This window comes from Nocardia sp. alder85J (assembly GCF_020176955.2).
Classification (GTDB): domain Bacteria; phylum Actinomycetota; class Actinomycetes; order Mycobacteriales; family Mycobacteriaceae; genus Nocardia.
The window spans coordinates 1-56,268 of record NZ_JAIUCZ020000022.1 but is presented as its reverse complement, the minus strand read 5'-3'; the positions used below and the strand labels follow the sequence as shown (position 1 = coordinate 56,268).

Genomic DNA, 56,268 nt, shown 5'->3' with positions numbered 1-56,268 from the left:
GTCTGCCACGCGATGGCACTGTACGACCAGCACTACACGCTGCTGCGGGACAACCGCATGGTCGACGCGGTCTCACGGGAGACCTTCCTGCGGTACCTACACGCCGAGTCGGCTGGCGCCGACTACCGCACCGGTCGAGAGGCCCGGAAGACGGTGGCGACGCTGCAGGTCCAAGTCGGCATGTCCGAGTCGACGATCCACCGCTGCCGGCGGCTGCTCCACAAACTCGGCTGCCGCACCGTCGTCTTCCGCGGCCGCCACCGCACCCTCGAGGAACGGCTGGACAGCTGGAAACGCGACGACCGTGCCCGCGGCTGGTCCGCCGTCGCCGCGCTACACGAAACCGACTGCCTGCCTGTGGATAACCAACTGGTCCAGACACTGCTTGAACAGGGAATTGGCACCCCACCTCCGCGAAGCGGAGGTTCTTTTCCTCTCACACCGTCGGGAATTAATTCTTCTCTGGAAAACGTGACAAAAAGACGCGCTCCGCGCGGCCCGGACAAGAGGAGGCGACGCCGGACCGCACCCGCGTATGACCCGAAGGCCGTATTGCTGGCAGCCCAGCTGCGCGCAGACCCGCGAATTCCGCTGTGGCTGCGCCAGATATCCCCCGGACAGCTGGCGGCCGCTGTGACCCGATACGCCGTCGCGGGATGGCAGCCCGACGACATGTACGGGGCGTGCGAGGAATGGATCGCCGGCGGCCGGGTCCTGTTCACCCGGCCGGACAACCCGGTCGGCTACCTGTGCAGCATCCTCCGCCAAATCCCGGTCGACCAGCCACCCGCACTGCTCGACCGCGCCCGCACCGCGATGATCGAGGAGAACGACCGGATCGCACGGCAGCGGGAACGCGACCAGCGCCGGGCCGAGGTGATGGCCGCGGCGCAGGCAGCGGCCGGACCGGACTCTCCCGGCCGCCGTGCGGCCCGGCAAATCGTCGATGCCGCTGCGGCGCGCAGCGCTGGCCGGGCTCACGCTCGTGCCCGGGAGAAGGACCAGGCGCAGCGTGAGCTGGCTCAGCGCGCACGTGAGCGAGGATGACCGCCACCGGCATCGTGCCGGTTTACCGGCGGTAAACCGCAGGGGCCCCCGAGTCACTCGGGTTCTGATTTACCGCCGGTAAACCGCGGCGCACGGTCTCCCGCGACGCCCGGGTGCGGTTTACCGCCGGTAAATCACGCTTGCTCGGCGGCCTCGCGCTCGGTGAGACTGCGGGTGAGTGCCGCGACCAGCGTCTGAAGCTGATCGGGGTCGAGGTACCCGGTGAGTGCGTCGGCGAGGACAGCCGGTGCGGGGGAGAGGCGCTTCAACGCCTTGGTGATCTGGGGCGCGTCGGCCGCCGGCCGCGGTGGTTTCGGTGCAGGCTTCACCGGCGCGGGTTTGTCCTGGGAGGCAAGCCAGCGAGCGACCTGATCTTCCTGGGGCACCCGGGCCAGGGTGCGAGCCACGCGGATAGCGAGGTCGCCGCGGCGCAGCGCGTCCTGCAGCTCGTGCGTCAGTTCCAGCAACGCGCGGCGCTGGGAGACCCAGCCCGTCGAGCGGCCCAGCTGCTCGGCGGCAACCTGGGCGGACCCGCACTCGGTCACCAGGGCGTCGACGGCCCGGGACTCCTCGAGGACGTCGAACCCCGCGCGGGCGACGTTCTCGATGATCGAGACCGCTAGGAGCACCGCCCGGGACGCTGCGGCCGCGTCCTTGACGACGATTTCCAGCATCGTGCAGCCGTACAGGTGGGCCGCAGCCAGGCGCCGACACCCGTTGACCACCACCCAGCGGGCATCGCCGATCGCAGCCTCGTCCTCCGGATACAGCCGCAGGTAGGCCTCACGGGTGACCACCAGTGCAGGCTGCAGCTGGATCTTGCCGATGGATTCCAGGTCGCTCAGGTCACCGAGGTCGCTGCGCGGGTTGCGCGGGTTCGCGACCAACTCGGCCAGCAGTGCCGACGTCGGCGCGGCGGGCCTGCCCGGTTTGATGTGGTCGCCGTCGACCGGCGACTTGTCGCCGACTGCGTCGATCAGGTCGGCGAGGCTGTTGCGTGCTCCCCCGCGGGCTCGGGCGGCCATCACGACACCCGCAGTTCGAGCGCGAGCTTGTAGAAGTCCTCCCGAGCACGCAACGTGGTGCCGCTGCTCGCGTACTCGGTCACGACCTGCCCGTTGAGGCTGGCGCGGGAGTGGACCTTGTAGCGCCGGATCACCGTCCGCGCGCACGACCACTGATTGCGTCGCATGAACTCCAGCGTCTCGTCGCGCTCTGCCTCACCGTCACGGGGATCCCACGCGTTCAGCACGACCGTGTACCGCAGGGAGCGCGGCGTGACGACCTTGCGGATAGTCCGCACCGTCGGATCGAACGACAACGGTTCCGGAGTGATCGGGATGACCACATGGTCCGCGCAGTCCAGGACTGCGCGCAGCGCATCGGCGGCCGGGCCCACGCCCAGGGGATCGTGCATGTCGTCCTCCGGCGCCATGTCGATCCAGCCCGGGGTGTCGACGAACACATGGTCGATACCCGGCAGTTCCTTGAGCCGGTGCAGGCCGTCGAGATCCTCGTGGGCCTGCACGACATGGAAGGGCAGCTGTTCGACGCGGGAACCCCACCACACCGCAGAACCCTGGGGGTCGATCGACACCGCCGCGACATTCGAAGGGTCGTCTGGGCTGCCGCTCCCGCCGGCCACCTCGGCGGTCACAGCCGCCAGATTGACCGCGAGGGTGCTCTTCCCGACCCCGCCCTTCTGATTGAGCAGTACATACACGTGCGCCATTCACATCTCCCGTGGCTTCACCCCAGCCGGGGCTACTCGGACGTCCGCAGCATAAGACGCCCGAGTAGCCCGGTCCTGCTGAAACACCGGGATCACGGCCAGGAGCCGTCCGACCGCTCTCAAATCGTTTATTCGTTTCGTTAAAACGTATTTACAAAACGATTTGAAAAACGTTCTATATCAACGTTTTATGATAGAATCGGGGGTATGAGCGATGAACTGTCCGGGACCGGGGCGGCCGCCGTCGGCGGCGCGGCCGAGGTGGGCGACCAGCATGTTTGCCAGTTCCCGACCGGGTTCGACCCGGCGTCGGGAGAGTTCGCGGTGCACGGCGCCGCCCTCGATGTCGACGGCGGGCGGCGCGGCCGCAAGAGCGAGTACTGCGGGGTGCTCGCGGTGGACCCGGACGGGGTCCAGCGCCGTCATGACCGGATGACGGCGTTCCAGCGGCGGCGCGAACTGCAGGCCGGTGGCGGCACGCCGCGGCGCGAGCGGCCGGTGGCCCGGCCTGTGACGTCGGCGCGGGCGTCGATGTCCGAGCTGCTGACCCAGTGGCAGATGATGTCCAGCGCGCACCGGACCCAGCTCGGCGAGCTGACCGACCGGATCGAGGCTGTGGTCACCGCCGCCGGCGACCCGGACGCGGCAGTCGCGGAGGTGACCTCGCTGCGGCGCGACGCAGACGCCGAGATCGCGGCGGCTCGCACCGCGGCCGAGGACGCGGAAACCGACGCGGCTGCGGCGCGGCGGGAGCGGGACCGGGCTCTGGAGGACAAAGAACTCGCTGAGGGCGCTGCGCAGGACGCCATCGCCGACCGGGACCAGCACGTCGCCGCAGCGGACACTGCCCGCGCCGAGGCCGAGGAAGCCCGTGTGGAAGCGGCCCGTGCCGCCGCTGACCGGGACCAGCAGGTCACGGCCGCACGGCAGGAAGCGCAGCAGCAGGTCGAGGCCGCTCGCCGGGACGCCGATGCGGCCGTCGCCGCGGCCGAGGAAACGGCCGCGTTGCAGATCACCGCCGCCGGCGACGAGCGGGACGAGGCTCTGGCAGCGCAGCAGCGCGCCGAGGCCGACCGAGTAGCCGCAGTCGAAGCGCGTGACGACGCCCGCGCCGAGGTCGCCCGGCTGCGCAGCGAACTGGAGGTCGCTGCTCAGCGTGCGCGCGAGGACCTCGCCCAGGCCCGCCGTGAGACCGCGACGGTGCGGACGGAACTCGCTACGCTCGCCGAGCAGCGAGACACCGAGATCGCCGCCCGGCACCGCGCCGAAACCGAGAAGGCGACCGCCGAGCAGGCCGCCACCGACGCACGCGCCGACGCCGAGCAGCTGCGCCGATCCCTGGCCACCGAGGAACAGCGGTCCCGCGAGGACATCGCGCGGGTGCGCGAGCAGCTGGCCGATGTCCAGCAGGACGCACGGACCCGTGCGGACACCGACCGGGCGGAAATCACCGCCTTGCGGGACGAACTGACCCGCGTCCGGGCCGAGAATCGCGCCGACCGTGATCAGATCCGCGCCGACCACGCCGCCGAACTCAGTCGCGCACAGGCCGCTGGCGAAACCCGTGCTACATCCCTGGAACGAGCGCTGGCCACCGCCGAGCAGACCATCGCCCGCCTGCAGACCCAGATCGATACCCAGAAAGGGGACCGCTGATGTTTCATCGGCTACTGCCACCGGCCACCGAGGAGGAACCTGCCGACACCGCGACGCGGCCCGGTTTACCGGCGGTAAACGATGGCGACGCCGCGGTCGCGCACGGTGCGGACATCCTGCTGTCTCGCGTGGCTCGTGCTGCTGCGGGTGTGCGGTACGCCCGCATGTGCGGCCGTGGGGAGAAACGGGCGCAGCGGCGGCTCGACCGGGCCGTCGACCGGGCCGCGGCCGCCGGTCTGCCGCTCGGCGATCCGCCGGTGCGGGACCGGCTGGCCCAGCATCTGGAGGGCATCTTCGCCGCTTTCACCGTGCCCGACTTCACGCCGCGTACGGACTGGGCGACCGCAGCACAGACCACTGTGGCCCGTACCGCCGAACAGAAAGGTGACCGATGAACCTCTCCCGTGCTCTCGCGCGCCGTATGGCCGCTTCCCGGGAACGGAATCTGCGGGAGGCGCTGATCGCAGCGAATCCTGCTCGCTACCCGGACATCACGTGCGAGCGGCTGTACCGCAGCCGGCGGTGGACGTTGATCGTGCTCAACGTGGTCACCGTCGCGGGGATGGTGTGGTCCGGGTTCGCCATCCACGTCATCAACCCGGGCGCCGGGGTCGGTGACTCCGAGTTCTGGCTGGGCCCGGTGATCGCGTTCCTCACCAGCGGTGTACTGCTGGTGTGCTCGGTCACCGCCGCCACCCTCATTGAGTTCGGTGTGCGGCCGCGACGGTGGCTCGCCGGGGTCCAGGCCTTCACCGTGGGTGTGGTCGCTGTCGCCGTCTTTGGGTCGTTCGCGGACGCCGGCCGCTGGTCCGAGGCCGTCATCTACGCGTTGTTCTCCGTGGTGACTGCGGCATCGGTCTACGGGACGTGGCAGTTCGCCGCTCACTGGACCGCCGCCATCGACAACATCCGCGCCGCCGCGGGCGGTGAGACCGCATGAACTCCGCCCACCGCCTGCTGCTCCTCATCCCGGCGGCGACTGCCGCGCCCTGCACCGCCTGCTCGAACGGAGTCCGTTGATGATCGCCAAACTGTCCCGCCGCAGTACGCACCCGCCCGCCGCCGATGGCGACGATCTGCTGGCCGCTGCGCTGCCCGACCGGGTGCGTATCGCACAGCAGCGGGTCGCGCACCAGCACGATCCAGCCCTGGTCCAGGCGTACTCCGAACGCGAGCTGACCGCGGACCGGCAGCTGGCGGAGCAGGTCCGTGATTTCGGGCGCCGGGAGCGGCTGGCCCGGATGGAAGCCGCCGCGTCGGCCGCCGAACGGGTCCGCCGCACATCCTCGGTGCTGGCCGAGCGAGAGGCTGCGGACCTGCTGCGTGCCAGCCAAGCCATCGCCGAACAGCGCCACGCCGCCAGCCCGCACGCGAAGGTAGCGAGGTTGCACCGCCGCAAGCCGCTGGTGCTGGGCATCCTGACCACGGTGGTGGTGTTCGCGATGCTGTTCTCGGCGGTCACCGTACAGCGCAACATCATCCCCAACGGCAGTCCGTCGAACCTGTTGTGGTGGTTGTCCTACGGGCTGGAGACCCTCATCAGCGGCATGCTGATCGCGTTGATGCTATCCACCTCTGATACCGCCGAGTTCGGGGTCATCGAGAGCAAGGCCACCGCCTACGGCATCGAGGGCCTGCTGCTGACGGTGACCGTCACGCTGAACATCTACCCGTACGCGCACGCTAAGGACCTGTTCAACGTCGGCGTGCACGCCATCGCCCCCATCACCATCGGCGCCGCGCTCGCGACGCACCGGGTCGTCGCCGGCCGCTACGGCCGCGCGATCGAGGTCGCCACCGCCGCGGTCCCGGCCGCCGAGGATCTGCAGGTGCGCCTGGCAGCGCTCGCCGACGTCGCCGAGGCACACACCCGCGATCTCGTCGCCCAGGACAGCGACACCGTGCACCCGGTGATCGTGCACCGTGCACCCGAGCTGGATACCGTGCAGTCTCCGCACACCGGGACCGTGCACACCATGGACAGCAACCACCCCGCGCCGGTGCACACCGTGCACCGTGCACCCGACACCGGAGCCGTGCACGGTGACCGATCGCCGGAGCCGGAAACCATGCACCCGGACACCGTGCATCTGGACGCCGCCCCGTTGGAGGAGACCGTGCAGTTTCCGTGCACCGTGGAGGACACCGTGCACCCGGTGACCGTGCACCGTGCACCCGAGGTGGACGAAGATGTGCGCAGTGTCCGGACCGTGCACACTGCGCAGCACACCGTGGAGGACATCGCTGCGCCCGACGCGGGCGAGAGCATCGTGCAGGCCATCGGCCAGCAGGACCAGGGCCACGCCTACGTGCTGACCGTGCACGGTGAGACGGCCGGTGTCGACGTGACCGAGCAGGTGCGCACCGCCGCCGATTCGACCGTGCAGCACCACGCTGGTGCGGTGCACGGTGAGAAGGCCGGCCACCTCGACACCGTGCACCCGGACGCCGCCCCGCTGGAGGAGACCGTGCAGTTTCCGTGCACCGTGGAGGACACCGTGCAGCCGGTGACCGTGCACCGTGCAGGTGAGCCGGACACCGTGCACCCGGGCGTGCACACCGAGCAGGTGACCGTGCAGGCGGAGACCGTGCACCGTGCAGGTGAGCCGGTTACCGAGCAGCGGCCGGTGGACGATGCGGAGTTGTGGGGTCTGGCTGCGGAGGTGCACCAGCGGTTGCGGCGGACGAAGTTCAGCGTCGAGGACATCGCCCGGGTGCTGACCGCGCACCGGCGCCACGGCCTGGGTGCGGACCGGATCTACCGCGACAAGATCGGCCCGCACCGCGAAACCACCGCCCGCTGGCTGGAGCTCGCCGAGGAAGTCGAGCGGGAGCGCACCGGAAGCATGGCCGCGGTCATCAACCTGCGCGGATAACCCCCTGCGGGCGCACCGGCCCGATACGAAACGTCAGCCCTGGCGGCTCTTACCCGCCAGGGCTGACGCATGTCCGGACACTACCCGGCTCCTGGCCGGCCACGCTTCAACGGATCCGCGGCAAGCCGCCGCCAGGTGGCGCGGCAGCCCCGAGATCGTCCGGCCGCCGACGGGGTGGTCCCCGGCCGCGCCGCCCCTCGGGTGTGTGGTCGGCGCCGGAGGCGCGCTCCGCCACGGTAGGCTGTGTAGGCGACAACTGATCGGAGCGAGCTAGTATTTGGGTGCACTATCGTGCACCCCATCAGGGCAGGCCGGATGGTCGCTGCGCTGGGCGGAGGAGGGTCGCGGTGGCGGGTGAGGCGGCGGATCGGCGGGCGCGTGCGCGGCGGGAGCGGCAGCCGAACGTGGCCGGCGGCCGGTCCACGCGGTGCGTGGTGAAGCTGTCCGACGCCGAAGCAGCGACGCTCAAGGCGCGCGCGGAATCGGCGGGTGTGACGGTGCCCCGGTTGCTGGTCGAGACCACATTGGGGGAGCAGCGCGCCGAGCCTGGCCGCGCGGCGGCGGTGCTGGCGGTGCTGGAGCTGGATGAGCAGGTGCGCCGGATCGGCAACAACCTGAATCAGTTGGCGCGGTACGCGCATCAGGAGCAGGGCCTGCCGGAGGAGATCGTGGCCGCGCTGCGCGCGGTGGTCCAGACGTGCCTGACCCTGGACGAGACGGCGCGGTGGGTGATGGGCAAGCCGTCGGCGGTGACCGCGGTGTCGCTCGGGGGCGGCCTGGCGGTGGAGCTGCCGCCGGATCTCGATGATGGCCCGGGTTCGTGGGGCGATGTGATCGACGGGTGAGCCGCCGATGATGCCGAATACGACCAAGGGCTCCGATATCAAGAAGCTGCTCTGGTATCTGGCCGGTCCGGGTCGGGCGAACGAGCACACCGATCCGACGGTGGTCGCTGGGGACATTGTGACGATGTCGGTGTTCGGGGGTGCGATCGACCAGCGGCGGGCGTGGGAGCTGGGCCGGTTGCTGGACTCGCCGCGGCAGACGTTGTTGCGGGGGGAGCCGGTGGCGGTGACGTCGTACAAGAAGGCGAAGGCGCTGATGGCCGAGGGTATGAGTAAGGCGGCCGCGTTCGAGGCCGCCACCTCGGATGCGAACACCTGGCACTGTTCGCTGGCGTTGCGGGCGGAGGAGGGGGAGCTCGGGTACGCGCGGTGGTCGCAGATCGCGCGGGATTTCATGCGGGAGATGGGGTTCATCGACCGTGGCGACGGTGCTCCGGACGTGCGGTGGGCGGCGGTGCACCACGGCCGGTCGACGAACGGCAACGACCACATCCACATCGCGATGCCGATCGTCCGGTCGGACGGGTCGCTGGCGAACGTGTTCCGGGATCGGCCGCGGTCGCAGGCGGCGGCGCGGGTGCTGGAGCGGAAGTACGGGTTGCAGGTGCTGCACACCCGCGAGTACGGGGACACCGAGCAGGCGACCAAGCCGGCCGAGCGGGCCCGTGCTGAACGTGTCGGTGCTCCGGAGACCGATCGGGAGGCGCTGCGGCGGCGGGTACGTGGCGCGGCGGCCGCTGCCGACAGTGAGGCGGAATGGCTGCGGTTGCTGCATGCCGAGGGCGTGAAGGTGATCCCGCGGTGGGCGCCCGGCGGGATGGAGGAGGTGGTCGGCTACTCGGTGGAGTTGCCGCGGCAACGCAACACGGTGACCGGGGAGTGGGAGAAGGCGATCCGGTACTCGGGGCTGCGCCTGGACAAGGATCTGTCGTTGCCGGCGCTGCGGGACTGGGCGCCGTGGTCGCAGTCCGCGGCTGCCCGCGACGACGCGTTGGAGGAGTGGCGGCGCACCACCCGGGGTGCGAACGAGCGGCCGATCGAGGCCGGGGCGATGTCGGCGCGGGGCGCGATCCGGGAGTTGCGGTGGTGGACCGAGGAGATGCGGCGGATCCCGGTCGGCGACCGGGACGGGTGGGCGCGGGCGGCCAGCTCGGCGGCGGGCTTGTTCGCGGCCGCGTCCGTGCGCACCGAACGTGGACCGGGACCGTTGGATCGGTTGTCGCGGCAGTTGGCGCGGGCCGGGCAGCTGCCCGCGCACCAGCGGCGGCCGCGGTCGCGCGGGTCACGGCCGACTCGGGGTGCGGCGGTGGCGCGGATGCTGTGGTCGCCGGAGGCGACCAGGGCGCCGGGGACGGCGGTGAATATCGCGTTGATCTACGCGCTGACGTCGTTGTTGCTGGCGGTCCGGGATTCCCTGGACGCGCAGTCGCGGGCAGTCGCAGCGGCGGCGATGGCATCGACGGCGCGGCGGGCGTTGACCGAGATCCACATGCGCGCCGACGGCATCGATCCGGCCCGGCCGTACACACGGGAGCCCGGGTCGCCGGCGTGGGCGGCGGCGGCCCGGTCGAGCATTGTGGTCGATCGGCTGGACCGGGACCAGGTCGAGGCCCAGATCCGGGATGCGGCCGACGCCTGGAACAGGCAGCGGGCGGTCGCGGCCGGTGATGCCCGTGCTGAGCAGTACGACGACAAGGGCCACATCGTGGCCGCCCGGCCGTGGTCGTCGCGGGCCGCGTCGGCGGCCGCCGGGCCGTTGACCCCGCCACCTGGTGCGACGCCCCCCGCGCCGGGGACCGGCCGGACTGCCGGGCGGCCACCGGGGACCGATCCTGGTTCGCGGCACGGCCGGCGGCGCGGGTTCGAACGCTGACCAGGTTTCGATCGGCCCTCACTTAGACCGTCTAAGCCCATAACTTGCTCGCGAAAACCGTACGTGTTCACCGTGAGTGACGTTTGGTCAGTGGCTCGACGCACTGCACCACGAATTACAGGCCGATGCCGTGGTCGCGGCTGGGTTCGTGGTGTAGCCACGGCTGGTGGTGCTGGGACCAGTCCCGCGGTTGCGCGGTCGGTGTCGCCGCTGGGGGTGGTTGTTCGGCGGGTCCGCCTCGGCGTTCCTGCTCGGCGAGGGCCGCAGCGAGGGTCTCGTTCAGCTCCCGGACGCGCGCGGCTCGCGCGGCGCGTCGTTGGGCGTCGTTCTGGTCGAGTTCGCGGGCGGTGTCGAGTTCGGTGGCGCGGGTGCCGGTGTCGGCAGCTTGGTCGAGGATCGCCTGCCACTGGTCCGTGGGGGCGCCGGTCGCGACGGCGGTCCGGGCGGCGTGACCGGCCACCTTCTCCTGACGCCGCATCAACGCCAGGATCTCGCCACTCACTTGGGTGAGGGCTGCGTCGCGGGTTTCCCGGTCGCGTCGTCGGCGCGGGGTTTGAGTGGACAGGTCGGTGTAGCGCTGGCGGGCGGCGTCGAGGTCGGCGGCCAGGGTGTCGGCGGCGTGCGCGGCGTGCAGGGCGGTGCGGATCGCGGGGGCTTGTTCGTCGAGGCGGGCGTGGCGTTCGCGGACTTCGTCGACGCGTGACCGGAGTCGCCACGGGATGGCGAGGGTCGTGGCGTCGTTGCGGGCCGTGTGGGTCAGGGTGCGTAGTTCCTGGATCCGCTGTTGCAGTACCGGTCCCGGTAGCGGCCGCCACGGGTCGGTGCCCCCGCCGTGGTGGTCCGGGCCGGGGTCGCTGCTGGTGCCGGGGGCGTCGAGGGTCGTGGTGAGTCGCCAGCGCAGGGCGGCGGCGGGCTGCTGGTCCGGTAGCGGCCGGGCCGCGGCCGCGGTGCGGGCGGCGGTGGTGACGTCTATCCCGCGCTGGGCGGCGGTGTCGAGCAGGGCGGTGAGGACCGGCCAATAGGGGTCGGTGGTCAGGCGTGGGTCGAGGTCGGCGGCCAGTGGTGCCCAGCGGGCGACGGTCGCGTGATCGTCGAGAGCGTGGCGGACGCGGTGGTCGAGGTCGGTTTGCACGGTGTGTTCGGCGCGCGGGTACTGCACGGGGCCGGTCGCGCGCCGGTCGTCGTCGTCCACCCGGTGCGCCGCGCGCCAGACCGCGAGGTCTGCGACCAGATCCGGGGTATCGGTGAATGGTTGCGCCCAGCGGGGTGCGGTGGCCGGCGTCCACGTGAGCGCGGCGGCGGTGAGCTGCCGGTGCAGGTCGCGGATGTGTTCCCGGGCCGGGCGCAGCATGGCCTCGTACTCGTCGGTGCCGTGCAGGACCCGCGGTATCTCCGGTAGCCAGGTCAGCGGCCCGAGGGTGCCGTTGTGGGCGGCGGTGTACGGGTCGTCGTGTTCGTGCCGCCAGGCGATCCGCCAGTCCAGGACGGCGGCCGGGTCGGCGGCGGTGCCGAGTTCGCGGCCGGCGACGGCGTGGGCGAGGGTGGCGGCCGGGTCGCCACCGGCGAGGGCGTGCAGGACCAGGTGCTGGCGCAGGACCGGCCACGCGGCCGCGTCGGTGAGACCGGGTACGAGCTGTTCGGCGGCCGCCTCGATCGTGGCCGTCCGGTCGGGTCCGAGCTGGTGTTCGGCGATCACGCCGAGGGCGTCGAGGTAGGCGTCGACTTCCCCGGCGAGGATCAGGGCCGGGTCGGTGGCGTCGCGGGCGGCGGTGGTCGCCGAGGTTTGGGTGCCGTCGCGGGCGATGACGGTGGTGAGGATGTCGACGGCGGTCGGTGGGTGCAGCGCGGTGTAGGTGTAGGCGTCGGCTTCGTCGCCGGGTCCGGCGGTGGCGAGGTAGGCGTAGTTGCCGGTGCGGCCGCGGGTGAGCATCACGTACAGCTGGGCGCGGTGCTCGCGGCCGGTGAGGACGCCGTGGACGGTGTCGACGGTCATGCCCTGGCTGGAGTCGATCGTGGCCGCGTAGCCGAGGGTGGTGTCGGTGGTGACGTAGTCGGCGGGGAGGGTGACGGTGCGGCCGGTGCCGAGGTGGGCGGCGGTGACCCGGCCGTCGTCGTGCACGTCGGTGACGCGCCACCGGTACCCGTTGCGGACGTGGTCGGTGGCCGAGATCCACAGCCGGTAGTGGTTGCGGCGGGTGGTGATCACGTCCCCTGTCGACGCGGTCAGCCCGTCGGCCAACCGCACCCCCGGCCCGGCGGTGGTCTCGCCGCGGGTCAGCCGGGCGGTGCGGGCGCGCTGGTTGAGGTCGGTGACCAGGTCGCGGGTCGGCGCCAGCAGCAGGGTGTCCAGGCCTGCGTCGGTGTCGGCCTGCCAGGCCCGGAACGCCTGCTCGGTGACCGCACCGAGGGTGCCGACCTGGACGCGCCCGTGGTCGATGTAGTGGGCGATCGCGGCCGGATCCCCGTCCCGCAACGCCAGGGACGCGGCGGATTCGGCGGGGTCGGCGAACCGCATCACCCGGGTGAGGGTGTCGGCGCCGGTGGCGTGGACGATGTCGCGGATCACGCCACCGGCCGCGACGGCCGACAACTGCCGGTCGTCGCCGACCGCGCGAATGCCGGCGCCTCGGGCCAGCAGCCAGGTCACGGCCGAATCCAGGCGCAGGGTCGGGGTTTTCGCGGCTTCGTCGAGGATCACCAGTGTGGCGGGCCCGACACTGGTGATCCAGGCGGGAGCGTCGGCGGGATCGAGGTGGCCGGTGTCGAGCCGGTCGGCGAGCGTGGTCAGCATGTCGACGGTGTAGGCGCCGACGCCGGTGTCGGTGGCCAGGGTCGCGGCCGCGGCGGCGGTCGGCGCGAGCCCGAGCACGGTCCCGCCCGAGGCGGTCCAGGCGTCGGTGAGTACTCGCATGGCGGTGGTTTTGCCGGTGCCGGCCGGGGCGATCGCGACCTGCAACCGGCGGCCGGAGGTCGCGAACGACTCGACCAGCGCCGCCTGGCCCTCGTTGAGCCCACGGCCGATATGCGTGGCGGCGTATTCCCATGTCGCCGTGGCGATCTGGGGCCGGGACAGGGTCCGTCCGCCGGTGGCCGTCGCGGCGGTGAGCAGCCGGCGTTCGGCGGCGACGATCTCCGGTGAGGTGTAGAGGGTGGATCCGGCGGTGGTGTAGACGCTGGTCCCGTCGGCGCGCGCCAGCGCTGCCACCGGCGCGGTGACGTCGTGATCGCCACGCGGGATCGACAGCGGCGCGGCGAGCGCGGTACCGGTGACGGCGGCCATCACGGTGTCCCAGTCGTGGCCGTGGACCCGGCCACGCAACTGCCGGGCCGCCTCGGCGTGCACGTGATGCTCTTTCCAGGTGGCCCGCGACGCCGACACCACCTCGATCACCCCGGCCGCGGTCGCGGCGATCCACGCGTCGGTCACCGGTTCCCGGTCCGGGACCCGGTGCCGCAGCACGGTGTTCACCATGTCGTCGACCGCGGCGGGCCCGCCGAGCAGCTGCTCGGCTTCGTGGCGCCAGTCGGCGCGCTGCTCGGCCCGCGAGCGGGCCGCGTGCTTGCCGCCGCGCGTCGACAGCGTGGCTTCCTCGCCGAGGCGCAGCAGTTCTTTCGGTGTCGGTTCGCGGCCGTGGCGGGCCTGGAACTGCGCCGACAGTTCGCCCAGCTTCACGGTGATCGCTTCGGCGCGCGTCGACCAGGCCGTCATGAGTTCGTCGGGGACACCGGTGATTTCGCGGATCGGCCGCTTCTGCAGGTCGCGCCCGGCCCGTTCGACGAACGCGATCCGCCCGTCGAGGGCGGCCTCGAGGTGGTGTTCGAGACGGGTGTTGTACAGCTCGGAGGCGGGGACGTTGTACCGGTAGATCATCCGGCCGTCGAGGGCGCCCCACTTCCCGTCGTGGACGCGGCGGACCTTGTTGGAGATGACCAGGTGGGTGTGCAGGTCGGGGTCGCCGGCGCGGGAATCACGGTGGTCGTAGGCGGTGGCGATCAATCCTTCGACGTCGACCTGGCGGACCGAGCCGCGCCCGACCCGGGTGTAGACCGCGTGTGCTTCCAGATACGCCAGCGCGTCGGCGGCCGCGGCGTGGTGCGCGGCCTCGATCCGGTCGGCGAGCTCCCGCGGGGCCAGACCCCACAGCACCGACACACTTTTGGGCGGGGAGAACGTGAGGTCATAACCTGCCACCGCGTTCGTCGCCGGCCTGGACGCGCGGGCCACCCATCCCGACAGCTCCCGATCGTCCAGTGGGGCCCGGTCGTACTGCTCGGTGAACATGCGGACCGCGACCTCGGTCCGGATCCGTTCCCGATCCGCGTCGGGGATCGGTGCGGCTTCGAGGTGGTCGTGGTCGCGGTTCCACGCGGCGAACGCGCGGGCGACCTCGTACCGGTAGCCGTACTCGTCGGTCGTGTATTTCCCGAATGCGGTGCCCAGCTTCGCCATCCGCACCCCGTAGTCCCGGGCGACCCGCCGCGACCAGCCCTGCGCGAGACCGTCGGTGGTGTGCGCGGCGATGATCGCCTCGGCGTTCGGATGCATCCCGCGACCGAACAACGCCCGCATCTGCGGTTCGGTGACCCGCTGACCGGCGGCCAGACCCAGGGACCCGAGCCCGGATCCCAGCCAGATGCCCGGGGATTCGCCGCGCTCGCTGTAGTACTCGGCGAGCTTCTGATCGGTGTCGCGGTTCGTGTCGTTCGTGGCGATCGACCTCGTGTAATAGGCGTAGCCATCGCCTGCACCGAGTTTCGCCAACGACATCACACCATCGACGCTACGCCCTCGGATACACCATTCCTGGCGGTCTCTTATCGGGTGTGCGACAACATCTCTCGTTACTTTTTCGTGACCTGAGAGCATGAGGTGTGAGAGTTAGCGAATGAGAGTGGAATTGGTGTCATAGTTGAAGGTGAGCGTGCACTGCCTATTCTCAGGAGAGTTGGGCGGTTTCTCAGGGTGTTGGCGGAAATATGTCGAACAGTGGGTGGGGCGGCACAGATATCCCGATGCTGAATGCTGGCGGGCGCTGGCGGTGTGGGAATCGGGCTGCTGCGAAGCGCCATCGCTGACCCAGCATGCGGGCGCGACGCTCGTCGGATCAGGTTCCTACGCTGAGCATATGACGATTCGGCGGCAACAGCTCGAGGCAACCCAGATGGCGATCGAGGCTCTGTCCGCGCACATGACCGATGGCGAGAACGGCACAGGCCTGTCGTTCAATATCGAACGGCTCCTTGGGCTGATCTCCGAGGATCAGACTGAGCATGACCTGGCGAATCTGGTCATGGGCTACCAGAACCTGACAGCGATTGCGCTGGCATTTTTCGAAGAACGCACCGGAACACCACGACGCGAGCTGCTGCAGGAGATCGCCGCCTTCGTGGCACGTTGGGAAGTCGAGAGCTGAGCACACGCCAACTTCTCGGGATGGTGGGCCACTCCAGTCGTGCGCGGGACAGGGCCGGCGGTTTCAGGTGGTGCGGGTGCCGGTGGCGTGCTGGAGGGTGTGCACGCGGTCGGTGAGTACCCGGATCGCGGGCCGGTGGCGGTAGGGGGCCAGGTCGCCGACGAGTCTGATCAGGTGGCCGACGCAGCGGGTGGAGGTGACCGGGCCGGCGAGGATGTCGACCATGGTCCAGGCTTCGGCGGCCCATTTCCCGCCCTCACCCTGGGGTTTGGTGACCTTGCCCCACCGCTCCGTAGGGATGCGGGCACTGGCGGCGGTGAGCGCACCAGACACCACCGGCGCCTCATCAGGGGCCGGTGGTGGAGTCCGTCGCGAAAAGATCCTGGCCATCGCGCGGCACCGTAGAGATCAGGGGTGCAGCGCCGATCGGGCCGGAAATGTCAGTGTCTGGGCCGGGTGACCGCAGCCACGACCGTAGCGAACGCGCCGAGCACCGTTAGGACCGTCAAAGCGCCGAGCACCATCCGCGTCTCTGCGATCTGGGTTCGCAGGGAGCCGATATCGCAGACCAGATCGGTGATGACGTCATGCGCCGCGGCGATCTCGGCGAGGATCAGCCGGTTGCCCGGCGGTTCGGGGTTCACTGGGCCTCGCCGCGGCGCGCGACCCAGGTATCAGCAGCCGCGCGCGCTGTGGCGACGTCAACGGCCGATGCCTGCCGCAGTATCCGATCGGCGTTGATAATCGTCCATGCCACGGTGACCGGTGTGGTGGCCCGGATATAGCCGGTCAGGCCGTCGTCGTAGTCACGCACGAGTTGCGGACCGGTCGGGCCGTACGGGGCGAAGGACCAGCCGTCTCGTGCATCGGAGATCTGGATCGGTCCGGCGGTCATCAGCGGCGCAGCTTCTGTGCGGCGGCAAGCTGGCGGCAGGCCGCGCCGTGGCCGGAGTGCTCGGTGCGCACAAACTCGGCCTCCCGGTCGTCGGCCATATGGCCTGGGTCGGTCCGGCAGTCGTGGTGACGGGTACGCCACAGATCGATAACGACAGAGGGCAGTGTGTGGTAGCTGGATGTCACGCGGCGCGGTCCTCATCTTCGATGCGTTCCTTGATCTCGGCCACGGTCCGGCCGGTCCGCTGGGCCGTGGTCCGGGCCCCGATGGCCAGGACCACGACACCCCACAGCACTGCCGCGACCACGATCACGATCAACATGGATCTCCTGGATATGGGGACGCCCGGCCGGTCAATGTGAGCGGCCGGGCGTTGTGGAGCTGCCGTGCATGGTGCTCAGTCCGTACTGCGGCCGTAGCCGTCACGCGCGTCACCGCCGTCTCCGGTCGGCTGCTCGTTCCAGTTGTCGTTCGACTGGCCGTTGGGGCCGGGCTCGATCGCCACGCACTCACCTCCTTCCGTTGTGTCGCAGTGCTTTTCGGTCGGTCGGGCCGTCGCCAGAGCATGGCTACAGTCCCGGTGATCAAGGGGATGCCGACAGCGGCCAGCAGTCCGGCGAGGTTCCAGCCGTGCCAGCCGCACATGTCACACCAGCAATCGCCGTTTGGCTGTATATACGGTCCGCCCTGACCGTGTCATCGTGTAGCGGCCGGTGCTCTGGATGCTGATCATGGAGGCGTAGGCCAGATTCCAGAGCGCCCGCCGGACGGTGCGCACGGAAAGACCGGTCTCGGTGCTGATCTCGGCCGGGGTCAAGTCGGCGCCGGCCAGCGCGGCCAGCGCTTGCAGTTCGTGCAGCGTCATCGGCGTCATCGGGCACACTCCGTTGTCCGTTGGAATACGCCGCCGCCGGGGACCTCGGCCCCGGCCCGAGTGGTGTACGGTCGACCCGGCGGCGACGTTGATCACACGTTATGGCCGCTGCGATACCGCGAGGGGTACAGTCCGTACCCCTACGCGCCGGGTACATTTCGTACCCCTGTCAGGTACATTCCGTACCCGCTCATGTCGCGCATTCCGTATCGCAACTGTGCTTCACGTTCGGCGGCACACGATTACGCTGGTCAGTGACGAGCAACACCAGCGAAAGGCACCACCGTGCAAGCTGACAGCAGCCTGCCGATAGGGCAGCGCATCAAGAAACATCGAGAACGCATCGGCATGTCGCAACCGGTCCTAGGCGGACTGATCGGCAAGAGCAAGGAATGGGTCAAGGCGGTCGAGAACGGCAGGCTGAAGGAACCGAAACTGCCGGTCCTGGTACAGATCGCCCAGGCACTCGGGCTCCGGGACCTGGCCGACCTCACCGGCGACGGGTACGCGGTATCGGTCTCCATGTTCGCCGGAGAGCGCCACGCCGCACTCGGCCTGGTCCAGGAAGCCCTGACCGAATTCCGGCTCACCCCGCCCGATCATCAGACCAGCGTGGGGCACCTCGCCGAACGGCTCCGGACCGCGTGGGATGTTCGACACCGGTCACCTGACCACCGGACCCAGCTCGGCATCCTGCTACCGGACCTGCTGCGGGACGCGCAGGCCGCTGCACGTGCCCGCGGGGACGACCGCCGGACCGCACGCAAGATCCTCGCAGGCACATACCAGTTGGCGGATTTCTACTTGGCGTACCAGCCGTCACCGGAACTGGTGTGGCTGGTCGCGGATCGTGGGATGTCGGAGGGTATCGAGTCCGACGACCCGTACGTGATCGCCTGCTCCGCGTGGGCGATGGTGCAGGCCCTGCGCGATGCGGGCAGATGGGATGAGGCAATCAGCCTCGCCCGCGACGCCGCCGACCGCATCGTTCCCTATATCGAGCGAGACTCCACCGCGGACGACTGGCGTGGGATCGTCGGTGCGCTGGAAGCGGAGATCGCGTACGTGCACGCCCGCACCGGCCGGCACGGTGAGGCGTGGGCCGCGTGGGAGCGAGCGGATCGGTACGCCGATCGGCTCGGCCCGGCCTACCGGCACGTACAGACCAGCTTTTCCCGGCCGGTGATGCAGGCGCACGCGGTCACGCTCGGCGTGGAGTTGCAGCGGCCAGGAGAAGCGTTGGCGGCAGCGAACAAGTTCGACGCGGACGAGATCGTGTCGGTGCCGCGGCGGGCCCGCCACATGATCGAGGTGGCACGCGCGCACGCCGAGCGGAAGCAGTCCACGGCGGTACTCGCGTTGCTGGACAAGTCGGAGCGGACCGCGTCTGAGACGATCCGCTACAACGGGTTCGCGAAGTCGATGATCCGCGAGTTGCAGGCGCGGCCGCCGAGCGGGATGCGGGAGGACGTCGCGGATCTCGCCCGCCGTGTCGGGGTCGCGGCGTAACCTTGAGGCAGCACGCGCATTTCGCGCGTTGCTCGTCCAGGATCGCCGTCCCCATCACCAGAGGGGGCGGCGTTCTTGTCTCGGCACAGCGATGGCCCCGACCGAAGCCGGGGCCATCGGATCAGGGCGCGACTCCTGATCTCATTACCGCGCAGGGTAGGACACCGAGCCTATCCGACCGGCACCGGCCATATCCGGTCATTCGCGATACGGTCCACTTCCTGCCGATAGCTCTGTTCGAGGACGTTATAGCCCGCAGGCAGCGGCGGTATCTGACGGATATCGGCGACCAAGCTGGTGGCCAGGAGCTGTTCCTTGGCTTCCCACCAGCCTCGCAACCGGGGGAATCTGGCCCAGAATTCGTTGTCGACCAGCTCTGATTCGCCGCTACCGCCGTAACCGTAGTCGGCGTGCAGCGACGCCAGGTGTGCGTTCGAGTAGTGCTCGACATCGCCGTCGACATCGCCGGTGACGGGCTCGGTCTCCCCTCTATGCCACCACCGAGATCCTCGCCGCCCGCCGCTCCGCGACCCGCCCGCACCTGGGGATCGTCACCTGCGCCACCACCGGCACCAACCAGCACCACCAGGTGGTGCTCACCTACGAACGCAGCTTCTTCGTACCCATCGACGCCACGGCCGTACGCACCGCGACCGGCTACTGACACCCCCGGGGGAAACGCTCGTGTCCAGCGAATACACCTTCACCGAACCCGACGATGAGCAACTGTGGCAGCAGTTCACGCAGCTGGCGGCGCGGGCCTTCGGGCACCCGGTCGGCGACATCACCGCCCTGCGCGAGCGGGCCTCGGTGCAGCTGGCGATCCGTGCCGGGCGGGTCGTCGGCGGCGGCCTCGGACTGCCGGTGCACCAGTACTTCGGCGGCCGGCCCGTGTCAGCGGCCTGCCTCGGCGACGGGTGCGTCGCACCGGAGGAACGCGGCCGGCTGCTCGCCGGCCAGCTGATGACCGAACGGCTGCGCGCACTGCGCGCGATCGGCGGCGCCGCGGTCGCCACGATCTGGACCTCCTCCAACCGCTACGCCCGCTCGCTGGGATGGCAGGCCCCGGTCCCCGTCCACGCCCACGCCATCGCCACCGCCGACCTGCGCACCGCGTTCGACCGCGGCGACCACGACGTCGACACCGGCCTCACCGTGTCGGGCCGGGCACTGCAACGCGACCTGGCCGCCGACTGGAACGGCCCCGTGCTGCGCCCGGACTGGTGGTGGGACTGGAAAACCACCAAAAGCGCCCTCACCACCTACCAGTTCCGGGTACCCGGCGGCCGGGTCGAGGGCGTGCTGACCCTGGCCACAGCACGGCGCGAACCCCGCGGCATGAACCTGATCGTCCACGACTTCTGGGCCACCAGCCCGACGGCCGCCGCCGGAATGCTCGGTGGTCACCACAGCCGCTGCGAGACAGTGCAATTCCGCCGCGGCGCGCTCCCGCCGTACCCGGTGCTGCTGCACGGCCTGCACCGATACCGGGTCACCACCGAGGCATGGCACCCGTGGATGCTGCGCATCCTCGACGTCCCCGCCGCACTGCGCCTGCGCGGGTGGCCCGCCGACACCGACCTCACCACGGTGATCGAGGTCCACGACCCCGACGCGACGGCCCGCCGCTACCGGCTGCACATCACCGACGGCACCGCCGAGATCGAGATCGGGCCTGGTATCAGCGAGCCCACCGTCACGTTCACCGCCGGGCAGCTGGCCACCTGGTACGCCGGCGGCTACCCATCCCCGGCCGCGGCCCGCTTCGACGGCGTCACCGCCGCGGTCCCCACTGACCTGGCCCGGCTGGTCGCGGCCACCACTGGGCACCAGCCGTGGCTGCCCGACCTGTTCTGACCGCCGCGGCGTCCGGCCAAAGGTATTGTCTGGCAGTATGTTCCCGTCGAATTGGCTGGCGTATCGGCTGTGGGTGAACGTTCCTCCACCGGACGACTACGACGGCGACGACACACACCTGCAGTTCGAGGTGCACGCCCCCGTCGTCCCCCGGGTGGGGGAACGATTGATATTCGACGGCGTCAGCCGCAGCCTCACGGTCGTGGTCACCGAGGTTGAGCACTCGCATTCCATGATGAAAGACACAGAGCACCCGCACTACCGGCTGTGGGTCACCGCTGACCTCGACCCGGTGACCACCGTGCTCGCCGCCCAGCAGCTGGCACTGGATCTGGACCTGCTGAACGAGTGGACCAAGCAGTTCCCCACCGTGTCCCCGATCGACTACGGCCCCCGACCGCGCGGATGCGCGATCTGCTCCGAACCGCTGGACCAGCCCAGCTAGGTGTGCCGTCTCATGAGGTTGGTGCCGCCGGCCGGGTCGGCAGTTCGTCGGTCTCGTGTACCAGCCACCGCATGAACGCCACCACGTGCGCGTTCAGGTTCGAATCCACTTCCGCCACGGCGGCTTTCGCGCGCTCGTGCCGCATCGGTCGATGAGGACGGCAAGCTGCATCTGGCCGCGCTCAAGGCGGTGCCCGACCCGGCGTCACTGGTCGATCTGCGGCGACGAGTCGAGGCGATGCTGCCGGAGATCGACCTGCCCGAGCTGGTGTTGGAGGTCATGTCCTGGGTTCCCGGTTTCACCGAGGCGTTCACCCACGCCTCCGGAAACCACGCCAGGGTGGCCGATCTCGGGCTGTCGGTCGCCGGGGTCCTGTGCGCGAACGCGATGAACGTCGGCTTCAAACCGGTGACCAGCCCCGGCGTGCCGGGTCTGACCCGTGATCGGCTGCACCACGTCGACCAGAACTACGTGCGACTGGACACGTTGGCCGCGGCCAACGCCGCGCTCGTCGATGCCCAGGCCGAGATCCCATTGGCACAGGTGTGGGGTGGTGGTCTGTTGGCCTCCATCGATGGAATCCGGTTCGTGGTCCCGGTCCGCAGTATCCACGCCCGCCCGAGCCCGAGGTTTTTCGGCCGCAAACGCGGCATCACCTGGTTGAACATGCTCAACGACCAAGCCGCCGGTCTGGCTGCCAAGGTCGTGGCCGGAACGCCGCGCGACTCGTTGAACGTCGTCGACGTGGTGCAATTGCAGCGGGGCGGAAAAGTGCCCGAGGCCATCATCACCGACACCGGCTCGTACTCCGACATCGTGTTCGGCCTGCTGCATTTGACCGGTCGCCAGTACCGGCCGCAGTTGGCGAACCTGCCCGACCAGCGGCTGTGGCGCTTCGACGACAACGCCGACTACGGGCCGCTCAATCAGGCCGCGCGGGGCCACATCGACACAGCCAGGATCGCCGCCCACTGGGAGGACATGTGCCGGGTCGCGGTGTCGATCCATTCGTGCGAGGTCTCCGCCCACGATGTCACCCGCATGATCTCCCGCGACGGCAACCCGACCCCACTGGGCCAGGCCATCGCCCACTACGGGCGGATCTTCAAGACCCTGCACATCCTGCGCCTGGCCGACGACGAACCCTACCGACGCGAGGGAAAATCCCAGGCCAACCTCGTGGAAGGACGCCACGACCTCGCCCGTCGGATCTACCACGGCAAGAAAGGCGAGATGGTGCGCACCTACTACGAGGGCATGGAGGACCAGCTGTCCTCGCTCGGCCTGGTGCTCAACTGCGTCGTGTTGTGGAACACCGTCTACAGCAACCGGGCCGTGGAACAGCTACGCGCCCAGGGCTATCCGGTGCTCGACACCGACGAGGCGAGACTGTCTGCGTTCATCCGCAGCCACATCGGGATCGACGGCCACTACGCTTTCAACCTGCCCGACCTCGGCGGGGCTCATCGGCCGTTGCGGGACCCCGACGCCCGCGATGACTGACTCGGTCCAGCGGGTCCGGCCCGAACTCGGCGAGCTTGCGCTCACGATCTCACGGAATGTGCTCATCGCAGCCCACGTCTGAGTGGGCAGGCCCATAGGGGAAGAGTTCCTGACATGTTACGGTACAGAACGTGTCGTTTCGTAATGCTGGTTCCGGAGATCAGGTCGCCGAGGCGCGTACCGGACGGCCTCGTGACCGCGCACGCGAGGCCGAGATCCTCGCGTGCGCGTTGGAGCTGCTGGGCGAGGTGGGTTATGACGGGTTGACGTTCGAGGCGGTCGCGCGCCGTGCCCGGGCATCGAAGGCGACGTTGTACCGGCGCTGGGAGACGAAACGCGACATGGTTGTCGCTGCGGTGAAGGTCGGCCCAGCGTCGGGCAACTCAGCTGTCGCCGTCGACACGGGCTCCCTGCGAGGAGACTTGATTGCCCTCTGCGACCGGCTCGATACCACGATGCGCTCGGCTGACCCGGCGATGAGCTTGATGCTGCTGCAAGCAGGCTTGGAGGACCCCGATTTGTGCCGCTACATCGAGGAGTCGACCGGGCCGACCGGGGCGAAGCTGCCTGAGTCGGTGTTATCGGCCGCCATCGGCAGGGGCGAGCTTCCTGCGGGCGCGCAGCCGTTCCCCTACGAGGAAATCACCGGATCGGTACTGCTCCTGCGCAGGCTCAACGGGCTTCCCGCCGGACCCGAGTACCTGACTCACCTGGTCGACACCATCCTCATTCCCGCACTGCGGGCCAGCGTCACGACCCCGGTGCCGGCGCTGCGGGCCATTTTCTCCTGACCGCAGCGTGTCAACCCAACCCAACTCCACCTATGAAAGGTGCGCCCATGACGAGCACGACGATCGACGGCTTCGACTACCGACGGGTGCCCGGGGACGGCCGCGCCCATCTGAATGTCGCCATCGGTGGTGAGGGTGATCCCATCGTCCTGCTGCACGGCTTCCCGCAAACTCACCTCATGTGGCGCCACGTCGCCCGCAAACTCGCGCAGCGGTATTTGGTTATCGTGCCCGACCTGCGTGGCTACGGCGCTAGCGATAAACCCGACGATACGAGCCCCGACACCTACTCGAAGCGGACCATGGCGCGCGACATCGTCAACATCGTGCGCGATATAGGAGCAGAACAGTTCAGCTTGATCGGTCATGACAGGGGAGCCCTCGTGGGAGTCCGGGCCGCGCTCGACCACCCGGAGAAGATCACCCACTTGGGAATCCTGGATGTCTTGCCGACCATGGACACCTGGGACGTGTTGCATGGCGTCGACGCGGCGGTCGCGTGGCACCTATACCTGATGGCGCAACCAAAGGGCTTGCCCGAGAGGATGATCGAAGCAGTCGCCGAGGACTTCTTCAGCTCGTTCCTCGACGCATGGGATCCCGCCGGAACCACATTCCCACCGCGAGTGCGGCAGCACTACATCGACAGTTGCTCGCGCGCTGTTCCGTCCATCGTCGCCGACTACCGGGCCACGGCCGGCATCGACCTCGAGATGGACCGGGCCGACCGAAAGGCAGGTGCCCAGTTGGGCATGCCCGTGGGGGTGATCTCCCAGGGCTGGGGCTCACAGCTTGGATTCGACGCGCAGGCCCTGTGGCGGCAGTGGGCCCCCTCCGCCTCTTACCAGCCGATCGATGCCGGACACTTCATGGCTGAGGAGAAGCCTGACGAAGTCGCCGCCTTCATCCAGGAATTGGTGCAACGCACACCTTCGTGAGTCGTTCCTCTCCGCCCACAGGCGGTTCGGCTCATCGCCCGCCGCGTCGGCGAGCGGCGGGATCGATGTCGGCCTGGAAGTGCAGCAGCCCTTCGTCGGACACCCGCGCGTACTTCGCCAGGCTGCGCACTGACGTGTGCCCGGACAGTTTCATCAGCACCGGCGTGGACGCGCCCTTCTCGGCGGCGTGGGTCAGCCGGGAGTGCCGCAGTTGGTGCAGGGTGTAGGGGCCGTCGTCGTAGTGGTCGGTGTGGGCCTCGAACAGCTCGGCCGCGCGGCGGTACGAAATCCGTGCCCGTCCAGTCGACGGGTCGATGTCGTTCTTGGCCACCGATGGGCGGGCTTTGCGGTCGGTCAGGAACACCGGCCCGGACTTGCGCCCGGTCAGCAACCTCGGCAGCAGCCGTGCGGTGCCGGTCTGCCACGCGATGAGATCACGCGCTCCGCCCTTGCGGGTCACCACCGCGCACCGGTTCGCGGTGTCCAGCTCGGGCACGTCGAGCATCAGAACTTCCTCGGCGCGAGCGGAGGACTCGTAGAGCATGTGCCAGAGCACCCGATCCCGCAGCGCCGCATCCGATCCCAGGATCTCGACGACCCGGTCTCGGCTCAACGCCTTGCTGGTGTCCGCCGGCGCGGGCTTGGCCCGTAACCGCACCAGCGGATCGCCGGCCAGCCACCCATCCTGGTTGCGCCAGTACGCGCACGCGGTGCGCAGCGCCGCCAGTCGGACGTTGAAGGTCGTGGCCGCCTTGTTGTCCCACACGAAGGTGAACCACCCGCTGACCCGGTCCGGCTCCAGGCCCAGCAACATCACGTCGGTGTCCGCGCCGAAGTCCTTGACCAACCGGTTCAGCACGATGCCGTAGCCGCGGCGGGTGTTCGCCGACGGGATGGTGTCGAGAAATATCTTCGCCGCGTCCGCCAGACGAACGCCGGCCGCTCGCGTCGGCAGGCTCGAAACCGTTCCCATCGCACCGCCTCCCTCGCTATCGCAGATTAATTCCGGAGTCGACCCCGCCCGGGAGACCCATCACGCCAAGTCACCACCCAGACTATCGCAGATAAAGAGTCCTTATCTGCGATAAATCCTTAGCGCCGGATTCGGCGGTTATGTTCCTCGACCCCCGAGTTGGACGGTGTCCGAGCTGGCCGCCGAATTCGCTGTGACTGCCGATCGGATCGGTGAACTCGACGCTGGTGCCCGGGTCGTGCGTGCCGCGTTCGACCTGTCCTCCCGAGATCTGACGCCCGAGCTGCAGGTGCTGTTCCGCCGGCTGGGCCTGCATCCGGGCAGCGACCTGGACGTACACGCTGCGGCAGCGTTGGCCAGCGTCGATGTCGCGACCGCACGGTGGGCACCTGGAATCGCTGTACGCCGATCATCTGCTTGAGGAGCCCGCACGCGGCCGCTACCAGCTGCACAGCCTGCTGCGCGAGTACGCCCGCGCCCTCGCCGCCACCGGACCCGGCAACGAGACGACCGCTGCCAAGCAGCGACTGCTGGACTATTACCAGCACACTGCGGCCGCGGCCGATCGCGCTCATTTTCTGTTCAAAACCGGACATTGTGCAGGTCGGCGGCCGCGCACGGTGCCCGTCACCGGCCCGGCACGTCCCGGTCGGACCGGGGCGGCTACTCGTTGCCTGTGTGGATGCGGCGGTTCATGTCGTTGTGCTGCCGGTACTGGATCAGCTGCCAGAATCCGGGCGAGTAGATACGGGTCCCGTAGGTTTTGCTCTCCACCTTCAGCACTCCGGAAGAGAAGATGGTGAAGTGGTCGGCGTCTTCGAACTCCAGGCCCTGCTGGTTCTGGTCCTCGCTGGTGTACACGGTGAAAGCCATGACCTGGATTATGAAGCCGTGCACCGGCATACGCCCTGCGCACGGGCGGTACGCACCGGACTGGCGCACTGGCCGGTCAGCTGCGTGGATGGCCGAGGATGTGCGTCGGCGCGCCTCGCCGGAGAGTGCCTGCGATGCCCTCGGCGGGCGTTGAACTGCATGACCTACTCATAGGACCGCGCCGTGAAGGCGGAGCGTCATTAATTACAAACTGCGTCAATATTGTCGCTGAGACGCCAGTATTGACGCAAAATGCGCTACTTTTGACGTATGCGTGGCAGTGAATGGCTTCTCGACTTGGCCGATGTGGCCGAGGCGCAGTGGGGTCTGTTCACGACCGCACAGGCAACAGCGGTGGGTGTGACTCCGCAGCAGCTCAAGCGGATGGCCGACAAATGGCTGGTCGTGAGGCTCCGTCACGGGGTCTACAGGCTGGCCGGAGCACCCGCGGAACCTCAAGAACTCATTCGTGCCGAGTGGCTGGCCCTGGAACCGAAGAGAACCGCCGGCGAACGAGTACAGGACCCGATCCCAGCGGGCATCGTGTCGCACCGGTCCGCCGCGCGGCTGCTGGAGCTGGGCGACCTCGACGCAGACATCCACGAGTTCACTGTGCCGCGTCGGCGCGGCACCCGCAGCCACGACGTCACCTTTCACATAGCCTCCCTGGACCGCGACGACTGGCGGCTGGTGGACGGGCTTCCCGTCACGCGCCCCCTACGGACATCGGTGGACCTGGCCGCGGCCAGACTGGACGGCGGCCACCTCGCCTCGGTGGTCCGGGACGCGGTCCTGACCGGCGACGCTTCCCTCGATGAGTTTGCAGCCCGGCTGAGCCGCTTCGCGCACCGGTACGGAATGAAGCCCGGCGCCGGTGGTGAATTCGTCGATCACCTGATCGAGGAAGCAGGCATCCCCGAATCGGCCTCTGTCGTTGTCGAGGCCCCGATCGCGCGAGCGCTCGCCGAGGTGGCGGCCCCGAAGATCATCGCAGGTCAAGTAGACGCAAACGCCCACAACGCTTTCCTCAACCGCCCCTATCTGGACAACCTGTTTTCACAGGCCACCGAGCGTCTGGTGGCCAACGCGATGCCGTCGCTCTCCACAGCCGTGGCCAAGTCGCTGGAGGAGCAGTTTCCTCGCCACTACGGTGACCTCGCCACCGTGTTCGACGGCCGATATGCTTTTGCGCAGCCCGAACTGCACATGGCAAGAGCCTTGGAGGGTTTCGAGCCACCCGATCTGACGAAGATGGTGGCGCAGGTCAATCAGCAGCAGCTCGCCGACCTCCTGCCGGACATCACGAAGATGCTCACGCGGATCTACCAGCAGCAGCTCGCCGACCTCCTGCCGGACATCACAAAGATGGTGGCGCAGGTCAATCAGCAGCAGCTCGCCGACCTCCTGCCGGACATCACGAAGATGATGGCGCAGATATACGAGCAGCAGCCGGATGCATTCCCCACCGCCGCGCTGTGGGCCGCGTTCGAAATGTCAACCCCCGACACAGTTGCCGCCGCGGCGAAGGTGTTCCAGGCAATGACCCCGGCCGAGATGGCTTCACCCTCAAACGAATCCACTGACGACCCCGGCGAGTCTCCTGGTCCAGCGTCGCCCGGAGAGGAGGATGGACGCTCGGCCGGCGAACACGAGTGATGAGGGCTGGGTGGCAAGGGAATACAACAGCAAGGGGTTCCAGCGCGTCTTGAACGACCTTGCCAGGCAGGCTGCAACCGGACGCCGGACGCAGACCGTGCTGCTGCGCGAGTTCTTCATGCAGCGCTTCCTCGCCCGCGTCTTCGACGAACAGTCAGGGTGGATCCTCAAGGGAGGAATCAGCCTCCTGGTCCGGCTGCCTGGCGCTCGTGCCAGTGAAGACGTCGACCTCCTGCACACGACGGCGAACTTCGACGCTGCCCTCAAGGAGCTCGGTGAGCTTGTTTTACGGCCACGACCGGACCTCGACCCGCTGACCTTCCAGCTGGAACGCAAAGGCCGTGAAGACCAGTCCGGGTTCCAGGTGCTCAAAGTGCAGGCCACCCCATATCACGGCACAACGAAATTCCAGCATTTCTCCATCGATCTCACCGTCGGACGGACCCTCGTCGGCGATATCGACTACCTCTCGCCGCAGCACGCGTTCGACCATCCCGCGGTCGTGTCCACCCCCAGATTTGCCTGCTACCCCCTGGCCGACCAGATCGCCGACAAGTTCGCGGCAATGTACGAGGACCGCAGCGGGATCGCCAGTACCCGATACCGCGACCTGGTGGACCTGCTCCTCATCATCGACAGCCACCCCTTCGACGCCGCCAAAACCCTCGCAGCCCTGCACAAACAAGTCGAGGACCGGGAACTGCTCGACGAACTGCCGATCGAGGTCCGCTCACCCGGGCCCCGATGGGAAGAGCAGTACCCAGCCCTGGCCAAGACAACGAGCCTGCCGTCGGACCTGCATGCTCTGGCCAGCGGACTGGAGCTTCTCGGCGCCTGTATGAACCCACTCCTCAACCAGAGCGTCACCGCAGGTACCTGGAAACCTGAACCCCGCACCTGGTGGTGCTGAGCCCGGACTCCTCGGCACCATCTGGAGCAACATTCAGGCCCCATACAGCTGGCTGTGCTGTCTCAGGTGGTCGGTGCTGCCGGTCGGCCTCGGGAGGTAGGCGTCGGGAGGTAGGCGTCGGGGTGGGCGGCGGCCAGTCGCCGGTAGATGGGGTTCTCGTAGAACTCGCCGAATTTGGGCGGATTTGAGATACCGCCGCGAATGCTGGGCGGGTACCGCCGGCGAGGTCGCGGTGGCAGCCATCCCATAGCTGAAAACTGCCCTGAACAGCATTTACGTGAGGGGCCGGAAAGATTTCGGACAGCGAGGTTTTGGATTTCTTATGCTGCCTTGCTCCGGTCGAACCACTCGGACTCTACTTCGTTCGGTGTGCGGTAGTCAATTCCTGAGTGGAGTCGAATCTGGTTGTACCGCAATTCGATATAGCTGGTGATGTCCCTTCGCGCATGTTCGCGGGTGGGGTACTCGGTGCGGTTGACCCGCTCGTTCTTCAGGGTGCCGTTGAACGATTCCGCCCAGGCGTTGTCGTAGCATATTCCGGTGCGGCCGACGGAGCGTTGCACGCCCAGTTCCGCAGCCACGCCCGAGAATTCGGCCGAAAGATATTGCGCGCCGCGGTCGCTGTGAAAGATTGTCTCACCCGGCCGGAACGGCAGATTACATGCCGCCATGCGGAGCGCGTCGGCCACCAGTTCGGTACGCATATGATCGGCCATCGCGTACCCGATCACTTTTTTCGAGAAGCAATCCAGCACGGTCGCCAGATACAGCCATCCCTCCCAGGTCCGGATGTAGGTGATGTCGCCGACCAGCTTGGTCGCGGGCGCGTCGGCGGTGAAGTCGCGGCGGACCAGATCGGGCAGGTCACCGGCATCGCCGGCGACGGTGGTGACCGGACGCCACGGCCGCGGCTGGCACGCCACGAGCCCCAGCTCACGCATGATCGTGCGGACCGTCTCCGGGTCCACGACGGTGCCCCGGCGGGCCAGCTGGGCGTGGATGCGCCGATACCCGTAGGTGCCGTCGGAATGCTCGAAACAGAACCGGATCTCAGCAGCGAGGATCTCGCGCCGCTGCGCGGTGGCCGAGGACTCACGGTTGCGCCACGAGTAATACCCGGACCGGGACACCTTCACCCACCGGCACATGGACACGACGGGATGACTGCCTTCTTCGGAGGCGATGAACGCGTATTTCACAGTCACCGGTGCTTCTTCGCGAAGAAGGCCACCGATTTTCCCAAGAAGCGGTTCTCCTCCTCCAGTTCCCGGACCCGCCGCTCCAATTCCTTCAACCGGGCCCGCTCGGTCACAGTCGACTCCGTATCGGCCGGCGGGTGGGCCTGCCGGAACTCCCTCACCCAATTCCGGATCGTCTGACCGGTGACACCACAATCACGGGCCACATCCTCGACCGCCCGGGACTTCTCGACAACCTCCCGGGCCGCGGTATCCCGGAACTCGGGACTGAAATTCCGCGACTTCTTCTGTGCCACAGACAACTCCGTTCAGCTACCCCAATCCTACTTTGGGGCACTGTCCGAGAACCTTGGGGCACCTCAACGTTGTATTTTCGGCCGATGCTACGGTGACCCCACCACGGTCACGGCGGGATCACGGTGTCGCCGTTCCGGCGACAATCCAGGAAGTTAACGGTCCGAATGCAAGACCTCCGATTCCGCTAACTGTCAAGCCGCGCCGGCTGCGATGCCGCACGAAAATCTCAGTGCCTGAGCTGGGAATACCGCACGGGGTGTCAGTGGTAGGCCGCGCCGGAGTGTCTGTAGGCGGAGCGTGGGAGCTCGCCGGACAGCTGCGGCTCGCTCCGCGCACGCCGAAGCCCCGCGCACGGGTGGTGAGTGGGCCGGTTCCGGAAAGGTGGCAGCATCGGTGGATACCGTGGCCGGTGAGGGGAAGTGGGAGTGATGAACGACCAGTACGGTAATTTTCCGACCCAGCCTTTGCCGATTCCGGCCGGCACTCCGCGCCGCGCGGTCCGGGACAAGCCGTCGGCTGTGGCGAATGTGTCCCGCGCCGACCGGACGCACGGTGGTCGGGGCTTGGCGCGCGCTGGTGGCCGGGTGGCGGTGGCGGGGGTGGTGAGCCGGGTGACCGGGTTCGCGCGGACGCTGGTGCTGGCCGCGGTCCTGGGTGCCGGGGTGGTCGGTGATGCGTACAACGGGGCGAACAATCTGCCGAATATGGTGTACGAGTTGCTGTTGGGCAGTGTGTTCGCCAGCGCGGTGGTGCCGTTGCTGGCGCGTGCGCGCCGGCACGGCCGTAAGCGCTCCCGCGAATTCACCCAGCGACTGCTGCTGGCCGCGCTGATCGCCCTCGCGGTCGTCACCGTGGTGACCGTCGCGTGTGCCGCGCCGATCGTGCGGGTCTTCGTCACCGATCCCGGGCAGCGGCACCTGACCGTCGTATTCGCGTATCTGCTGTTGCCGGAGATCTTCTTCTACGGCGTGACCGTGCTGGCCTCGGCGGTCCTCAACGTCCGTGACAGTTTCACCGCGGCCGCGTGGGCGCCGGTGGTCAACAACGTCCTCGTGCTGGTCACCTGCGCGGTGTTCGTGGCGTTGCCCGGGCCGGTCATCCTGACCCCGGCGACCATGACCACCGGGCAGGTCGCGACCCTCGGCGTGGGCACCCTGGCCGGGATCGCCGGGCAGGCCGCATGGACGGTGGCCGCGTTGCGGCGTACCGGGTTCCGGTGGAGCTGGCGGGTGCGGCCGATCCCGTACACGTGGCGGCCGGTCCGGCGGGCGGTTCCGCTGCTGGGCTGGCTGCTCGGCTACGCGCTGATCAGCCAGGCCGGGGTCGCGGTCACGATGCGGATCGCGTTCGACCACCACGGCGTCTCCGTCTACACCTACGCCGACCTGCTGTTCCAAGTCCCCTACGGCATCCTCGCAGTATCGCTGCTCACCGTCTTGATGCCACGATTGTCCCGTTCCGCCGCCGCCGGAGACCGGGCCGCCGTGCTCGCCGACCTCGGCCGCGGCGCCCGCTACCTGACGGTGGCACTGATTCCGATGACCGTGGCGATGGTGCTGCTGGGCCCGATCGTGTGCACGCTCGTGTTCACCGGCCGCGTCGACCCCGCCGGCGCGCGCCTGATCGGTATCACGATCGCCTCCTCGGCGTTCGGGCTGGCACCGTTCGCACTGGTCATGCTGCAGATGCGAATCTTCTACGCCTGCAACGACACCCGCACACCCACCCTCCTCAACCTGACCATGGTCACCGTCAAGATCACCACCATCGCCGTAGCAGCCACGGTGCTGCCCGACCGGGCGGTGGTCGTGATGCTCAGCGTCGCCGCCTCACTGTCCTACCTCGCCGGCGCCGTCGCCGGGCACATCCTGCTGCGCCGCCGATACGGGCTGCTCGGATTCTCCACCGTCACCGGCACTTTCAACCGGACCGCCGCCGCCACGGTCATCGCCGGCACCGGCTGCCTGGCCACCGTCGCACTACTCGAGCACACCCGCACCGGACCGGTCGCCGGTCAACTGGTCACCCTCGGTGGCGGCACCCTCGTTGGCTCGATCGCGTTCCTCGCCGCCGCCAAAATGATCGGCATCCCCGAAATCCGTACCGCCCGAGCGCTACTCACACCCTGACTCAGGGTAGCGGCGGGCCGGGCGGGGTGGGTCAGGTGTCGGGTGGGTCGGGGTGTTCGTTGACGGTGACGGAGACGCCGTTGAACCAGGTTGCGGCGGTGACGAGTTTCGCGGCCAGTTCCCGTAGCCGGGTGTTGGTGTCCTCGCAACCGTCAAGCCGCTTCGGCCTGTGGAGGATCAGCGGCTGGACCACCGAATGCTTTCACCGGGTCGTAGGGCTGGCGGGTCTGCAGGCAGTGGTGGAGCTGACCGAGCACCTTGTTGAACAGGTGCCGGACCGCGGGCGCGTGGCGGTCGCCGTGCTCGCGCCGCTGCCGGTAGTGCCGTTGGCCGGGCCCGGGCAGCACGACCAGGGTGGTGGCCCAGACCCAGCCGACCGCGGCCAGGCGGTCGTTCTTGACGCGGCGGTGCACGATGGAGATCGACTTGCCCGAGGCCCGGGTGACCGGGGCGGATCCGGCGTAGGCCTTCAACGCCCGGGCGTCGGCGAATCGCTTCCGGTCGTCGCCGATCTCGGCGAGCACGCGGGCGCCGGTGAGATCGGCCAGGCCCGGGAAACTGGTGATGATGGCGTGGTCCGGATGCTTGCGGAATTGTTCGGCGGCAGCCTGTTCGAGGTCATCAGCGCCGGTGCACGCGGCATCGAGCATCGCCAGCAGCGCGAGCGCCTGGCGGCCCATCGCCTGCTCCACCGGTCCGGGATGCCGCAACTGCGGGCTGCGCAGGCCCTCGACGATCTCGGCGGCGAGCGCCTCGACACCGCGTCGGCGGCCGGCGCGGCGCAGTGCCGCGGCGACACGGGCCCGGGTCAGCTTCGCACCCAGCGCTGGTGTCGGGGCGATCGCCAGGACGGCGCGGGCTTCGGGCCTGGCGAGGTTGGTGCCGGAGCGGGCGGCGAAGGTGTGCAGGAACGCCGGGTAGTACTCGCGCAGCAGCGACCGTAGCTCGTTGCCCGCGCGGGTGCGCCGCCAGACCGCGTCCTGCTGCGCGCGAGCGAGCACCGCTATCGCTCGTGCCGGCTCGCTGTCGGCGGGCAGTGCGCGGTGCAGGTGCGCGTCGACACGCAGGATGTTGGCCAGGGTCACCGCGTCGGCGTGGTCGGATTTGGCGCGCGCGACGCTGTGGCGTTCCCGATAGCGGGCCACGGCCATCGGATTGATCGCGAACACCGGCCGCCGCGCCGCCCGCAGCGCGGCGACCATCAGCCCGCGCGGGGTTTCGATCGCGACCGGGATCGGGTCCTCGGCGGTGTCGCCAGCATCGGCCAGCAGCTGCGTCAGCTCACCGAACCCGGCCGGGTCGTCGCCGATCCGCTTCTTGGACACCAGCTTTCCCTCGCTGTCGACGATCGCGACATCGTGATGGCCTTCGGCCCAGTCCACGCCGCAGTATCGGTTCAATCCATCCTCCATCAGGTGTGTTTCTGCTGGTCCGGAAACCCGGGCGGGAACGCGCAGCGCCCTACTTACAAGCCTCTGTGGGCTGGCCTCCGATGAGCTGTCCGCGATCCCAGCTCACCCGCACGGCGCCGGTCTGCGTCAGAGCTCGAAGGCTCACGACCATCAAAGGGGGCGTCCGATCGTGCGGGCGGGCTCGAACCACGGGCTATCCCAGTCGAAGACGACGGCCGGGCAGGGCCGACACACCGTGCCGACGCCCTGCCCGGCCGAGATCCGCCACCTCGCCCACTGTCTTGCATAAGGACTCGCGGTCCACGAGATTTTCAGGGGTCGAGGCCACGGAGCTGCACCACCGGATCGCGCTCTGTCTGTTGTCAGGGGTCCTCGCCCCAGGGTCATGTTCAGACGTCGATCAAACGGCCAGCCGCAACCCGGTCCGGCCACGGCGCCCGCCGCCTGACACGAGGGCTCGAAGCCCTTGAGGACGCGCAAAGGGGTCACCGCAACCGGACCGAACGATCCGACACCACCGGACCGAGCATCCTGTCGCCCCGACCGGGATTCCGGATCGTTCGGAGATAAGTAGAGATTTGGTGTGTCCGGGGGAAGTGCCGCGAGGCCCTGTGAGGGTTCGCAGGTGACCCAGGGCAGCAGGGGAAGACCGGCCGGGGGGAACGGCAGAGGAAGACTGGACGGGAGTAGCGGGGTTTGCCGAACGGGCAGACCCCGAGCGCAGCCGATCGCGGATCCCGAGAGCGCGCCGCCGGCCGGACTCGGTCCCGCGGTACCGCGCGCGAATCGGCTGCGCTGTCGGGGAGTGTCCGTATCGTCGCGACCATGACCGACATCAGTCCCGTCGCCGCGGCCGCCCGGGTGGCGTTCGGCGATCCGGGCGTACACGCGGTCGTCCGCAACGGCCGCACCGTGCACGCCGTGCAACTCGGGCAGTGGATCGGCGCCGAGGAAGTCCCGGAGCTGATCTGCCACACCGGGGTCGCCGGGTGGAGCCCGGATGCATTGCACCCGACCCGGGCCGAGGTTACCTGCGCGCGATGCCTGCGGGTCCTCGGTGTCGAGACGACCGCGGGTGGCCCGGGGCAGCTGCCGTTGTTCGACCGGCACCCCGGCGCCGCGTAGAACAACTCGCGCCCGCGACGGCTGATCACCGTCCATCTGTGGAAAGGCGAAGGCCCCGGCTGCGAGCGGGGCTGGGAACTCGGCTCGGGTCCACGGTTTTCGTCCCCCGGCGACACCTCGGTGTGCTCCTGCCGGCAGCGCCGCCGCGGCCCGGCATAGCCGTACCTTCGGAGGATTTCTCAGCGTTCGGGCAGTTCCCACGGGATCGAGAAATTGTTGTCGAGATCGACGTACAGGCAGTATGGCCCTTTGGACCCAGCCTGCATGATCACCAACCCGTTGGCGCTTTCACCTGGTTGGAGGGTGCCAAGCCGTAGCGGATCCGGCGGCATGAACGACGTGTAGTTCTCGTCGGGTCGTGGTCCGGTGAGGTGCACGTGATCACCGATCGGACCGCAGGCCGGATAGGTCCAAATGAAGTTCTCCTCGTTGTAGCTGAACGGCACCGACGATGTGTTGGTGACCGTCACGTCGAGGACGACCTTGTGGCCCGATCCGGTCAGGCGTTCGGGCGCGAGTCGGTAGTTGTTCAGCGTGTATCTGGCGCTGACTCCGTCTTTGTTGGTGACGGTCACGGACTCATCGAGCGGAGTCGTCGTCACCGTGGCCGTTGAGGAGCCGGTGGAATCGCATGCCGCCATAGCCAGCCCTGCGATCAGCGCGCACCCCGCGGTCCTCGCTCGGATCGGCAGCTGATCGAACCGCTTCGTCGCCATGAGCTGATGGTATGACCGGCGGCACACAGGTCGGCAGCCGCCTGGCCGGTCCTCGCCTCACACGCGGGATCGAGGATGCGTTCGAGGTGCTCGCCGATAGCAGGAGGGGCACTTCGACATCCCGATCGCGCTCGGGCCCGAAGTCCCACCGAGGGATTTCGGGCCCGGATACGTGTGGCGGTGCCCGACGCCAACGGGCGACCGCCGAATCCCTGAGGTGACTGCATGCCATTGCGTCAGACCGGGAGAGTGTGGTTTTCACACCATGGCACTCGATAGTCGAGTTTGTTCGTCCTGCCCACTCAAGTCGCGGTCGACTGGAAAACGCTGGAAAACTCTTGACAGGGCTTGCCGGGTCGGTCCTGTCGCGGCGCCGGAGATGCCGTTGGGAACCAACGATTTCCGGCCACCGCCTGGCCGAGTCCCGCTCAGGTCTGGATTCCGCGGCGGCGATCGATGACGATGAGGGCACCCGTCAGCGTGGCCGGGTGGAAGACCGGTGGTGCGGACGCCAACCTACTGCCGGTTTTCGATGACTGCATGCCATACGCGGAAGTCCGGGACCAGTTCATCTCGGCGCGGCCGCACCAATGAAGTGCGGTGCCGCGCATGCCGAACGCGACACCGCGCTGCATCGGCCGTGTTCAGGGCACCGTCCAGGGCTTCCCTCATCACCTGATGAAGGAACATCTATGCCCATCGAGCGTGAACCGCACCGCGGCGAGGATCTGGCCGGACTCGACCCGCCGGTGGTCACCGAGGCGCGGCCGGTCGCTTCGGCGCTGGGAAAGCCTGCCCGGCAATCGAACCGGCGGTCGCCACGTCGCTCTTCCCCGGATCATCAGCCGTGGACTGCTCCGCTGGTCACCGCGATTGTCCTGGTGGTGGCCGCCGCGCTGCTGTTCGCCTTCGGCCTGGTTCTGGTCGGGGTGACAGTGAAGCTGGCCATCCCCGGCACGCTGCTACTCGTGGTCGGCATCATGTCGCGGATGCTGCCGGGCAAGCCCCGAGGTGGCGGCGACGAGAAGGTCGTCCTGCGGTTGCTGCGGGCCGCGCAGGCGTACTTCGGCGGCGGAGGTCAGCACTGACCGTGGGGACCACCCGATCGAATGCCGTCGACGCGGACTCGGTGCTCCAGGATTTCGTGGCCGCGCTGAACCAGGCGGTTCTGCACACGGAGAAGACGCAAGGGGCTGTCAGTCGCCGCGAGCTGGCCAAGAGGCTCAATATCTCCGCAGGAAGCCTCTACGCCTACTTGAACGGGACGACGCTGCCCAGTTCCGCCGCGCTGGACGGCATGCTCAACGAGTTCCAGTTCGATAGTGCCGTGGCAGGGCGCCTGGCCACGTTGCGTGATCGGGTGGAGGTCGCACGGCGTACCGCTCGGCCGCAGCGCAGGGATGCCGCGGGCGGCGCGCGTGTCAATGACCTGCCGCGCGATGTCAGTGTGCTGCACGGCAGAGACACCGAACTTGGCAGTGTCGGACACGCTTTGACCGCTGACGCCGGTACTCCGGCGCTGTGTGTGGTGTCCGGACTGGCCGGGGTCGGGAAAACGGCACTGGCGATCCGGGCTGCCCGCACGCTGGACTCGCAGTTCCCCGACGGGTGCCTGTTCATCGACCTGCACGGATACGCAGCCGGCTCAGCGTTGGGAGCGGGGGAAGCGGCGAGCAGGCTGCTGCGGCGGCTGAAGTTCGACTCCATAGGCGTACCGGCCGATTCGGACGATCGCACTGCCCTGCTGCGGGAACAGCTCAGCGACAAGCAGGCCCTGCTGGTGCTGGACAATGCCCTCGACGCCGCCCAGGTCAGGCCGCTGCTGCCCAGCAGCGGGCGGACCGCGGTGCTGGTCACCAGCCGCAGTAACCTCAACGGGCTCGACGACGCCGTACGCGTACGGGTTCCCCCGCTGCCACCGCAGGTCGCGGCCACGCTACTGGAAGAACTCGTCGCCGACCTGCCCTCGGACCGGCAGCCGGACCAGGCAGTCCGCGCTTCGATCGCGGCGGCATGCCACGGTCTGCCCCTCGCCCTGCGGATCGCCGCCGCAGTGCTGCGCAGCGAGCCCTGGCCGACCGATACGGTCGACTTGGAGCAGTTCCACGACGGTGACCGCGACATCACCGCGATGCTCGAGTACTCAGTCGACCGCCTGCCACCGGAGCTGGCCCGGACGTTCACCCTGCTCGGGTTGCTGCCGTCGGGCACGGTGTTCGATGTCGAGGCCGCCGCGGCGGTGGCCGGCATCGACACGGGAACCGCGCGGCAGCAGTTGCGCCGGCTGGTCGAGGTGAATCTGGCCGACGCACCATCTGCAGGCCGATATGCCCTCCACCCGCTGGTACACCGGCTCGCCGAGCGGCGTGCCCGCACTTCTGCCCCACCCGAGGATCTCCGCCAGGCGGCGATCCGCCTGGTCGAACACAATCTGACCAGCGCGGGCGCCCCGGCAAACGACGACCCGGCCGTGCACGCCCGACACCAAATGCGCCACGCCCTACGGCTGGCCAACGCCGGCCGACAGGATGAGGCACTCACCGTCACCCAAGACGCCGTCACCGTCTACCGGCGGCTGGCGACTGCCAACCCCGCCTCCCATGAACCTGACCTCGCCATGTCGCTGAACAACCTCGGGATCCGGTTGTCCGAGGTGGGTCGCCGTGAGGACGCCCTGGCCCCGGCCGAGGAAGCCGTCGCCGTCTACCGGCGGCTGGCGGCCGCCAACCCCGCCGCCCATGAACCCGACCTCGCTACATCGCTGAACAACCTCGGGGCCTGGTTGTCGGGGGTGGGTCGGCGTGAGGATGCCCTGGTCCCGGCCGAGGAAGCCGTCGCCGTCTACCGGCGGCTGGCGGCCGCCAACCCCGCCGCCCATGAACCCAGCCTCGCTGCGGCGCTGAGCAACCTCGGGGCCTGGTTGTCGGGGGTGGGTCGGCGTGAGGATGCCCTGGTCCCTGCCGAGGAAGCCGTCGCCGTCTACCGGAGGCTGGCGACTGCCAACCCCGCCGCCTACGAACCCGACCTCGCGTGGTCACTCTGGGTGTATGCATCGGTTTGCAGCGGACTCGGCGAGCATCTGGTCGCCGCCCACACCGCGGCGCAGGAGGCAGTCAGCAAGTACCGGCAGCTGTACACGAGGTACCCAGAGGTATTCGCGGATGACCTGGCGGGCGCACGCACGACGCTCGCCGACATCCTCGATGCCCTCGGCCGACACGCCGAAGCCGCCGAGTATCGCCTGCAGACCGGCCAGTAACCCAGATGAGGGACCTCGTGGTCGAGGACCGCGTCGTCTCTGGTGAGACGGCTTGGAACGCCACTGTCCGGCCTGATCTCGGCCACCGGCTCACGCCCGACTGGCATGTTATCGGTGGCGCTGACCGCCGATAAGGTTCACCTACCGGCGGTGCCCTCGTTCCATCCCCGAGTTCCGGGATCGGTACCCGCGCAACGGATGTCGGTGCCCGCGCGCACTATCGGTGTATGGGTGTGCACGATGCCATCAACACCGCCAACGCCGAAACCGCCCGCGCCGCCGGCTGGCCCGAGCTCACCGGGCAGCCGAAGCAGATCGGATGGGCGATCACGATCCGCGCGGACAAGATGCGCGAGTTCGGCGCCGCGCTGCTCGCGGCCCCGATGCGCGACGAGGCCCTGTTCCGGGAAGCCCTGTTGCGGGAAACTCAGGCCGCCCGGTGGATCGACGCCCGCGACTCACCCTGGAACGCCATCGTGCTGCTGCACCTGACCGAGGACGAACGCACCGCGCTGCTCACCCCAGGGCGGAACCGCCAGGACCCCGGCTAGTCTCGCGGCGTGATCGACGAGGTCGTTGCTGGTGGTTTCGTCGACCATCTGCTCGTCGAGCAGGCCCCACTCGGCGGTCCAGGTTCCCGGGCCTGCTTCGCCGGGGTACAGGTCGACGTCCACGACCAGCGTCGGCGGTCCTGCCGGGTCGCGGACCGGTTGCGGTCCCGGGCGCGGGATCAGCCGTTTGAACCAGGGAGTCTCGGACATGGCATCGATCGTGCTCCCGGTCCGCGCCCGGCACATCGGGATTCGCCGAAAGCCACCCAATCCGGCCACGTGCCAGCAACTTCGGGCGCACCCTGGAACGGCCCGGACTCCGACATCAGGAGCGCCATGGAATTTCGAGTCCTCTACCGCCTCGCGGGAAGCCCCAAGCTTGAGGTGCCCGAACTCGGCCTGCGTGCGGCCACCGCGGATCCGAATCGCCGGATGGAAGGACCCGCAGGGACAGCTGATCGTGCGGCCGCGGGCGGCGCCGCGCGACTTCGACGAGGTCGACATCCCGTTGCGCTACGCGGTGCCCGAATCGGAGCGGTAGCTACCGGCGACACAGCTTCGTCCGGCCGGTCGAGAAGGGCGCGGGCGGAGCGGATCTGCGCGTCGCAGCACCGCGGTGAGGGCGCGGGATCGGCCGACGGATGCTGGTGCGGCCTGGAAGTCGAACATGTCCGGCGGAGCGTGGAGCCGGGCCCGGAGTGGTCGAGCCGCCGCCCGGAATCTCTTGGCCGGAGTGCGGGCGGCGGCTCATATCGACAGACGCGAAGTCATCCGCATCTACAAGGGTTCTACGTGGGGGTAGCATCTGTAACCCCCATCAGATCGAGGGTGAGTTACATCACATCGAGGGGGTGGCGCCCGATACGCGCAGCTGGTTTTGCGTGTCTGGCGATAAAACGCCACGCTGCGCGCAGTGCCGCTACCCGGGGTTTCGCCACTTTCTTCGACTCGGCGGTGGTGGCGGCTCGTACGGTGAACCACAGGTGTCCATCCCCCGCATCCGTACGAGGGTGATTATCGCCACAGCCTGGACGGGTTGCTTGGTTCTGCCGGTGCGACGGCGCGATGATTGCCCGGACAACTACACACGCTTGCCCGACATCGAACCCTTGGCCGGAGTGCGGGGTCGGGTGAGCTCATCGACAGACGCGGAGTCAGAACGTGATCGTTCTCTTTCCGCTCGGCGAGGGCAACCCGGTGGCGAAGCACACCGGGCTCGACCGAGCGTTTCGTCGGCAGCGCTGGACAGGCACCCTTCTCGCAGTGGACGTGGTGGCCAGCAGCGCAGCGCCCTGGGATGCCGTACACAGCGGCGGGTATGGGCTGGCCGCCGCGGTGGGGGCGTGGATGCTGCTCGACCTCGGGTCGGCATCGGTCAAATCCCTGTGGAAATTCGCACGGAAGGCGAAGCGGGTCGTCGACGAATACCAGGATCAGTCGGGAAGCGAGTGACCGTGCCCGCCCTCGACCGGGATCGGGACGTCCGTCCGTCCGACGAGACGAACGACAGGGCCGGCGACGCTCGACGCCTTTTTGCCGAGCTGGCGAACCGGGGCGAAAGGGACCTGTTCGAAGCGCTGCGCAAGGACGATTTCGCAGGGCCGAAGTGGGATGCGGTGGCGGACCAGCTGGCGCACTACGGCCTGGCCGTTCTGAGTTCGTGGATGCGGACCGAGGACGGCTTATTCAGACTGCGGGACTTCGGGGTCTTCGTGACGGAGGAGCTGCGATCGGACTTGCGCGCAGATCCGGCCCTCCGCGAGGGGGTGGTGAATTCGGCGATTGTCGACGGGCTGGTGAAGTTCCGGCAGAGCGCCCGCGAGAGGACAGGCTGGGATCCCGATGGCGGTGCCCGCCTGCGCACATACTTCATCAGAGGGTGCCTCTACGCGCTGAGTGACGGACTCCGGAAGCTGGACCGAGAACGTTTCCGGCGGTCCAGGACCGAGACGTCGTTCGGCAATGAACTGGAGGCCGTCGCCGATGCGACACAAGCCGGGCGGCTACACGGTGGAGATCCTGCGGAGTTCGTCGCCGATCAGGATCTCGTTCACCGTTGGCTCGCCACCCTGCCGGAACAAGATCGCGCGGTTGTCCAGGCCAAGGCAGAGGGATACTCGCACACGGAGACCGCCGAGATCCTCGGCCTCACACCCAAAGCGGTCGAACGCCGATGGGCACGGCTGATCCAGCGACATGAAGGACTCCGCAACCTCTGACCGCGGCGCTACCGAACAGGTCCCGGAGCCGGTAGCTGTACACGCAGCCGCTTCGGCCACCACACCGATCGGCGGCGGCGTGCGGCGCGGCTACCGGCGCGACGGCAGCAGTTGGTCGTACTTCTCCAGATCCGGGTCCGGCCGCTCGATCGCCAGTGCCGGAACGGCCGGTTCGAGGGCGGGCACGTACTTGTAGATCGTGGACCGGGAGACCCCGAGCAGCCGGGCCACCGACGACACCGTCTCCTCCGGCCGGGCCAGCAGCGCACTGGCTTGGCGGATCTGCTCGTCGGTCATCGCCGGGGGCCGGCCGAGCCGCTGCCCGCGGGCGCGGGCAGCGTCGAGGCCTTCGTGGGTGCCCTGGACGATCAACTCGCGGATGAACTCGGCGAGCGCGGCGAAGACGTGGAACACCAGCCGCCCGCCGGGGGTGGTGGTGTCCAGCGCCTCGTGCAGGGACCGGAACCCGATGCCGCGGCGGCGGAGTCCGGCGACCAGTGACAGCAGGTCCTGCATGGACCGGCCGAGCCGGTCGAGGGCGGGTACCACGAGGGTGTCGCCGGGGCGCAAGTAGTCCAGGCACGCCCAGAGTTCCTCGCGCTCGGCGTTCTTCCCGGACTTCTTGTCCGCGAACACCCGCTGGCAGCCGGCGGCCTCCAGGGCGCGGTGCTGCCGGTCGAGGTTCTGGTCGCGGGTCGACACCCGCGCGTACCCGATAAGGGCATCGCCCCCGCCGACCGGATCGAGCGCGTCACCGTCGAGGGACAACTGCGGGGCGATGTCGAGGTCGGTCACCCGAGCGAGTGTAGGAGAAAGGGCCGACAAGACTTGTTGGACACAACCTCTCGTGCGACACCTTTTTTCGACACCTCATCGCGCGGGTGACCACGCGACTCGTGACGGTCGACGACGCCACTGGGAGGGTGTCGGAAAAGGATCGGTTTACAACACCGAGGCTGCAGCGGTGCACCACGGGCAGCGTTCAATCGGTGGCTGTGCTTGAGGTGTCCGACGAGAAGGCGCGGCGCTTACCCGACCGACGGAGACTCGGTGGCGAGGCTCTTTCTCGCACGAGTGACAAGTGCGCGCCGACGGGAGCGGCTCAGTTCATTAGCGATGAGCAGGAACACAATCGCGGGCAGCCACATCCAGTGAGCTGTGTCGATGAAGGCCGGCGAATCGAAAACTTCACCTGCGAAGAGCAGCGCTCCGGAAGCCAGCAGCAAAAGGAGGCTGACGGCAGTGAGACGGACGGCGGGGAGGCCGAGTCCGGTATCTTCGGCCATGTCCTCCATGAGCGACAGGATTCGCCGAAGTCGCGGTTCACGCGTCGCTCTGCGGATCGACACCATGCTCGGCAGCGCGGTGACCGCGAACCAGAGTGTGGGCAGCCGTTCGGCGTGTAGCTCGTCGAGAGCGCTGTACCACTCGCGACGCCACCGGTCCCGCCGGCCACGCGGCAGAACCAGAACAGCCGCAGCCACCAGCAAGTACTCCAGGCCGCTACCCACCCGGTCGCCGGATCCCGTCACAGTTCAAAACCCCCACGCCGCGTTCGAACCCGGATCTTCACCCAGCGCCGCACGCCCCTCGCCGAGTGTCTGCTGTGCCTCGACGAGGGCAGCGCGGGCACGGGCGCTGCCGTCCTGGGTGAGCTGATACTCCCGCCGCTTGCGACGTCCTTCGACGGATTCGTCGATGTCTTCCCACTCGCTGGTGATCCACCCGGCGGTCTCCAGGCGGGCAAGGATCGGATAGACGCTGCCGGTCGGCAGATTGCAGCGCTTCGCGATCTGCAATCCGAAGTTCTCTGCCGGCGGGCGCACGAGTAGCACTCGTAGCACCGCGAGCGTTTGCAGAGTCATCCGAACCCTATCCGCCATGCTTTCTAGTCTACACTGGGCAGTTATGTATATCTATATAGCCATGAACAGCCATTTTATGGAATCTGCCGCTGAGCCTGCTGGGCAGAGCAGCGCGATGCTCGCAGGATCGGCCCTGTTCTGGATGGCGTGCGCCCTGCTGCTGGCCTTCGCCGCCATCTGCGGGCTGATCGGAGGATTCCTGTCCTGGCGCGGCGGAACCAACCCGTTCAAAGCCACCCTCTACGGCTTCAGCGCCTACGGCGCGGTTACCGGGCTCGGCATCGCGTTCTTCGCGCTGCTGGCCTAACCCAACAACCGCCTGATCGGAACCGCGACCATGCCTGCGATCGCGCTCGGGCAGTCGATATCCGAGACGCCGTGGACTCGCCCCGGCCGCTCAGCGTGACTTTCTGCCGGATGCCGAGCCCTTCCATGGCCCGCGGCCCCGCTGGAACCTGCATACCTCCGAGCCCGCTCTGGGCCGCCGTGATTGTCGGGGTGAGGGCGCACACTGGATTTCGCTGTCACGTCTCGGCCGGTGACGGGATGCGCCGCCGAGGGGACGAAGGGGATCGCGGTGGCGGAACAGCCCTGGCTGGAACGGACGCTCGTGCGCGTCGAAGACAAGCCCAACGCAGGCCGTAAGGGCCGGAACGGACCGAAGTTCGGCAGCGGCCGGCTGCTGGTGTACCTGCCGGACGGGGGCCACTCGAACGAAGATTGGCTCCGCGCGGTCGTGGGTGCGAAAGTGCCGCTGCAGCACGACGACTCCGACCCGCCGGAGGTGTGGGACCTCGCTGCCAAACACATGCTCGCTGTGGCCGCGGCGATGGCCGACCGATACGGCGAAGTCGATATGTGCCTGCAGATCTCGCCGACGATGAAGTGCAGCTACAGCTGCCAGACGAAGGGGCGACCGGACACAGTGTGGGACTGCGTCTGTCAGTGTGGCGGCCGCCATCACAGCGGCAAGGGTTACTACGACGACTGGTACTCCACGGGCCGGTTCCGTATCGAGCGGCAGGGCGATATCGAGATACGGCACTTGCTGATCCGCCGCGGCCAGCTCCCCTGGGGGTCCGACGCCGCCCCCGAGCAACTGCGCTCGATGCTGCCGGCGCCCAGCGCTCCGCCGGTGCCTCGCCCGATTCTCCGCTCGGTTCCGACGCCGTCCCCTGTTCCAGCCGCTCCACACCCCCGGCCCGAGCCGCGGCCGGTGCCGCTGGTGCCGCTGGTGCCACCTTCTCCCGATCTCGGGCGTACCCCCAGCCCCGACTGGTATCTGCCCACGCCAGACCCCGTGCCGCACATCGCCGTTCCCGAGTCTCCGAAGCGGAAACGCACTGGCCCGCTGATCGCGGTGGCAGCCGTGATCGCCGTGATCGGCCTCGGCCTGTGGCTACTGGTGCCGATGCATACCAGCGACAAGCCCCGCACGGGGCAGAGCCCGCCCATCGCCACCGTGCAGGACGCGCCCGCCGCTCCGCCGCCACCTGCGGCAGAAGAACCCACACCACCACCGGTCAAGCCACCCGCGCCGACCTGGCGCGGGTGCTACCCACTGCAACCGAATTGCTGAACGGCAGCAGGTTTCGGTCCGAAACGAGGTAGTGGCGCATCCGCTTTCGTGATAGCGCTGGATTCCGGCCGATTGCGCGGACATACAGGGATGGTTGCGAAGCTGACTGGGCTGAAGTGCAGCGGGCGAACTGACTCAGGTTAGCTGAACGTGCTGCGCGTCACATGGTTTCGGCGGCTCAGCGACATCGATGCTATTCTGTTACATCGCAATGCCCTGGCAATCAGGTGAAAACAACTTCATAAGGAGGATCTCATGCATCAGATGAAGCAGCATTCTTTCAGGCTTGAGCTGCCCACTTCTACTCCGTTTGCAGAGGTCGAAACAATCGCCCTTGAGGGCATTGTCTTCCCCCACATGATCCGTGAGGGAAAGAGCAGCTACGCCGATCTGCGTATGCTCAGCCGTACTACACACACTGCTGGCACAAGTATCTTCGTAGGCCAGTACCTACTCTAGATCCGCCAATTTCGCAGCAGCAGAACATCCCTCGGGTACGGGGTAGTGGCGCAATCGGCCGGAATCCGGCGCTAACGCAGTGATGCCCCGGCGTGGACCCAGGGCATCACGGAAGCGGTTGTGGTACAGCCCCCGAAATCACCCGGCTTCTCGTTTCGGGCCCGCGAATGAGGCGGCGGTGGAGGTGCCGGGATTCTCCGGTGGAGCCCGCGTCAGCGGACCGTGACGGCCGCCCGGATCCACACGGCGCGGTCCTGTTCCATCATCTCCACCGCCGCCTCCGGCTCGGTGGACTGTGCGGTGCCGGTCACCACGACCAGGCCGCCGCGGTCGCGCAGGTCGCGCTCGACCGCACGGCGCCACGACGGATCGGACACCAGCTCGCCCGCACCGACCACACCCAGCCCGGCCGGGCCCGCGATCCGGATCGCCGACAGGCCCGCGTCGACAGTGATCCGCCAGCCCGGTGTCCGCGCGCCCGCGAACGCCATGTCGCGCAGCGGCACGGCGCCGCGCGCACGGAACTCGTCCGTCCAGGCGTCGCTGGTCACCAGGGCACCGGTGGGGGCGATGTGGACGCTGCGGACCCGGGGCAGCAGGATCACCACCGGGGTCGTGCCCACGATCGCGGTGTGGATGACGAGGTGCTCGATCTCCGGTATGCCCGTGGACGATTCGGTCACCGGCCGAGCGTAGACCGGCCGCCGGACGGGGGGTAGGGGCGTTGGGCGAGGCGGTTGAATCGCACCACCCTCGCGCTGGGACGTCTCTGTACTGAGACTATGTCTCTGGCCGGAGATATAGTCGCGGACATGAACGACGAGACCACCATGCGGCGGGCTGTAGGCCGCGACGACTCGTTCCTGAAGCAGGCCCGCGCGGCAGGCATGGCCCGGATCGCCGAGGCCAGCCAGGATGCCGCCGCGGTGGCGTGGGCGGAGGAAACCGCCGACATGCTGGTACAGCGGCTGCACGACCGGAAGGTGTCCTAGCCTCCCGTGCTCGGCTACGTCTTCGACGACACGGTCCTGGCAGCTCTGGGGGAGGGGAACCACGACGTGGCGGCCCTGCTGGCCGCTCTGGACTCCCGCGCCGTCCGTGTCTGTGTCCCGGCGGTCACCCTCGCCTACGCCTACGCTCGCCTGACGCTCGAGCAGTGCGGCGACCTACTCGGCATCATCGAGGCCATGGGTAACACCGAGGTCGAACCGGTCGCCGACTCTCTCGCGGCGCTGGAATTGTCGGAAGTGCTCGAACTCGTTCCCGACGACCCCGCAGCCGCTCACGCGCTGCTCGCCGCGCGCACCCATGACATGGGCATCGCCACGCTCAGTTCGGAACGCTGGGCACCGGTGGAGCAGCGGCTGCCCGCCAAGGCCCCGCTGGTGTACCTCGCTGAGGACTGACTCCGGCTGTCACAAACCCCACCAGATCTCGATTCGGGACCGCACCCAACCGGCGCGACCCTACTCCAACATCGCCAGCGCGGCCTCGGGTTCCGGTGCTGCGTCGCCGATGATGACCACCGAGCCGCGCTGCTGGCCGACGGCCGCGGGCGTCCACCAGCGGGGGTCGGCGGTGAGATATCCGGTGTACAGGGAACGAGCGGCCAGGACACTGTCTGCAGGACACCGCATACTTTCCCGGGAACACCGGGAACCGATCCCGGCTCGGTGGCGTCGAACTGTGGTGAGCCGGTTCGCTGTCCGGTGCCGCCGGGGGCATGCGCTCACGGCGGCGCCGAGGCGACTGGACAGGGGAGGTGCCGGGTGCAGTTCGCGTGCTACAACCCGAGGTGCGTGTATTCCTCGCACGCGATACCGACGTGCCCCTATCGGCGTGAGCCTCCTCCCCCGGTCCGGCGGGATGTCCGGTTGATGTCGGATGCCCAGTGGGAGGCGCGGCAACGCGTGATGCGGTTCGCGGCCGACGGGGGATTCGACTTGCGCCGTAACGCCTTACCGCGGATCCGGTTGCGCGGGTGGGGAGCGTGGCTGCGCGTCTGGTGGAACCGAGACGGCGGCCCGGACGTCGTCTGGCTGCTGGTGCTGATCCCGGTCGCGGTGCTGCTGGCGGCGGTGATGGCGAGCCTGCTGCTGCTCGGGTGACCGTGCATGCGAGTGGCCCCGGAGGATTCTCCGGGGCCACTGACGTACGCGGGCAACAGATTTCGGGGTTATTCGACGGTCATGGTCGCGATCTTGCTGACCGTCATCGCCCGACCTCGCTGTGGTGCAGCCGCGAGATTCGGGCGCCGGGCCCGGTGGGGGTCATGGTTCCGGCGGTGATGTCGGGGCGGGTGGTGCAGGCGCGGCCCGGCGGGTGTGCGTGGCCGGCGGCGACCGCGTCGGCGACGGCGGCCTGGTGGGCGGGGGCGTGGAGCCTGGCGTCCCACACCTGCTCGCGCTGAGCACGGCTGGCACCGTGGTCGTAGGCGGTCTCGGCGGTGGCGTCGAGGACGCGGCGGACCTGCATCCGGGTCGGGACCGGCACCCCGGCATCGCGCAGCGCCACCCCGAACTCGCCCATGGTGCGGTCGTAGTGCTGCTTGGTCTGGGTGTGGTCGCTGCGGGTCCCGGTGCCGAGGCCGATCGACTGGATGTCGACGGCCAGGTCGTACAAGGGCCGGTCGAGGTCGGCCTGGTGCTGGACCGGCTGGTCCAGGATCGGGTTGAGCAGGTCGATGACCTGCCGTTCGCCGGTGGTGGCGATCTGCTCGGCGGCCTGGTCGTGGCGTTCCAGGTCGACGCGGCGTTTGGTGCGTTCGTCGAGGAACATCAGCTCCGGCAGCCTGGTGGGGTCGGTGACCCGGCCCTGGTCGATGTCCTCGATGGTCAGATCGAGCATCGCGACCTCGGCCGGGTGCAGGCCCTCACCGGTCATCATGTCCTGAAGGCCGGACCGGTGGTATTCGGCGTCGGCGATCCGGTCGAGCAGCACCTCGTCGATCTCGGTGTCCGCGCCGGCATCGGCGTAGCGGGCGACATCGCGGGTAGCGTCCACGAACTCCTCCAGCGTGAGCTGGATCCGGCCGCGGTTCGCGTGATCCGGCCACATCCGGGTGTGATCGCCGGGGCGCTCGTCGCGGATCGCGCGGCCGGCGGACCGGACACGTTCCTGGTCGGACGGGGACATCACCGAGATCTCCGCGGCGATCTCGGCCGCGTTGGCGCCGTGGTGCGCGGCGAAGGACCGCAACAGGTCCTGTATCCGGCCGCGGGCCTCGATCCCGGGGTCGACCAGCGCCGGGGACTGCCGCAGGTCGTGGGCGGAAACATCACCGGCTGTGTAGTCCACCACGAACTCGATGTCGCGGCGCCGCGACTCGGGTACCCGCTCCTGTTCCAGCCGCTGTGACAGTGCCGCCCGCCGCTGCGCGACGCCGGTGACGACCGCGCCGGTGTCGCTGGTGGGGTAGAGGACCTCATCGGCGAGCGCGTACGCATCGACCGCGGCGAGTTCCGCCTCCGACAGGCCACCCATCCCGGTCAGGACGTCGACCGCGTACATGCCACGTGCCTGCACCAGCCGCGCCTGCCGCAGTTGCTGTACCGCGGCGGCGTCGAACTCGGGGTCGATGCCGACGGTCCAGGTGGTGAAGTCCGTGCCGCGATCGAGGCTGATACCCCAGTTCTGGGCGAGGTTCTCGACGCGCTCGGCGACGAACCCGCGGGCGGCCTCCCCGAGTTCGGGGTCGTCCCCGGCCGACCACACCAGGGCAGTGGCCAGCCGGGCGATATCGGTCTCCGGACCGGCGGACAGCGCGTCGGCGACCAGGCGGTCGTAAGCCAGGTCGCGGACCTCACCGATCTCGCGGTCCAAGACCTGCCGCTCGGGATCGGTATCGGACTCGTACAAGTCGCGGGACAGGAGCGCGTCGTTGAGCCGGTCCAGGTCCCGGCGCTGCTGCGCGGCCTGGTGGATGGCGACGCGGGTGTACAGGGCCGCGAGCCGCTGACCATGCGAAGACCGGTCGGCGGCGGTAGAGGAGGGGGTGTCGGACATGAGGGTGATCTCTTTCTCTGGTGTCGGGTCCGGCCAATCCCGGACCCGGGTCGGTAGGTGCCGTCGGGGTGGCGCGGGTCAGATCCCGCGGCCTTTCTCCGGGCCGGGGCGGCGCCGCCCGGTGGCGCGGCCGATGCCGGTGCCGGAGCGGGTGGTGCGCGGCTGCAGCTGCGGACGAGGGGTGGACTGCACGGCGGCCTGCGCCGGATGCGCGTGGCCGGCGTCGACGGCCATGCGTCCGGCGACCTGCTGCGGGGACAGTCCGACTCCGGCGAGGTGGTCGGCGGTGGCCTGGCGGCGGGCGGGCCCGTCGTAGGCGACCGGATCGCCGCCGGAGCGGGCGGCGGCAACCAGCTCGCGGCGTTCGGCCCAGACGTCCTGGATCCGGTGTGCCTGCTTGCCGACGGTCGCCGCGTCTCGGGAACCGTCGTCGAGCTGGTGTTTGACCCGGTTGCGGATCGGTTCGGGGACACCGACGGCGGCCATGCGGGCGAGGAGTTTCTCGTAGTCCGGCAGCGCGACCTGGCCGGCGGCGAGCTGGGTGTGCGCGGCCAGCACCGCGTCGACCTCGTCGCGCACCCACCCGGCGGTCCCGGCCGGGACACCGGGCCCGTGCAGGGTGTTGTGCAGGTCACGGCGGTGGTCGCCGGTCGCTGCGCGGGCGATGCGGTCGCCACGCCGTGCGTCGACCTGGGCAGCGGTGCGGTCGTCGGCGAACAGCATCTCCGGCACCGCGTCGGTGATCCCGGCCTCGACGTCGCGCAGCACGGCGCGGATCTGGTCTTTCTCGTACTCGTGCAGGCCCTGGCCGTGGGACAGGGCTCGGTCGATCTGGCGGCGCTGCAACGCGACCCGTTCCCGCTGCTCGGCCGCCCACACCGGATCCAGACCGTCCTCGACCGCTTCCCGCGCTTCGACCTGCGGCGCCATCGCCGCGTACATGCGGATCGTCTCGCCCAGAGCTTCGCGGTCCACGTGATCGGGCCAGATCGGATCGAAGGCCTTGCCGGGGTTGCGCCGGATCTCCACACCGCGGGCCCGGGCGGTCTGCTGATCTTCGGGGGTCATGACCTGGACCGCGTCGGCCAGCCGATCCCGCACCCCCTGGGTGTCCAGGCCGTGCTTGAGCCGGGTCTGGTAGTCCAGCAGCATCGTGTCGACCCGATGCTTCGCCTCGTCACCGAGGTCGACCAGCGGCTCCCCCACCCGCCGCAACTCCGCCGCCGGATTGCTCGTGGCCACCGCGCCGAGATGCTTCAACGGCACCTCCACGTCCGGCGCGCCGAGGTAGACAGCCACGAACCGCACCTTCGCCGTGGTCTTCGCGTCGACGCCGGCGGACTTCAGCTTCTTGGTCAAACCCTCCAGCGAGTGCCCGCCGGGGTTCTTCTTCCAGGCGTCGATCGCCTCGTACAAGCCGGGTTTCGCGGACTCGTCGATCCCCCCGGCGCCGGCGACGAGGGTGACCATCCGGTCGCGGGCATCGGCGACCCGGGCGGCGACGGCGCGGGCCTGGTCGATGTGGGCGAGTTGGTCGCGGACCGAGTCCGGGGCGGCGACGACCGCGTGCAGCGACATCGTGTCGATGTGCACCCCGTACCGGTCGTGGATGTGACCGGACAGTTCGGCGAACATCCGCTTCGCGACCGGCGAGTCCTCGGCCCAGGTCACCGAGTCCTTGAGTGCTTCGGCGATCTCGGTGCGCGACAGGCGATCCCAGCCGATCTTCTGCATCTGCGCGAGCTTGGTCTCCACGCTGCGGCGTTCGGCGTCGATGCGAGCCTGGTATTCGGCGGCGCGTTTCTCGCTGTCGGCGGCGGCGATCTCGGCTTCGCGGCGGCGCCGGTCGGCGGCCGCGGTCGCCAAGCCGATGATCTGCTGCATCAGCTGCTGCACCACCCGCCCGAACAGGCCCGAGACGTGGTCGATCGTGTCGTCGTGGATGTGCGGATGGTTCTCGGGGTCGGGCATGATCACGGGCACGACAGGGCCTCCTACGTGGTCGGGCTGGGTGGGTGGGCGGGCCTCGGAAACCGGCCCGGCGGCCGGGGAGACCACACCGGGCGAAGAAGCGGCCGCAACGGTGTGGGGGTCCAGGTGAGGGATGGGGTCGAGTTCGTCGATGTCGTGACCGGCGTCGACATGATCGGTGAGGTCCTTGCCGGTGGCGGCCTGCACGACCCGCACCGACTGCACCCGGCCCCGCAGCGAGCCCATGACCCGCTCGGCACGCCGGTAGCCGGGAGCGTCGCGATCGGCGACGATCACGACCTCGACGGCGCCGTCGAGCCAGCGGGCGTGATCGTCGCTCCAGCTGAGCGCGCCGCCGGCGTTGGTGGTCGCGGTCAGCCCGGCCCGCTGCGCGGTCAGTGCGTCTTTCTCGCCCTCGACCACATAGATCGGTTCACCGACTGCGACAGCGTCGAGGACCGCCGGGAGCGCGAACGGCACCGCGGGGAATCCGCCGTCGACCATCCGGCCGGCCTCGGAGTCCCAGCGGTGCTGGTGGAACTTCTTGTCCCGGCCACCGGCGAAGCTCGCCTCCCGCCGGACGACTTCGCCGAGGATCTCCCCGTCGGCGGTCATGTACGGGTAGGCGGCGACCTGCTTCCATGCCGACTGCTGGGCGCCGAGATCCCGGCGCGGCTTGGTCAGCGGCAGGCCAGCCGCGTCGATCGCGCGGTCGGATGCCGACACCTTCCGGGGATGCACCCGCGGTGCGCGCTGGCGTTCGCGGCTGCCGGCCTGGCGCTGGATCGGGTTGTCGTACAGGTCCCGGACCTCGAGGTCGAGGGCGGCCAGTACGTCCTTGTCGTCGCATCCGGCGAAGCAGCGGACCTTGGTGCGCTGCTCACCGGGGATGTGCTTGACCCCCAGCGACGGATTGTGGTGGCCGCCACCGGATTCGTGGACCGGGCAGCAGAACTTCGTCCACGCACCCGACGGTTTTCCTTGCCCTACAGTGCGTTCCAGGGCAGCGACGATCGTCTCGAAGCTGCCCTGGCGGGCGGTGGAGGCCGACATCAGGGGAACTCCGCCACGACCGTGCCCCGGCGCGGGCTACCGGTGACCATGACCAGGCTCGATTCGGCCGCCACGTCCACGACCTCGAACGGGTCGTCGAACGACCCCGGCGTCGCGGCTTCCAGCGGCAGCGGATCGAGTACGGCGTGCTTGCCCTTGCCGATCGAACAGTTCTTGAACGGCCCGTCCGGCGACATCAGGACAGCCATGTGGTGGTCGGCGTGGTCGCGCCACCACGACGACAGTTCGCTGGTCTTGCCGAGACGGGCGTGTTCCCAGGCCCGCCACATCGCGCCGAGCCGGGATGCTGCCTCGGGGTGGTCGTGCCACTGCGGGCACCACTTGATGTCGGTGTCCGCCCTGGCTCGCACGACCTCCCGGGCGTAGACGACCGCGAGGAACTTCTCCACGAACGCCTCGACGTTCGGGTAGAACAGCTGTTTCTGCTCCTCCTCGGCGGTCTCCTCCGGTGTCGGCGCCGGCGCGACCGCCTCCTGCGCGGCCTTGCGGGCGGTGTCCTGCATCTGCTCCAGCACCGCCGGGGTCAGGAACTCCTCGAACACCGCGGTCGCGATGTCCTTCGCCGACGCGGCGACCCGCTGCCCGATCGCGTGCCGGACCGCCTCGGCCAGCGCCGCGTTCAGCTCCGGCTCACTCGGCCGTGCCTGCTCCGGGTCGTCGTTCTGCGGGCCGGTGCCGTTGGTCGTGGTGGTCATTCGTCGTCGTCCTCACCGTCGGAGGTCGACGGTGCGCTCCACCCGTCGGCCTGGCTGGAGTGCTGGTTGCGGGCGGGGTCGTGGCGGTCCAACGAGGCGGTGACCTGGTCGGCGTAGTCGCGGTCCCACCACGGGACCAGCCGCACCAACGCCGGCCGGTGCCCGGACGCCAGCACCAGCGCGCGGCCGGGCGGCATCGCGGCCAGATCGGACGGGGTCAGCGTCACCTCGGTCGTGCGGGACCACGACGTCGAGGTCGATCGGGAGTCCTTCCCGGTGCCCTTGCTGCGCGACAACGACGAGACCAGCTCGTAGTGGCCGCCGACCACATCGGAGATGTCGCGCAGGAACGGCGCGTCGGCCAGGCCCGGTCCGAGGGTGCGGATGTTCGCCGCGGACCACAGGGCCCGCATGCCGTCCTCGCCCCAGCAGCGCACACCCTGGGCCCACGACTGCAGGATCGTGAGCACCACGATCCCGCGAGAACCGAAGTGGCTGTACTGCTTCGGCAACTCGGTCCAGCGCACGATGTTCGCGGCCTCGTCCAGCGCGATGGTCAACGGGACCGGCATCCGGCCGCCGCAGCGGACCCCTTCGTCCTCGGCGGCGGCCGCGACCGCGGCGGTCAACGCGGTGATCAGCGGCCCCGCCGTACCCGCGCCCTCCCTGGAAAGCGGATACAACGTGTCCCGCGACCGCACGAACGCCCGCACGTCGAACGGGATACGTTGCGCATCACCGTCTTCCGGCGGGCACACCCAGGGACGGATCTTCTGGTACTTGAGGCAGGCCATCATCTTCTTGGCCGTGGAGAAGATGCCCGAGCGCTGCCGGTCCGGGGCGGTGTACTGGTCCCGCAGCGCCGCGGCGACCATGGGGTAGTTCTGGTGCAGGATCTCGATCGGCTCGTCCTCGCCCGGATCGGTCACCCACAGGAAGCACTGCGTGATCGGCTTCTTCGCCACGCTCGCGGCCAGGATCAGGCCCGCGACCAGTTCCTCCCCCTCGCCGTCGAAGAACGCGTCCTTGCGTTCATCCCCGCCGGCGGCGAAATGCCCGGCCAGCTTCGCGGCCCGCTCCTGGGCGTCGGCGCCGCCGTCGGTGCCGGTCACCCACGCGATCGGATCCCAGAACCAGTCACAGGTCTCGCCCGCGACCTGTTGCGGGTCGAACACCCACACATCCCCGAGCCCGGCCCGGTACTCGCGGGTCGCGTCGACGATGTCGCGCTTGTTGCTCGTGGCGATCGCCGGACCCCACGACTCCATCAACGCCGGAATCACGTAACTGCTGGACTTGCCCGCGCGGGGACCCATGATCGCCAGATGCAGGTCCTCGAACGACCCGTACAGCATCTCCGGGCGCACCTGGCGCCGGCCGAGGGTTTCGCCGATCGACACCCCCGGCGCGTTCATCGCACCGCGGGCCACACCCAACCGGGCGGCCTTCGCCGCGACCGCCTCGAACATCAGGTCCGCCAACTCGATATCGCGGGCGAGGAACTGCGCCTGCGCATCGATCGGCAACTGCGGCAACGCCTTCGGGGCCCGCTGCAACGTCCGCACCGGCGCGGCCTGCTTCTGCTTCTGCTCGTCGGCGGTCCTGCCGCGAGCCGCCCGCGCGGTCCGGCAGCGACGGCACGCCCACGTCACCCCCGCCACCGTCCCAGCGACTCCGGCGGCGGTGACACCGATGTCGGTGACCAGCCCGGCCCACGCCGCCGGCGTCCACACCAGCTCGTGCGTGGAGAACAACTCCCACCCGAGCCCCACCGGGTTCGAGAACGGGATGGACTGGCGCGGGCCGCCGAAGGCGGGCGCGGTCCACAACGCGGCGCCGGCCACCTCGACCAGCGCGGGCGTACCCAGCGTCACCGCGGCGATCCCGATCGCTTCCCGGTACTCCCCCGGCTGATCCGCGCCGGGCATCGACACACGGCGATCCATCACGCCACCGCCGCCAGGTAGGCGTCGTAGGCGCGGCGCACCGTCTCCCGCGACGCGCCCACGACCTCGACGATCCGTTCCCACGGCAGTCGCCGACCGTCACGCAGCTCCGCTACGCGGTGCTGGAACTCCGGCTCCCGCCAGGGCATCGGGCGCTTGCGCTCAGCCCCGGACTCCATTGGGACACCGGTTGCGGCGACGGTGTCGAGCTGCTCCCCGACCGCCTTCCAGGTCTTACGGTCCGCGCCGAGAGTCGGCATCAGCACCGAGGCAACCACCCCGTCGGTCACGCCAGCGGTCTTCGCCCAGGCCGCGCACTGGCGCAGCAGCGGGCACCTGGCGCACACGGCCTGGGCCGCCAGCACCCCAGCCCGATCGATCGGGAAGAACGTATCCGGGGGCACATCCGCGCATGCCAGGTTCTTCCACTGCACCGCTTCTCGCGATACCGTCGCGCGCCTCACCGGGCACCTCCGAGTACCTCGGTCGCGGGCACGCAGAACGGCTCGCAACTCGACGTCGTCGGCGACGGCATGACGTCTCCGGCCGGTTTCGTCCCGTCGCCGAAGTTCGTGCAGCACACCGCAATGCAGACCAGCAGCGCGAGCAGCACCCCGGCACCGAAGCCGACGAAGATTCCGGCCACCCCGCCCGCGTTGATCACGATCGGGACAGCGACCTGCGTCTCCAGTTCGTGGCGGGTCATCACGGCACCGCCACGAACGAACGAGCTTCGGCCGCAGTCAAACCGAGCTGCGCGGCCCACTGCTCGACGTCCGGCCAGTCCGGCGCGAGTGCGATCCGCAGCGCCGCCACCGTGTCGCCGGCTTCGAACTGGCGGCCGGGCAGCCAGGAGACGACCCAGCGGCCGTCGCCGACGTACAGGGCCAGGTGCGGGGTTCCGGGTGCCACCATCCGGCGGTTGGGGGTCACCTGCACGCGCGGCAGTGCAGGGGCAGCAGCACGTGCCCACATCTCCGGCGTCCACTTGGTCGGTAGCAGCCTCATCACGCCACGCCCTCGTCCGCGGTCGGCGTGATGGGCTTTGCGAGACTCCGCAGTTCGACGCGATCGATGCGGATCTGGTTCGACGCCAGCCG

General features: G+C 69.0%; 57 protein-coding genes (1 of these 57 only partly in view). 30 read left to right on the top strand and 27 right to left on the bottom strand.

Annotated elements, in window-relative coordinates:
- Positions 1-1,047, top strand: the 3' portion of a protein-coding gene (locus LBW94_RS43775; RefSeq protein WP_225061553.1) for a hypothetical protein. Its footprint begins 240 nt before the window's first position; only the last 1,047 of its 1,287 coding nucleotides appear in the window; its start codon lies beyond the left edge, outside the window; the stop codon is at positions 1,045-1,047.
- A 134-nt stretch (positions 1,048-1,181) separates the two neighbouring features.
- Here the strand turns inward: LBW94_RS43775 and LBW94_RS43770 are convergent, their stop codons facing one another.
- Both LBW94_RS43770 and LBW94_RS43765 read right to left on the bottom strand, forming a co-directional pair.
- Entirely contained in the window at positions 1,182-2,072 is an 891-nt protein-coding gene (locus tag LBW94_RS43770; protein ID WP_225061552.1) for a ParB/RepB/Spo0J family partition protein, read from the bottom strand.
- A complete protein-coding gene (locus tag LBW94_RS43765; RefSeq protein ID WP_225061551.1) occupies positions 2,072-2,779 on the bottom strand; it encodes a ParA family protein in 708 nt (235 codons plus the stop codon). The genes LBW94_RS43770 and LBW94_RS43765 overlap by 1 nt, the downstream gene beginning before the upstream one ends.
- A gap of 207 nt (positions 2,780-2,986) precedes the next feature.
- Here LBW94_RS43765 and LBW94_RS43760 point away from each other — a divergent pair, with 207 nt between their 5' ends.
- The 6 genes from LBW94_RS43760 (at position 2,987) to LBW94_RS43735 (ending at position 10,029) form a co-directional block, all read left to right on the top strand.
- Entirely contained in the window at positions 2,987-4,435 is a 1,449-nt protein-coding gene (locus tag LBW94_RS43760) for a hypothetical protein (RefSeq protein ID WP_225061550.1), read from the top strand.
- Positions 4,435-4,830 carry a hypothetical protein gene (locus tag LBW94_RS43755; protein WP_225061549.1) on the top strand — a complete coding sequence of 132 codons (396 nt, stop codon included), beginning with the start codon at positions 4,435-4,437 and terminating at the stop codon, positions 4,828-4,830. Before LBW94_RS43760 ends, LBW94_RS43755 begins: the two co-directional genes overlap by 1 nt.
- A complete protein-coding gene (locus LBW94_RS43750; RefSeq protein WP_225061548.1) occupies positions 4,827-5,375 on the top strand; it encodes a hypothetical protein in 549 nt (182 codons plus the stop codon). The genes LBW94_RS43755 and LBW94_RS43750 overlap by 4 nt, the downstream gene beginning before the upstream one ends.
- 79 nt (positions 5,376-5,454) lie before the next feature.
- Positions 5,455-7,311, top strand: coding sequence for a hypothetical protein (locus LBW94_RS43745; RefSeq protein WP_225061547.1), 1,857 nt, complete (start codon positions 5,455-5,457; stop codon positions 7,309-7,311).
- Positions 7,312-7,658: 347 nt separating this feature from the next.
- Positions 7,659-8,156 (top strand): MobC family plasmid mobilization relaxosome protein, encoded by a 498-nt coding sequence (locus LBW94_RS43740; protein ID WP_225061546.1) that lies wholly within the window; start codon positions 7,659-7,661, stop codon positions 8,154-8,156.
- A 7-nt stretch (positions 8,157-8,163) separates the two neighbouring features.
- Positions 8,164-10,029 carry a relaxase/mobilization nuclease domain-containing protein gene (locus tag LBW94_RS43735; RefSeq protein WP_225061545.1) on the top strand — a complete coding sequence of 622 codons (1,866 nt, stop codon included), beginning with the start codon at positions 8,164-8,166 and terminating at the stop codon, positions 10,027-10,029.
- Between the two features lie 115 nt (positions 10,030-10,144).
- On the opposite strand, the gene mobF is transcribed toward LBW94_RS43735, so the two are convergent.
- Positions 10,145-14,797 carry a MobF family relaxase gene (mobF, locus tag LBW94_RS43730; protein WP_266273598.1) on the bottom strand — a complete coding sequence of 1,551 codons (4,653 nt, stop codon included), beginning with the start codon at positions 14,795-14,797 and terminating at the stop codon, positions 10,145-10,147.
- A gap of 358 nt (positions 14,798-15,155) precedes the next feature.
- Between mobF and LBW94_RS43725 the strand changes: the two genes are divergently transcribed.
- Complete coding sequence (locus LBW94_RS43725) at positions 15,156-15,443, top strand: hypothetical protein (protein ID WP_225061544.1); 288 nt, start codon at positions 15,156-15,158, stop codon at positions 15,441-15,443.
- Between the two features lie 63 nt (positions 15,444-15,506).
- Here the strand turns inward: LBW94_RS43725 and LBW94_RS43720 are convergent, their stop codons facing one another.
- The 6 genes from LBW94_RS43720 to LBW94_RS43695 form a co-directional block, all read right to left on the bottom strand.
- Positions 15,507-15,779 (bottom strand): hypothetical protein, encoded by a 273-nt coding sequence (locus LBW94_RS43720; protein ID WP_225061543.1) that lies wholly within the window; start codon positions 15,777-15,779, stop codon positions 15,507-15,509.
- 104 nt (positions 15,780-15,883) lie between these two features.
- Positions 15,884-16,087, bottom strand: a complete 204-nt coding sequence (locus LBW94_RS43715) for a hypothetical protein (RefSeq protein ID WP_225061542.1) — start codon at positions 16,085-16,087, stop codon at positions 15,884-15,886.
- Complete coding sequence (locus LBW94_RS43710; RefSeq protein ID WP_225061541.1) at positions 16,084-16,338, bottom strand: hypothetical protein; 255 nt, start codon at positions 16,336-16,338, stop codon at positions 16,084-16,086. Before LBW94_RS43710 ends, LBW94_RS43715 begins: the two co-directional genes overlap by 4 nt.
- Positions 16,338-16,523, bottom strand: a complete 186-nt coding sequence (locus LBW94_RS43705; RefSeq protein WP_225061540.1) for a hypothetical protein — start codon at positions 16,521-16,523, stop codon at positions 16,338-16,340. The genes LBW94_RS43710 and LBW94_RS43705 overlap by 1 nt, the downstream gene beginning before the upstream one ends.
- Positions 16,520-16,660, bottom strand: coding sequence for a hypothetical protein (locus LBW94_RS43700; RefSeq protein ID WP_225061539.1), 141 nt, complete (start codon positions 16,658-16,660; stop codon positions 16,520-16,522). Before LBW94_RS43700 ends, LBW94_RS43705 begins: the two co-directional genes overlap by 4 nt.
- A gap of 324 nt (positions 16,661-16,984) precedes the next feature.
- Complete coding sequence (locus LBW94_RS43695) at positions 16,985-17,212, bottom strand: hypothetical protein (protein ID WP_225061538.1); 228 nt, start codon at positions 17,210-17,212, stop codon at positions 16,985-16,987.
- 285 nt (positions 17,213-17,497) lie between these two features.
- Between LBW94_RS43695 and LBW94_RS43690 the strand changes: the two genes are divergently transcribed.
- The 3 genes from LBW94_RS43690 to LBW94_RS43680 all read left to right on the top strand — a co-directional run bounded on the left by LBW94_RS43690 (position 17,498) and on the right by LBW94_RS43680 (position 21,023).
- Positions 17,498-18,721 carry a helix-turn-helix domain-containing protein gene (locus LBW94_RS43690; protein WP_225061537.1) on the top strand — a complete coding sequence of 408 codons (1,224 nt, stop codon included), beginning with the start codon at positions 17,498-17,500 and terminating at the stop codon, positions 18,719-18,721.
- Between the two features lie 684 nt (positions 18,722-19,405).
- Entirely contained in the window at positions 19,406-20,578 is a 1,173-nt protein-coding gene (gene eis / locus LBW94_RS43685; RefSeq protein WP_225061536.1) for a GNAT family N-acetyltransferase, read from the top strand.
- Between the two features lie 37 nt (positions 20,579-20,615).
- Positions 20,616-21,023 (top strand): hypothetical protein, encoded by a 408-nt coding sequence (locus LBW94_RS43680; protein WP_225061535.1) that lies wholly within the window; start codon positions 20,616-20,618, stop codon positions 21,021-21,023.
- A 10-nt stretch (positions 21,024-21,033) separates the two neighbouring features.
- On the opposite strand, the gene LBW94_RS43675 is transcribed toward LBW94_RS43680, so the two are convergent.
- On the bottom strand, positions 21,034-21,168 hold the full coding sequence (locus LBW94_RS43675; protein ID WP_255635089.1) for a hypothetical protein: 135 nt from the start codon (positions 21,166-21,168) through the stop codon (positions 21,034-21,036).
- 44 nt (positions 21,169-21,212) lie between these two features.
- On the opposite strand from LBW94_RS43675, the gene LBW94_RS43670 reads away from it, so the two are divergent.
- The 3 genes from LBW94_RS43670 to LBW94_RS43660 all read left to right on the top strand — a co-directional run bounded on the left by LBW94_RS43670 (position 21,213) and on the right by LBW94_RS43660 (position 24,255).
- Entirely contained in the window at positions 21,213-22,526 is a 1,314-nt protein-coding gene (locus LBW94_RS43670) for a transposase (RefSeq protein ID WP_225061534.1), read from the top strand.
- Between the two features lie 131 nt (positions 22,527-22,657).
- The gene (locus tag LBW94_RS43665) at positions 22,658-23,317 is read left to right on the top strand and encodes a TetR/AcrR family transcriptional regulator (RefSeq protein ID WP_225061533.1); all 660 of its coding nucleotides are present in this window, start codon (positions 22,658-22,660) and stop codon (positions 23,315-23,317) included.
- Positions 23,318-23,364: 47 nt separating this feature from the next.
- The gene (locus tag LBW94_RS43660; protein ID WP_225061532.1) at positions 23,365-24,255 is read left to right on the top strand and encodes an alpha/beta fold hydrolase; all 891 of its coding nucleotides are present in this window, start codon (positions 23,365-23,367) and stop codon (positions 24,253-24,255) included.
- Between the two features lie 31 nt (positions 24,256-24,286).
- Here the strand turns inward: LBW94_RS43660 and LBW94_RS43655 are convergent, their stop codons facing one another.
- Positions 24,287-25,228: a tyrosine-type recombinase/integrase gene (locus tag LBW94_RS43655; RefSeq protein ID WP_225061531.1), complete on the bottom strand. Its 942-nt coding sequence runs from the start codon at positions 25,226-25,228 to the stop codon at positions 24,287-24,289.
- Between the two features lie 166 nt (positions 25,229-25,394).
- Here LBW94_RS43655 and LBW94_RS43650 point away from each other — a divergent pair, with 166 nt between their 5' ends.
- A complete protein-coding gene (locus LBW94_RS43650) occupies positions 25,395-25,649 on the top strand; it encodes a hypothetical protein (protein WP_225061530.1) in 255 nt (84 codons plus the stop codon).
- Between the two features lie 242 nt (positions 25,650-25,891).
- Here the strand turns inward: LBW94_RS43650 and LBW94_RS43645 are convergent, their stop codons facing one another.
- Entirely contained in the window at positions 25,892-26,101 is a 210-nt protein-coding gene (locus LBW94_RS43645) for a hypothetical protein (protein WP_225061529.1), read from the bottom strand.
- Positions 26,102-26,371: 270 nt separating this feature from the next.
- Between LBW94_RS43645 and LBW94_RS43640 the strand changes: the two genes are divergently transcribed.
- Together LBW94_RS43640 and LBW94_RS43635 are read left to right on the top strand one after the other, a co-directional pair.
- Positions 26,372-27,757, top strand: coding sequence for a type IV toxin-antitoxin system AbiEi family antitoxin domain-containing protein (locus tag LBW94_RS43640; protein WP_225061528.1), 1,386 nt, complete (start codon positions 26,372-26,374; stop codon positions 27,755-27,757).
- A gap of 10 nt (positions 27,758-27,767) precedes the next feature.
- The gene (locus tag LBW94_RS43635) at positions 27,768-28,667 is read left to right on the top strand and encodes a nucleotidyl transferase AbiEii/AbiGii toxin family protein (RefSeq protein ID WP_225061527.1); all 900 of its coding nucleotides are present in this window, start codon (positions 27,768-27,770) and stop codon (positions 28,665-28,667) included.
- A gap of 320 nt (positions 28,668-28,987) precedes the next feature.
- Here the strand turns inward: LBW94_RS43635 and LBW94_RS43630 are convergent.
- Positions 28,988-30,162, bottom strand: a protein-coding gene (locus tag LBW94_RS43630) for an IS3 family transposase (RefSeq protein WP_416277069.1) whose coding sequence is annotated in 2 segments (ribosomal slippage) — positions 28,988-29,907 and positions 29,907-30,162 — 1,176 coding nt in all. Because the reading frame shifts where the segments join, the coding sequence is not laid out codon by codon here.
- Positions 30,163-30,726: 564 nt separating this feature from the next.
- Here LBW94_RS43630 and murJ point away from each other — a divergent pair.
- Entirely contained in the window at positions 30,727-32,292 is a 1,566-nt protein-coding gene (gene murJ / locus LBW94_RS43625; RefSeq protein WP_225061582.1) for a murein biosynthesis integral membrane protein MurJ, read from the top strand.
- 152 nt (positions 32,293-32,444) lie between these two features.
- On the opposite strand, the gene LBW94_RS43620 is transcribed toward murJ, so the two are convergent.
- Entirely contained in the window at positions 32,445-33,707 is a 1,263-nt protein-coding gene (locus LBW94_RS43620) for an IS110 family transposase (protein ID WP_225061584.1), read from the bottom strand.
- A gap of 822 nt (positions 33,708-34,529) precedes the next feature.
- Between LBW94_RS43620 and LBW94_RS43615 the strand changes: the two genes are divergently transcribed.
- Entirely contained in the window at positions 34,530-34,829 is a 300-nt protein-coding gene (locus tag LBW94_RS43615) for a hypothetical protein (protein WP_225061581.1), read from the top strand.
- Between the two features lie 179 nt (positions 34,830-35,008).
- Here LBW94_RS43615 and LBW94_RS43610 read toward each other — a convergent pair whose 3' ends face one another.
- Complete coding sequence (locus LBW94_RS43610) at positions 35,009-35,545, bottom strand: hypothetical protein (protein ID WP_225061580.1); 537 nt, start codon at positions 35,543-35,545, stop codon at positions 35,009-35,011.
- A 692-nt stretch (positions 35,546-36,237) separates the two neighbouring features.
- On the opposite strand from LBW94_RS43610, the gene LBW94_RS43605 reads away from it, so the two are divergent.
- The 6 genes from LBW94_RS43605 to LBW94_RS43580 all read left to right on the top strand — a co-directional run bounded on the left by LBW94_RS43605 (position 36,238) and on the right by LBW94_RS43580 (position 41,574).
- Positions 36,238-36,633, top strand: a complete 396-nt coding sequence (locus LBW94_RS43605) for a hypothetical protein (protein WP_225061579.1) — start codon at positions 36,238-36,240, stop codon at positions 36,631-36,633.
- A 56-nt stretch (positions 36,634-36,689) separates the two neighbouring features.
- Positions 36,690-38,804 carry a tetratricopeptide repeat protein gene (locus LBW94_RS43600; RefSeq protein ID WP_225061578.1) on the top strand — a complete coding sequence of 705 codons (2,115 nt, stop codon included), beginning with the start codon at positions 36,690-36,692 and terminating at the stop codon, positions 38,802-38,804.
- 227 nt (positions 38,805-39,031) lie between these two features.
- Positions 39,032-39,355 carry a hypothetical protein gene (locus LBW94_RS43595; RefSeq protein WP_225061577.1) on the top strand — a complete coding sequence of 108 codons (324 nt, stop codon included), beginning with the start codon at positions 39,032-39,034 and terminating at the stop codon, positions 39,353-39,355.
- A 403-nt stretch (positions 39,356-39,758) separates the two neighbouring features.
- The gene (locus LBW94_RS43590) at positions 39,759-39,896 is read left to right on the top strand and encodes a hypothetical protein (protein ID WP_225061576.1); all 138 of its coding nucleotides are present in this window, start codon (positions 39,759-39,761) and stop codon (positions 39,894-39,896) included.
- 620 nt (positions 39,897-40,516) lie between these two features.
- Positions 40,517-40,807: a hypothetical protein gene (locus tag LBW94_RS43585; protein WP_225061575.1), complete on the top strand. Its 291-nt coding sequence runs from the start codon at positions 40,517-40,519 to the stop codon at positions 40,805-40,807.
- Positions 40,804-41,574 (top strand): sigma-70 family RNA polymerase sigma factor, encoded by a 771-nt coding sequence (locus tag LBW94_RS43580; RefSeq protein WP_225061574.1) that lies wholly within the window; start codon positions 40,804-40,806, stop codon positions 41,572-41,574. Before LBW94_RS43585 ends, LBW94_RS43580 begins: the two co-directional genes overlap by 4 nt.
- A 90-nt stretch (positions 41,575-41,664) precedes the next feature.
- Here the strand turns inward: LBW94_RS43580 and LBW94_RS43575 are convergent, their stop codons facing one another.
- The 3 genes from LBW94_RS43575 to LBW94_RS43565 form a co-directional block, all read right to left on the bottom strand.
- Positions 41,665-42,342, bottom strand: coding sequence for a recombinase family protein (locus LBW94_RS43575; protein WP_255635098.1), 678 nt, complete (start codon positions 42,340-42,342; stop codon positions 41,665-41,667).
- Positions 42,343-42,602: 260 nt separating this feature from the next.
- A complete protein-coding gene (locus LBW94_RS43570) occupies positions 42,603-43,106 on the bottom strand; it encodes a hypothetical protein (RefSeq protein WP_225061573.1) in 504 nt (167 codons plus the stop codon).
- A gap of 3 nt (positions 43,107-43,109) precedes the next feature.
- Positions 43,110-43,457, bottom strand: a complete 348-nt coding sequence (locus LBW94_RS43565) for a PadR family transcriptional regulator (RefSeq protein ID WP_266273577.1) — start codon at positions 43,455-43,457, stop codon at positions 43,110-43,112.
- A 97-nt stretch (positions 43,458-43,554) separates the two neighbouring features.
- Between LBW94_RS43565 and LBW94_RS43560 the strand changes: the two genes are divergently transcribed.
- Both LBW94_RS43560 and LBW94_RS43555 read left to right on the top strand, forming a co-directional pair.
- On the top strand, positions 43,555-43,746 hold the full coding sequence (locus LBW94_RS43560; protein WP_225061571.1) for a hypothetical protein: 192 nt from the start codon (positions 43,555-43,557) through the stop codon (positions 43,744-43,746).
- A gap of 270 nt (positions 43,747-44,016) precedes the next feature.
- A complete protein-coding gene (locus LBW94_RS43555) occupies positions 44,017-45,018 on the top strand; it encodes a hypothetical protein (RefSeq protein WP_225061570.1) in 1,002 nt (333 codons plus the stop codon).
- Positions 45,019-45,689: 671 nt separating this feature from the next.
- On the opposite strand, the gene LBW94_RS43550 is transcribed toward LBW94_RS43555, so the two are convergent.
- Positions 45,690-46,160, bottom strand: coding sequence for a hypothetical protein (locus tag LBW94_RS43550; RefSeq protein WP_225061569.1), 471 nt, complete (start codon positions 46,158-46,160; stop codon positions 45,690-45,692).
- Between the two features lie 129 nt (positions 46,161-46,289).
- Here LBW94_RS43550 and LBW94_RS43545 point away from each other — a divergent pair, with 129 nt between their 5' ends.
- Both LBW94_RS43545 and LBW94_RS43540 read left to right on the top strand, forming a co-directional pair.
- Entirely contained in the window at positions 46,290-46,469 is a 180-nt protein-coding gene (locus LBW94_RS43545; protein ID WP_225061568.1) for a hypothetical protein, read from the top strand.
- Between the two features lie 6 nt (positions 46,470-46,475).
- On the top strand, positions 46,476-46,883 hold the full coding sequence (locus tag LBW94_RS43540) for a hypothetical protein (RefSeq protein ID WP_225061567.1): 408 nt from the start codon (positions 46,476-46,478) through the stop codon (positions 46,881-46,883).
- A 60-nt stretch (positions 46,884-46,943) separates the two neighbouring features.
- On the opposite strand, the gene LBW94_RS43535 is transcribed toward LBW94_RS43540, so the two are convergent.
- Positions 46,944-47,114, bottom strand: a complete 171-nt coding sequence (locus LBW94_RS43535; protein WP_225061566.1) for a hypothetical protein — start codon at positions 47,112-47,114, stop codon at positions 46,944-46,946.
- Positions 47,115-47,354: 240 nt separating this feature from the next.
- Between LBW94_RS43535 and LBW94_RS43530 the strand changes: the two genes are divergently transcribed.
- On the top strand, positions 47,355-47,585 hold the full coding sequence (locus tag LBW94_RS43530; RefSeq protein ID WP_225061565.1) for a hypothetical protein: 231 nt from the start codon (positions 47,355-47,357) through the stop codon (positions 47,583-47,585).
- A 103-nt stretch (positions 47,586-47,688) separates the two neighbouring features.
- On the opposite strand, the gene LBW94_RS43525 is transcribed toward LBW94_RS43530, so the two are convergent.
- The 7 genes from LBW94_RS43525 to LBW94_RS43495 form a co-directional block, all read right to left on the bottom strand.
- A complete protein-coding gene (locus LBW94_RS43525; RefSeq protein WP_225061564.1) occupies positions 47,689-49,482 on the bottom strand; it encodes a hypothetical protein in 1,794 nt (597 codons plus the stop codon).
- A gap of 78 nt (positions 49,483-49,560) precedes the next feature.
- A complete protein-coding gene (locus tag LBW94_RS43520) occupies positions 49,561-52,506 on the bottom strand; it encodes a toprim domain-containing protein (RefSeq protein WP_225061563.1) in 2,946 nt (981 codons plus the stop codon).
- Positions 52,506-53,222, bottom strand: coding sequence for a DUF4913 domain-containing protein (locus LBW94_RS43515; RefSeq protein ID WP_225061562.1), 717 nt, complete (start codon positions 53,220-53,222; stop codon positions 52,506-52,508). Before LBW94_RS43515 ends, LBW94_RS43520 begins: the two co-directional genes overlap by 1 nt.
- Complete coding sequence (locus tag LBW94_RS43510) at positions 53,219-55,168, bottom strand: type IV secretory system conjugative DNA transfer family protein (RefSeq protein ID WP_225061561.1); 1,950 nt, start codon at positions 55,166-55,168, stop codon at positions 53,219-53,221. The genes LBW94_RS43515 and LBW94_RS43510 overlap by 4 nt, the downstream gene beginning before the upstream one ends.
- The gene (locus LBW94_RS43505) at positions 55,168-55,632 is read right to left on the bottom strand and encodes a WhiB family transcriptional regulator (RefSeq protein ID WP_225061560.1); all 465 of its coding nucleotides are present in this window, start codon (positions 55,630-55,632) and stop codon (positions 55,168-55,170) included. Before LBW94_RS43505 ends, LBW94_RS43510 begins: the two co-directional genes overlap by 1 nt.
- Complete coding sequence (locus tag LBW94_RS43500) at positions 55,629-55,874, bottom strand: hypothetical protein (protein ID WP_225061559.1); 246 nt, start codon at positions 55,872-55,874, stop codon at positions 55,629-55,631. Before LBW94_RS43500 ends, LBW94_RS43505 begins: the two co-directional genes overlap by 4 nt.
- Entirely contained in the window at positions 55,874-56,176 is a 303-nt protein-coding gene (locus tag LBW94_RS43495) for a hypothetical protein (RefSeq protein WP_225061558.1), read from the bottom strand. The genes LBW94_RS43500 and LBW94_RS43495 overlap by 1 nt, the downstream gene beginning before the upstream one ends.
- Positions 56,177-56,268: the final 92 nt, after the last annotated feature.

Coding starts and splice junctions, on each gene's coding strand:
- LBW94_RS43770 (WP_225061552.1), bottom strand. CDS start 2,072: ATGGCCGCCCGAGCCCGCGGGGGAGCACGCAACAGCCTCGCCGACCTG.
- LBW94_RS43765 (WP_225061551.1), bottom strand. CDS start 2,779: ATGGCGCACGTGTATGTACTGCTCAATCAGAAGGGCGGGGTCGGGAAG.
- LBW94_RS43760 (WP_225061550.1), top strand. CDS start 2,987: ATGAGCGATGAACTGTCCGGGACCGGGGCGGCCGCCGTCGGCGGCGCG.
- LBW94_RS43755 (WP_225061549.1), top strand. CDS start 4,435: ATGTTTCATCGGCTACTGCCACCGGCCACCGAGGAGGAACCTGCCGAC.
- LBW94_RS43750 (WP_225061548.1), top strand. CDS start 4,827: ATGAACCTCTCCCGTGCTCTCGCGCGCCGTATGGCCGCTTCCCGGGAA.
- LBW94_RS43745 (WP_225061547.1), top strand. CDS start 5,455: ATGATCGCCAAACTGTCCCGCCGCAGTACGCACCCGCCCGCCGCCGAT.
- LBW94_RS43735 (WP_225061545.1), top strand. CDS start 8,164: ATGATGCCGAATACGACCAAGGGCTCCGATATCAAGAAGCTGCTCTGG.
- mobF (WP_266273598.1), bottom strand. CDS start 14,797: ATGTCGTTGGCGAAACTCGGTGCAGGCGATGGCTACGCCTATTACACG.
- LBW94_RS43725 (WP_225061544.1), top strand. CDS start 15,156: ATGACGATTCGGCGGCAACAGCTCGAGGCAACCCAGATGGCGATCGAG.
- LBW94_RS43710 (WP_225061541.1), bottom strand. CDS start 16,338: ATGACCGCCGGACCGATCCAGATCTCCGATGCACGAGACGGCTGGTCC.
- LBW94_RS43700 (WP_225061539.1), bottom strand. CDS start 16,660: ATGTTGATCGTGATCGTGGTCGCGGCAGTGCTGTGGGGTGTCGTGGTC.
- LBW94_RS43695 (WP_225061538.1), bottom strand. CDS start 17,212: ATGACGCCGATGACGCTGCACGAACTGCAAGCGCTGGCCGCGCTGGCC.
- LBW94_RS43680 (WP_225061535.1), top strand. CDS start 20,616: ATGTTCCCGTCGAATTGGCTGGCGTATCGGCTGTGGGTGAACGTTCCT.
- LBW94_RS43675 (WP_255635089.1), bottom strand. CDS start 21,168: ATGCGGCACGAGCGCGCGAAAGCCGCCGTGGCGGAAGTGGATTCGAAC.
- LBW94_RS43660 (WP_225061532.1), top strand. CDS start 23,365: ATGACGAGCACGACGATCGACGGCTTCGACTACCGACGGGTGCCCGGG.
- LBW94_RS43655 (WP_225061531.1), bottom strand. CDS start 25,228: ATGGGAACGGTTTCGAGCCTGCCGACGCGAGCGGCCGGCGTTCGTCTG.
- LBW94_RS43645 (WP_225061529.1), bottom strand. CDS start 26,101: ATGGCTTTCACCGTGTACACCAGCGAGGACCAGAACCAGCAGGGCCTG.
- LBW94_RS43640 (WP_225061528.1), top strand. CDS start 26,372: ATGCGTGGCAGTGAATGGCTTCTCGACTTGGCCGATGTGGCCGAGGCG.
- LBW94_RS43615 (WP_225061581.1), top strand. CDS start 34,530: ATGACCGACATCAGTCCCGTCGCCGCGGCCGCCCGGGTGGCGTTCGGC.
- LBW94_RS43610 (WP_225061580.1), bottom strand. CDS start 35,545: ATGGCGACGAAGCGGTTCGATCAGCTGCCGATCCGAGCGAGGACCGCG.
- LBW94_RS43605 (WP_225061579.1), top strand. CDS start 36,238: ATGCCCATCGAGCGTGAACCGCACCGCGGCGAGGATCTGGCCGGACTC.
- LBW94_RS43595 (WP_225061577.1), top strand. CDS start 39,032: ATGGGTGTGCACGATGCCATCAACACCGCCAACGCCGAAACCGCCCGC.
- LBW94_RS43565 (WP_266273577.1), bottom strand. CDS start 43,457: ATGGCGGATAGGGTTCGGATGACTCTGCAAACGCTCGCGGTGCTACGA.
- LBW94_RS43560 (WP_225061571.1), top strand. CDS start 43,555: ATGCTCGCAGGATCGGCCCTGTTCTGGATGGCGTGCGCCCTGCTGCTG.
- LBW94_RS43545 (WP_225061568.1), top strand. CDS start 46,290: ATGAACGACGAGACCACCATGCGGCGGGCTGTAGGCCGCGACGACTCG.
- LBW94_RS43535 (WP_225061566.1), bottom strand. CDS start 47,114: ATGCGGTGTCCTGCAGACAGTGTCCTGGCCGCTCGTTCCCTGTACACC.
- LBW94_RS43530 (WP_225061565.1), top strand. CDS start 47,355: ATGTCGGATGCCCAGTGGGAGGCGCGGCAACGCGTGATGCGGTTCGCG.
- LBW94_RS43525 (WP_225061564.1), bottom strand. CDS start 49,482: ATGTCCGACACCCCCTCCTCTACCGCCGCCGACCGGTCTTCGCATGGT.
- LBW94_RS43520 (WP_225061563.1), bottom strand. CDS start 52,506: ATGTCGGCCTCCACCGCCCGCCAGGGCAGCTTCGAGACGATCGTCGCT.
- LBW94_RS43515 (WP_225061562.1), bottom strand. CDS start 53,222: ATGACCACCACGACCAACGGCACCGGCCCGCAGAACGACGACCCGGAG.
- LBW94_RS43510 (WP_225061561.1), bottom strand. CDS start 55,168: ATGGATCGCCGTGTGTCGATGCCCGGCGCGGATCAGCCGGGGGAGTAC.
- LBW94_RS43500 (WP_225061559.1), bottom strand. CDS start 55,874: ATGACCCGCCACGAACTGGAGACGCAGGTCGCTGTCCCGATCGTGATC.
- LBW94_RS43495 (WP_225061558.1), bottom strand. CDS start 56,176: ATGAGGCTGCTACCGACCAAGTGGACGCCGGAGATGTGGGCACGTGCT.